At 54.9% G+C, this 57671-nt stretch carries 31 protein-coding genes and 2 pseudogenes (2 of these 33 running past the window's edge); 8 read left to right on the top strand and 25 right to left on the bottom strand.

All coding sequences use genetic code 11. From position 1 onward, the window contains the following. From bstC to ACTNE6_RS08315, 12 genes are all read right to left on the bottom strand, one after another. On the bottom strand, positions 1–390 hold the beginning of the coding sequence (gene bstC / locus ACTNE6_RS08370) for a sterol transporter outer membrane protein BstC (protein WP_442499317.1). 423 nt of this gene lie to the left of the window's left edge; only the first 390 of its 813 coding nucleotides appear in the window; it begins with the start codon at positions 388–390; its stop codon lies beyond the left edge, outside the window. Between the two features lie 4 nt (positions 391–394). Next, positions 395–1231, bottom strand: a complete 837-nt coding sequence (gene bstB / locus ACTNE6_RS08365; protein WP_442499316.1) for a sterol transporter periplasmic substrate-binding protein BstB — start codon at positions 1229–1231, stop codon at positions 395–397. Next, entirely contained in the window at positions 1231–3945 is a 2715-nt protein-coding gene (bstA, locus tag ACTNE6_RS08360; protein WP_442499315.1) for a sterol transporter cytoplasmic membrane protein BstA, read from the bottom strand. Before bstA ends, bstB begins: the two co-directional genes overlap by 1 nt. Positions 3946–3964: 19 nt before the next feature. Further along, the gene (locus tag ACTNE6_RS08355; RefSeq protein WP_442499314.1) at positions 3965–4273 is read right to left on the bottom strand and encodes a hypothetical protein; all 309 of its coding nucleotides are present in this window, start codon (positions 4271–4273) and stop codon (positions 3965–3967) included. 164 nt (positions 4274–4437) lie between these two features. After that, on the bottom strand, positions 4438–5832 hold the full coding sequence (locus tag ACTNE6_RS08350) for an FAD-dependent oxidoreductase (RefSeq protein ID WP_194970439.1): 1395 nt from the start codon (positions 5830–5832) through the stop codon (positions 4438–4440). Between the two features lie 24 nt (positions 5833–5856). Next, on the bottom strand, positions 5857–8118 hold the full coding sequence (locus ACTNE6_RS08345) for a terpene cyclase/mutase family protein (protein WP_442499313.1): 2262 nt from the start codon (positions 8116–8118) through the stop codon (positions 5857–5859). A 34-nt stretch (positions 8119–8152) separates the two neighbouring features. Further along, positions 8153–8755 carry a nuclear transport factor 2 family protein gene (locus tag ACTNE6_RS08340; protein WP_442499312.1) on the bottom strand — a complete coding sequence of 201 codons (603 nt, stop codon included), beginning with the start codon at positions 8753–8755 and terminating at the stop codon, positions 8153–8155. Between the two features lie 20 nt (positions 8756–8775). Continuing rightward, on the bottom strand, positions 8776–10407 hold the full coding sequence (locus ACTNE6_RS08335) for a cytochrome P450 (protein WP_442499311.1): 1632 nt from the start codon (positions 10405–10407) through the stop codon (positions 8776–8778). Between the two features lie 205 nt (positions 10408–10612). Beyond that, entirely contained in the window at positions 10613–12199 is a 1587-nt protein-coding gene (locus ACTNE6_RS08330; RefSeq protein ID WP_442499310.1) for an FAD-binding protein, read from the bottom strand. An 82-nt stretch (positions 12200–12281) separates the two neighbouring features. Beyond that, complete coding sequence (locus ACTNE6_RS08325) at positions 12282–14552, bottom strand: tetratricopeptide repeat protein (protein ID WP_442499309.1); 2271 nt, start codon at positions 14550–14552, stop codon at positions 12282–12284. A 42-nt stretch (positions 14553–14594) separates the two neighbouring features. Further along, positions 14595–14954 carry an STAS/SEC14 domain-containing protein gene (locus ACTNE6_RS08320; RefSeq protein ID WP_442499308.1) on the bottom strand — a complete coding sequence of 120 codons (360 nt, stop codon included), beginning with the start codon at positions 14952–14954 and terminating at the stop codon, positions 14595–14597. 65 nt (positions 14955–15019) lie between these two features. After that, on the bottom strand, positions 15020–17386 hold the full coding sequence (locus ACTNE6_RS08315; protein ID WP_442499307.1) for an arylsulfatase: 2367 nt from the start codon (positions 17384–17386) through the stop codon (positions 15020–15022). 463 nt (positions 17387–17849) lie between these two features. Here ACTNE6_RS08315 and ACTNE6_RS08310 point away from each other — a divergent pair, with 463 nt between their 5' ends. From ACTNE6_RS08310 to ACTNE6_RS08280, 7 genes and pseudogenes are all read left to right on the top strand, one after another. After that, the gene (locus ACTNE6_RS08310) at positions 17850–18656 is read left to right on the top strand and encodes a class I SAM-dependent methyltransferase (RefSeq protein WP_442499306.1); all 807 of its coding nucleotides are present in this window, start codon (positions 17850–17852) and stop codon (positions 18654–18656) included. A gap of 39 nt (positions 18657–18695) precedes the next feature. Continuing rightward, positions 18696–19274 carry a hypothetical protein gene (locus ACTNE6_RS08305; RefSeq protein ID WP_442499305.1) on the top strand — a complete coding sequence of 193 codons (579 nt, stop codon included), beginning with the start codon at positions 18696–18698 and terminating at the stop codon, positions 19272–19274. 549 nt (positions 19275–19823) lie between these two features. Next, a complete protein-coding gene (locus ACTNE6_RS08300) occupies positions 19824–20225 on the top strand; it encodes a hypothetical protein (RefSeq protein WP_442499304.1) in 402 nt (133 codons plus the stop codon). Between the two features lie 105 nt (positions 20226–20330). Further along, a pseudogene (locus ACTNE6_RS08295) lies at positions 20331–22778 on the top strand (arylsulfatase). A gap of 110 nt (positions 22779–22888) precedes the next feature. Beyond that, positions 22889–23161: pseudogene (locus tag ACTNE6_RS08290) on the top strand (SRPBCC domain-containing protein); the annotation flags it as partial. An 83-nt stretch (positions 23162–23244) separates the two neighbouring features. Then, entirely contained in the window at positions 23245–24072 is an 828-nt protein-coding gene (locus tag ACTNE6_RS08285) for an alpha/beta fold hydrolase (RefSeq protein ID WP_442499303.1), read from the top strand. 282 nt (positions 24073–24354) lie between these two features. Next, entirely contained in the window at positions 24355–24840 is a 486-nt protein-coding gene (locus ACTNE6_RS08280; RefSeq protein ID WP_442499302.1) for a GNAT family N-acetyltransferase, read from the top strand. Positions 24841–25295: 455 nt separating this feature from the next. On the opposite strand, the gene ACTNE6_RS08275 is transcribed toward ACTNE6_RS08280, so the two are convergent. Both ACTNE6_RS08275 and ACTNE6_RS08270 read right to left on the bottom strand, forming a co-directional pair. Continuing rightward, positions 25296–26264 (bottom strand): hypothetical protein, encoded by a 969-nt coding sequence (locus tag ACTNE6_RS08275; RefSeq protein WP_442499301.1) that lies wholly within the window; start codon positions 26262–26264, stop codon positions 25296–25298. A gap of 192 nt (positions 26265–26456) precedes the next feature. Next, on the bottom strand, positions 26457–28379 hold the full coding sequence (locus ACTNE6_RS08270) for an alpha/beta hydrolase (RefSeq protein ID WP_442499300.1): 1923 nt from the start codon (positions 28377–28379) through the stop codon (positions 26457–26459). Positions 28380–29206: 827 nt separating this feature from the next. On the opposite strand from ACTNE6_RS08270, the gene ACTNE6_RS08265 reads away from it, so the two are divergent. Further along, on the top strand, positions 29207–29446 hold the full coding sequence (locus ACTNE6_RS08265) for a hypothetical protein (RefSeq protein ID WP_442499299.1): 240 nt from the start codon (positions 29207–29209) through the stop codon (positions 29444–29446). Positions 29447–29579: 133 nt separating this feature from the next. On the opposite strand, the gene ACTNE6_RS08260 is transcribed toward ACTNE6_RS08265, so the two are convergent. The 11 genes from ACTNE6_RS08260 to ACTNE6_RS08210 all read right to left on the bottom strand — a co-directional run. After that, complete coding sequence (locus tag ACTNE6_RS08260) at positions 29580–30506, bottom strand: hypothetical protein (protein WP_442499298.1); 927 nt, start codon at positions 30504–30506, stop codon at positions 29580–29582. 1004 nt (positions 30507–31510) lie between these two features. Beyond that, positions 31511–33934, bottom strand: coding sequence for an alpha/beta hydrolase (locus tag ACTNE6_RS08255; RefSeq protein WP_442499297.1), 2424 nt, complete (start codon positions 33932–33934; stop codon positions 31511–31513). 530 nt (positions 33935–34464) lie between these two features. Next, the gene (locus ACTNE6_RS08250; protein ID WP_442499296.1) at positions 34465–34824 is read right to left on the bottom strand and encodes a hypothetical protein; all 360 of its coding nucleotides are present in this window, start codon (positions 34822–34824) and stop codon (positions 34465–34467) included. A gap of 144 nt (positions 34825–34968) precedes the next feature. Beyond that, positions 34969–36384 (bottom strand): TolC family outer membrane protein, encoded by a 1416-nt coding sequence (locus ACTNE6_RS08245; RefSeq protein WP_442499295.1) that lies wholly within the window; start codon positions 36382–36384, stop codon positions 34969–34971. 178 nt (positions 36385–36562) lie between these two features. After that, positions 36563–37672, bottom strand: coding sequence for an efflux RND transporter periplasmic adaptor subunit (locus ACTNE6_RS08240; RefSeq protein ID WP_194972054.1), 1110 nt, complete (start codon positions 37670–37672; stop codon positions 36563–36565). After that, positions 37665–38891 (bottom strand): ABC transporter permease, encoded by a 1227-nt coding sequence (locus ACTNE6_RS08235; RefSeq protein ID WP_442499294.1) that lies wholly within the window; start codon positions 38889–38891, stop codon positions 37665–37667. Before ACTNE6_RS08235 ends, ACTNE6_RS08240 begins: the two co-directional genes overlap by 8 nt. A gap of 25 nt (positions 38892–38916) precedes the next feature. Continuing rightward, positions 38917–39534 carry an ABC transporter ATP-binding protein gene (locus ACTNE6_RS08230; RefSeq protein WP_442499293.1) on the bottom strand — a complete coding sequence of 206 codons (618 nt, stop codon included), beginning with the start codon at positions 39532–39534 and terminating at the stop codon, positions 38917–38919. A 151-nt stretch (positions 39535–39685) separates the two neighbouring features. Next, positions 39686–41008: a diaminobutyrate--2-oxoglutarate transaminase family protein gene (locus ACTNE6_RS08225; protein WP_194972052.1), complete on the bottom strand. Its 1323-nt coding sequence runs from the start codon at positions 41006–41008 to the stop codon at positions 39686–39688. A gap of 75 nt (positions 41009–41083) precedes the next feature. Then, on the bottom strand, positions 41084–42430 hold the full coding sequence (locus tag ACTNE6_RS08220) for an MFS transporter (RefSeq protein ID WP_442499292.1): 1347 nt from the start codon (positions 42428–42430) through the stop codon (positions 41084–41086). A gap of 158 nt (positions 42431–42588) precedes the next feature. Then, complete coding sequence (locus ACTNE6_RS08215; RefSeq protein WP_442499291.1) at positions 42589–57345, bottom strand: amino acid adenylation domain-containing protein; 14757 nt, start codon at positions 57343–57345, stop codon at positions 42589–42591. After that, positions 57342–57671, bottom strand: the 3' end of a protein-coding gene (locus ACTNE6_RS08210) for an amino acid adenylation domain-containing protein (RefSeq protein WP_442499290.1). Its footprint extends 12633 nt past the window's final position; 330 of the gene's 12963 nt are visible here — the last part of the coding sequence; its start codon lies off the right edge, out of view — the gene reads right to left on this strand; the stop codon is at positions 57342–57344. Before ACTNE6_RS08210 ends, ACTNE6_RS08215 begins: the two co-directional genes overlap by 4 nt.

The following is a 57671-nucleotide window of genomic DNA, read 5'->3' as shown; positions in this document are numbered from 1 at the left end:
AAGGTTGGCCGCCAGGTAATAATGCACCGCCCCGTCGTGGCCGCCCCCTTGCGCCAGGGCGCTTTCGGCAAAGTTCACGCCCTCGGAGGCGAACTTTTCGCGCTTTTCCTGGTTTGTCTCGCGTTCGGCCAGATGCAGACATAGCCGGCTGCCCAGCGCGGTGCGGCGCACTGCCGGATCCTGAGTGCCGCGCAGGACATTCAATGCGCAGAGCAAGGTATGAGTATCACTCAAAGGGCCGAGTTGATCTTGTTCGGCTAACAACGCGGCAGCGTTCTGGCTGGGACAGCCGGAAAGCGGCTCTGTCTGGATATGTTCGCGCTGAAGCCCAGCACAGCCGACCATGAGCAACAGCATCGAAACGATAGGAAGAAGTCGTGTTTTGCGCAAGGCCTTATTTCCCTTCAGTCCAAAGTTTGATCATAGGCTCGAACACGGCCGCGTCCACGTTGACGAAAGACTCCACCCCGAACAGTTCGCATAGTTTTTTACCTTCGGCGTCAGTACACATTCCTTCCAGCGCCTTGCCGAAACGGGCGCGTTCTTCCGCAGTCGTGATGGCGCTGTTGGCCACTACCCCCATCAGCGGGATTTCCCCGGATTCGAAAACAGCTTCAAGCGGTTTCTCCCTATGCAGCGAGCCAAGTGCGCCGAATTGCTGCTCGTTCAAAATGACGGCGTCCAGTTCCCCTTTGTCCAAAGCGCGCAACGCACGGATGGCCTGATTGGACGGTTTCAGGACAAAGAAACTGGCGGGATCGTATTTCCCTGCAAAAACGATTCTGCCGATGAAGGCCGGTTCTTCCAATACCGTGCCGCCCAGGGTCTTGCCTTTCAGCTCATCCAGGCTCTTGTACTTATCCTTCTGGACCATTACCCGATAACGCTCGCTGGTGCGGCCTTTGATCTTGGGCTGGACCACCGGTACCAGGTTGTGCTGGCTTCGCAATTCCAAATAGAGGCCCAAGGACGTGATTGCGAACTTGGGATTTTTTTCGGCCATCTGCTTTCTGCATTCGTCCGGCTTGGTAATGAAGACGCTGTTGAAACTGTTCGCTTGCCACTGGCCCACGCGTTCCACCACACGCAGCATGGAATTCATCGCGCCGTTGGCATCTTTGGCATTGACTGCTCCGCCGGGATAACACACTACGATCATTTCGGGATTGGGTGCAGCGCCCACGGCAATGGGCGCTAACAGGCTGGCGATGATTAGGCAGATTTTTCGCATTATGGTTTTCTCTTGGAATCGATTAATTGTCCGATGGCCGGGGCCACGATAAGGGTTGCGGTCAGGCAGCACAACAGCCCGATGGTGATGCTTTGCCCTAAGGATGACACGCCCCGGTAGCTGGCCAAAGTGATGGCGCCCAGGCCGGCCAATTCGGTGCCGGCGGCCAGTCCGATCACCTTGCCGGCAGCCAGGCTGACTTGCAAAGGCGTGCAGTCCTTCAATTCGGCCCAGCGGTAACTGAACCAGACGCCGTAATCCACCGCCAGCGCAATCACCAGAGGCAAGGCGACGATGTTGGCGTAATTGTAGCGAATGTCGCCCAGGGCCATCAGCCCCAGCATCCAGCCGCCGCCGATCAGCAAAGGCAAGGTCGCCAGCGCGAAGCCCCGCACGCTGCGCGTCGCCGCCATGACCCAGAGCAGGCACAGCGCCAGGGCCAATTGCGTGCCCTGGGTGAAACTTTCCACCACCGATTTGGCAAGCGCCTGATGCGTGGTCGGGAAGCCGGTCGCTGTGGGCGAAACGCTGTAGACGTCTTTGATCAACGCATCGAGATTGTCGGGATCATACACGGTTTTTGCCGGAAAAGCGTAGACTGCGATGCCGCCGTCAGCGCCAAAAAAGCGCTCGCGCAAAGTGGGCGGCAACTGCGCCGGCGTGAGGGGCTTGGCCTGCTGCCAGCCGTCGATAACCTTGAGCCCGAAATTCGCGCCGGACAGCAGAGCGCGCAAAAAGCTCTCGCTGCGCACTCGGCCCTGTTCGCTATCCGCCGCGAGTTTGGCCGAGATGGCCGCAAGCTGCTCGCGCACGTTTTCCAGGCTTTCGACCAGGTTGGCATGTCCGGCGGAAAATGCCTGCTCCTGCGCTTCGTCGATGGTGGCGCTGCTGTTTTCCAGCACCGCCCGCATCAACTCGAATGATGTTGCGGACAAGCCCTCCCGGTCGAGTTCGGCGACTTGCTCGATGGAGTCGTTCCGGGCTAACGATTCCGCGATACTCACGGCCTTGCGGAGGCGCTCATCGGCATCCGCAGGAAACAGGCCGGCCAGCGACTGTACCTGGGCGATCGTCTTGAGTCTGCCCGCTTCGTCGGCGATCCGCCGCGCCTCCGCCATACTTCGGGCGGTGAAAATGATGACTTCGGACTGGTAGTCGCTTTCCGCCACCATGCGGCGCTGGTAATAGGCGGCCTGGGAATCTTTGGGCAGCATGGCCAGCACGTCATAGTCGAACGGAATGGCGAGCCCTTTTACGCCGCCGATGACGGCACAGCCTAAGGCCAGCAAGACGAGAACCACGGCAACGGGTTTAGGGAATGCGCCGCTGCGTTTCGCTTTTTTTGCCGGAACAGGCGGTGTGTCTAACGAAGGGATATCCCTCAGCTTGGGCGGAAACAAGGCGTAAAGCGCGGGCTGGACCATCCAGGTACTGATCAGGATCATCAGCACGCCTTTGGCAGCCACCACGCCCAGTTCGGCAAAACCGGGGAAATCAACCGTGGCCAGAACGCTGAAAATCAGCAGCGAGGCGCCACCCGCCGTCAGTACCGCTATAAAGGATGAACCGATGCCGGCTCCGATGGCTTCGATCAGGGGCTTGCCTGCGCGGCGCTCTTCGGCGATGCGCGAGGAGGTGAAGATGCCGTAGTCCGCCCCCAGGCCAAACAGGATGGCGATAAAGGCGGCGGTAATCATGGTCAGGTGGCCGACCGTAACCAGAGCCAATCCCAAGCTCCACAGCACGCCGAGCCCCATAGGGATGAAAATCAGCACGGCCCAGCGCATGCTTCGGACTACCCACAAAATCAATGCCGCGATCAGGCCGGCGGAGGTGAATATCACTAAAGTGATATCTTTGCGGATGTTGACGTATTCCTCGTACTCAATAGCCGGTAGTCCGGTCAGGCCCACGGTGGGCGGCGTGCGGCCGGCGGCCTTGACTTGCCCGGTCAAGGCCGCCGACACCTGTTTGACCTTGTCGACGAAAGGGCCGAGGTTGTTAAAATCTTCGGAATGGCTTTTCGGATGGACGAATAAAAACAGCATCCGCCCATCGCGCGATGCAAAATAGCCGTCGGCCATGCTCCCTGCCCCGCTTTTGGCCAGCAGCCGGTTCCAGTCCAGACCGGCGGGTACTATCTCCGAGTCCAGCCAGCGCCGCCACTCTTCCAGAAAAAACGTCGTCAGGTTCAGGCTTGCTTCGGCGCTTTGCAGATCGATGTCTGTCCCTGCCAGCGCCGCAGGGTCTTTGCTCCAGCTCAGCGCCTTGCGCAGGTTTTCTTCCATCCCTCCTTTGCCCAAGGCAGGCTGTTTTGCCAGTGCTGCAAGCTTGTCCAGTCCCTCGGTCGGCATCAGCAGGTAAGCGTGGTCCAGAAAAAACTTCATGTCGAGACGGGATGTCGCCTGGTCTATCTCGGGCTCCGCCTGGAGTTTCGCAGACAGATCGTCGGCAAAAGCTTCCAGATCGCTGCGGGGAGCGCCCTCCAGGACAACTATCAGATCCGAGGCGGCGCCGAAATTCTTCAAAAAATCGTTAAAGCGCTTAGCCACGGCCGTATCCTGCGGAAGCAATGCCTGCCGTGAAGTATGGACCGGAAGCTGCGCCGCCGCCCAGCCGGCCAGCATCGATAATACCAAGGCCAATCCCAGGACCCGCTTGGGATTTCGGGCAAAACTCTCCGCGATCTTGGCGGCGCGCTGGTTGATTTTCATAGGCAGATGATTCTGTTAGTCAATTCGCGGAAACAGCAAAGGTGCTTGTAACAAGTGCTATGCCCGTTCTCACCGCCTCAATCCCAGACAACACCGCCCGAGATGAAAGCGAAAGCACGGAATGAATCGCTTGAAGATCAAGACTTACGCAGTTTGCCTGTTCAACCGCCGAAACCAGCGATTTTAAAACCTGTGGGGCGACTTCGCCTAGAGCGCCTACTGTTGGTAGTCGCCCATTCAGAAAATAGGCGACTAAAATCGCCACCACAGACTTGTGTAAGTTCTGAGGATCATAGTCACTGCTTAAAAAGACTGTCAGGTAAAACATAATGCGTTGATTAAATTGGGTTATTCTGTTTCTGGCGATTCGGATTCCCTATCTGAAAGTTCGTTTCCCTATTTCCAATCTTTCACCTGCCAGCAAAAACACTTTTAACTAAAAGCAGTTCATGGCTTTGACAGGACCACTTTATCCGTGAATACTACGGCTGCTTAAAGTCCCTGAATTTTTGTGCCATACCCGAGATAAGCAAGGGGTTTTATTTTTGAGAAAAAGCGATAAAAAAAAGTTACTACCAAAAGCTCGTTTTTTATCAAGGGATTAATGATGATAATCGCATCCGAAAGAAGTTTTATCGCTTTAGGTATATTCGAAATGCCCTGATGCACTAAATTGCCGGCGCCGAACACGGTCAAAAGACAGAATTGTTTTATCAAAGAACAATGGTTCCTGTTCAAGCCGGCCAAAATAGCAATCGATTCCTGCGCATTAGCGCCGCCGCGCTGCAGATATTTGAATACGGCCGTTTTAAGCAGATCATTGGACATCACGGCATATAGCGCGTTGGCAAGAATATTGAGATTGGCATTGGCGCTTTGCCTGTCACGGTAATAGGCTTCGATTTTTTCGTGAATCAAATCGGTATTATTAAAATCGGGCATCGTCAATAAATGGGCGCTCAATATCTGGATATCCGAAAATACCGCTGTCAATCCGCCGCCCGTCAAGGGATGACGCATATTCAGCGCGTCCCCCAGCATTACTGCGCCTTTCCTTGTTATGGGCCTTGCCGCCATGTAATGATTGGGCATGACCTTAAATCCCCCTTCCTGCAAGGCTTGCGCATAGCTGTTAAACATGCATTCGGGAATATAAGGCGTCACGTTGGCCTCCAAATGCTCCTGGAGCAAAAACTTTTTGGGTAGCTGTTCGCCTGGAAAATCGATTAATAGCCTGATTTCATTATTGGAAATCGGATAACAAATAAAAGGCGTCGGCCCCGATAAAAACACATGCCCATGTTTTGGCACAGGCATTTCACAGTCTTTTAAAATCAGGCCGATGAAATAAGACGTTACGGTTTTTTTATTATTGCTGAGGTGTTCTCTGAAATTTGAAAAGAAGCCATCGCAGGTAATGGTCAAAGGTGCATAAATGGACTTTACCTGGGACGTGAGCGATTCCCGGAAACTGACGCCGATAATTTCATGCTTTTCATTTTCCAGGAGCTGCAAGGCCTTGCCATGAATTTGCGTAACCGACTCATTTTGCAATGCGGAAGCTCTGATTTGCTGTAAAAATTTGCCGTTATGCAGACCCATTCCCTTAAATTGTTCCGGATAAGGAATGGTTATTTTTTCATCTCTTTGCAGCAGCGCATAACCGTCAACGGGTTGCGCCTCAAAACCATCCAGTAAACTCCCAAGCCCCATTTGCTCAAGCGACGACACGGCTCCAGGCTGCAACAATTCGCCGACGATGCGCTTTTTCTCCTTGAAGCTATGATCGATCAATGCGATCTTGATGCCTTTGGGGGCAAGATGGGCAGCGATGGTGGCGCCCGCCATGCCTGCGCCGATAATGCAAATGTCGAATTCTGATTTCATATTGGGCCACTCCATGCACATCCTTTAGACCGCGTTGATTCTTTTATCTTTTATATAACGACTACAGTACCGGCTTAACGCCCAGATAGGAAATATATTCCTGTAATTGGCATAAGTAATCATGCAATTGTAATTAAAAACGCCGGAAATATTTTCCTGCGGCCAATCGCCTGTGTCCGTTTGTCTGTTCAACAACACCTTGATGCCTGCTTCCATAATTTTTTTATCGCCAAAATCGGCAGCCATCAGCGTCAGCAAAGCCCAAGCGGTATTAATCACCTGGGACGTGGCCGCCTCGGTATAGACCAGTTTTGAACACGATTCGAAAGTCTCCCCCCAGCCGCCATCCGCTTTTTGATTATCGACTAAAAAAGCGCAGGCTTTGTTGATGCTGGTCATTAAAACCGCATCGTCAAAATAACCTTTGCCCTTGGCCTTGCTGATCGCTTCGACGCCGAACCAGGTGGCGTAGGTAAAACAGACCGCCCAGCCGCCATACCAGGACCCATCCGGCTTTTGCTGTTCAAGGATAAAACTTATTCCCGCACTGATCGCCTTGCGTATTTCGCCGTTTTTATAATCCGGATAACTGTCCTGAATTTCCAGTAATGAAATAACGCAAGCCGCCGTGCATTCCGTCCATGAGTAATCAATCATGATATCGGCGAACACTTCGGATGGATTGAGTTTTTCCAGCCACTTAGATGCGCGAGTCAACTCATAAGTTGCCCAGCCGCCATCGGTATTTTGATAAGAAAGTATGACGTCAACGGCTTGTTTGATGCGTTGCTCATCAATCGCCGGTTCAACCAGACCTGAATGGTGAATGGCCAAAGCGGCGCTTAAGCCTTCCGCTGTGCAATCGGCAACCGGCCAGCCATTTTCAGGGGTTGAAAAAGGCCAGCTGCCAATCATCGGATGACGGAAAAACTCGGCATGCGTCGGGTGTTCGGCCTTGATTTGCGCTAGTTCGATGAACCGATAGCTTTTTGCAATCGTCTCCGGGAATAGTTTGCCCAGGCCGCTTTCCAGCATGGCGCGGGTTGCAAAAGCGGTATCCCAGAGCTGGGAGCCGTTATAGCCATTCATTTTCATGCCATCTTCGGCAACCCATAAATAATCGTACCAACGCGCTACATGCTTTTTAAATTGTGTAGAGTCTTTGCCGTAGGCATGCCAGATGCAAATGGAATTGATGGCTTGATTGACGGGACCGATGTTGATGTAGTTGGTTTGCTCATCCTCGGCATTGAGATATTTTAAAATGTAGTCCGTGGCCTTTTTTCTTAACCAGGCGCATCTGAACTTTTCGTAATTATTGGTGAAAAAATTCATCCACTTCAGTACCGGAGACGGCGTGGTGTAACAATCTTTTTCGCATACCGCATTGCGTTGTTTCGGCCAATCGATGGAGGCGAAATCCTCGCTGTAAATTTCCTCTCGCAGAGACAGGATCAGTTCATTTTCGGGTGCTTTGATTCGTTGCGCATAGCAATAGGCCATCGGCAAATAAACCATGCGGGTGTGGCACCAGTAACGCCAGGGATGAACCGGCAGCCATTTGGGAAACAGCCACATTTCGGGAAACAGACTGTTGAAGCCTTGCCAGTCGTACAAATTCAGTACGGCAAGATAAAATTTTCCCCAGGAAGGGATGCCGGTTGCACCGCCATTCGTTTGGATCCACGTCCTGGCCCTGATCAGTTGCTGCTCATCTTTATCGACTCCCAGAAGGCGCAATGACACGTATTGCATGACGGTGCCGAACATGGTCGACTCGCCTTCGATGTGCATGCCCCAGCCGCCATCTTTATTTTGATGATTGAACAAATAAAGCTTCATCATTTCCCGATGCGCTTTGGGGAAAGACGTATCCGAGATATAAGCGGCGATCAGCAAACCGGGCAGGAGAAACAGCGGGCCGCCGTAATCACCCGGCCAGTGGCCGTCTTCACATTGCAGGCAGGCGTAGTAGTTCATTCCCTTGATGAGCGCGTCGATGACTTTTTGCTCATCGGGATTCTCCGACTGCGGTATTTGACCGGCAAATTGCTGGAATTTCGCTTCAGCGGCTTGATTTCTAAGAACCTTATCGCCGGAATTGGGATTGCCGGATTTATCAAACTGAAAATCTTCGGCAAATTGCGCTATGTCTTCATCTGTAATGCGGTCGGCATTTTGCAAATGCTCATTGATATTATTTGAGCCGGGCTTGAATGCCCAAATCTGCCGTCCTTTTTCAGTGAGTAATTGCCAGTTTTTCCAACCCGGTTTTACATTCAGCATAGATATTTATGAGATTCCTTTTAGCTTGTATTTTTTACTTATTAAACAGGGCAATGCTTACCATTGCCATAAAACCTTTCAGTTTTTTCCATAAACCGGGATCTTTGCGCAAACGCTCATGGCCTGGCAGCAGTTGCCCTTTGGCCAATTTGCCGATTTTTCTTTTCACGGCCGGATCTAATTTGCCGTCGGCCGCCAATTCGAAAAACAAGGCTTTCACATTGCCTAAATCAAAAAAATCCCGCTGCCATTCCCATTGATAATTGCCGCCATAGCGAAACCAGGAACCGCCTATGCCTGCCACTTCATAATGAGTGCCGTCGTCTCTCAGCGCAGGCGACACTTGCCGCCACAGGCCAATCACTTCACCCTGTTTTTCATCGATTAAAATGCGGTGGTACGGGTAGCGCCAGTCTTCAAAACCTTCCATCTGCACGCCTAAAGCCCATTCTTCTATCTCTTTGCGGCTGCGCGCCACGAATTCTTCATTGGGCCCGATATTCCAGCGGTATTCGGCCGTCTCGGTATACATCTCGCCCAGGTATTTGGGCCAGTTACCCTCTTTTTCCGCGTTACGATTTGCCTGCAACCAACGTTCAACCATTTCTTCAAGTTCTTCTCTAGGATATGCGGCCATTCTTTATCTCTTTAGTGCATTCAGTTGAATTCAATTTTAATTGCTTTCGCCGGGCAATATTTTTCCGCCTGCCGGGCTTTTTCCAGCAGATCCGGCGGCGGGTTTTCCTGTAAAACGGTTACATTGCCGGCTTCGTCTACCTGAAAAAGCTCGGGTGCTTCAGTCATGCAGGCTGCATGCCCCTGGCAAAGTTCTCTGTCGATTATTATTCGAAAGTGCGGTCCGTTTTCTACTCTTTCCTGAACGATGTTTTCCGGCGACGCATCAACGGCGCGTTTAATATCCGTGCGCTTTATATAACGAACACGGCAAGGCGATACCGGTTGCACCACCATTTGGGTAAAATCATCCTGATAAGCGTCTTTATCGTCGACCAGTTCAAAAGTATATCGGCGCAGCAGAATGCTGAAAATGGCTTTGAGTTGCAGCATGGCGAACGCGTTGCCGCTGCACTTGTGTTTGCCGCCGCCGAAGGCGATCCAGCTGAAGGGCCTGGCATCTTCCTGGCGTGCTTCCGAATAGCGGTCGGGATCAAACTTTTCCGGATCCGAGAAAACATCAGCGATGCGATGCGATACGCGCGGCGAAGCGCAGACATATTTTCCGGCCTTGATCGTATAATCTTTAAAATGAAAGTCCTGCATCACCTTGCGGATTAAAAATATCAGCGGCGGATGCAGGCGCAAGACTTCTTTAATGACATTTTCCAGTACCGGAATTTCGCGCAACGCTTGAAAAGTCACTTCGCCGTCAACGCCGAAGTGCGTATCCAGCTCTTTCAGGACCCGCTCCAGATATTCAGGCCGGCGCGCCAGTTCCAGCAAGGTCCAGGCGGCCGTTCCTGCTGTGGTGTGATGCCCGGCGAACAGGGTTCCGATCAGCATGCCCGTTATTTCGTGAGCGGATAAACGGCTGTCATCCTCGTAACAGGCATCGATGAGCAACTGAAACGCATCTTCGCTTTTCTCTGATTTCTGCGCTCTTTTGGCAATAATCCCGGTGACCAATTCCTGAAGCCTGGCACGCGCTTTATCACGGCGGCGAAACACGGGTAAAGGCAAATAGGGAAAAACAAAAGCCAGAGGATTCACGCCTTTTTCGAGATCGTGATAAATCTTGGCGAATTCTTCATTCAGTTCGTAACGGAATTCATCGCCAAGCAGACAGTGGCTGGAGGTGTAAATGGTGAGTTCTTTCATGAACTCAAGCAAATCAATTTCACCCGTATCGCCCCAGTTGGCAATCATTTGCTCGACTTCCTGGACGATCACTTGCGCATAGCCGCGCATCGGTTTATCGCGCAAGACTGGCATGAGCATTTTAAGCTGTTGGTCTTTTTTATGCGGCGGCGCATCAAAGACCACGCCCTTGCCAAAAATCGGCGTCATGATTTTATACGCTTGGCTTTGATCGAGTTGAGCGTCGGGCGCGCGAAAAAAAGCTTCATTCGCATCCGGGCCGGTCATCAGCACCATTTCTTGATGAAACATCCGAAATTCACCGATTTCCCCCAGCGTCTTTCTAAGCGACATCATGTAATCAAAGGGATTTTTGCCGAATGCGAGCATATGTCCTAAAAGCGGTAATGCGCCGGGCATTTTGGGCGGGGCTTTGCCGGGCGAAACGGTTTTTTCGGTATTCGTCTTATTCATTACTCAATCTGGACAGTTGCGCCTGAAAACCGGTGATTTTACGCGCGATGCCGGGCTAATGTACAAAACTTTTGCAAAATATCCCCTAAGTGTCAGATCATTAAGGCATTGAACCACATTCAGGCAGTCCCATTTACCACGCCAGGCGCCGCATGAAGGATCTGTTCTGCCAGCGAAAAATTCAAATGGCTGCAAACGGCAATTTTCAATTCGCCTTTTCCAGCTTCCTCATCTCGACCGGCGAAACCCTGCCTTTTGAGGAGACTTTGTCGTACACCTCATCGAAGGCTTGCCGGCAATACGGCAATCGCTCTCGCAGATCGTCATAGCCGGTATGATCGAACATCTTTCTGAAATCCTCCCGGCTCATGAAGGTTCTTGCATACAAGGCCTGGTAACCCCCGTGCTCGATGACGAATTTCTCCAGCAACGGCAGGGCGACGGCATTATCGAAACCCTCCTTTCCCGGCGTACCGTAGGCGCCGATATCCACATACATTTCGTCCACGGCGCCTTCCTTTGTCCTGAAAGGATGAACAAAACCGGGCTGTCCGCCATTATCCTTGATCGCCATCGGCGACAGCCATAAAGGATATAACCGGAAATGCTCGTCGAAATAGACAATGGACTGCTTCAGATACCGGATCGGCACGAGCATGTCCTGAACCACATGAAACTTTTCCCGAAGCCGCCGGGTGGTTTGCGTTTCCGTGTATTTCAATAGTTCGATTCGAGGCGGCAGGGCCCAGCCCAGCAATGTCCTGAAAACAGGATGGTTTCCGAATGGAATGATTTCCTCCATGGCCCAGAAATAACTGCGGGTGTGCCGGTGAAAATAATCCCGCACCGGCAGATATTCGATGCCTTCTTTTCTGCGTTCAAGATAGGTTTGAACATGCTTGTAAAACCAGGGTTTGTACCATTGCCCGACGGTATTCAAAGATCCGTCCGGGCCCACGGCATCGGCGAACCTGCCGACCATGATGACCGCCTGATCGCGCCCATAAACCAGACCTTCCACGAAATCGTTGTTTTCCGTCTCCCGGCTGGCGCGCTCGAAAAAGCTGACCATGTCATCCAGGGTATGAACAGGCTGATAGTGAATCCTGACATATTTTTTGACCGGGATAATCTTCAATTCGGCAGCGACCAAAAAACCCAGCGTGCCGTGGCTCCACGGAATCTGATAAAAGAGTTCTGGATTTTCCGAAGGACTGCATTTAACCAGCATCCCTTCGGCGGTCACAATCTCGAAGGATTCACAAATGTGCTGAAACAGCCCATGTTTATGGCTGCTGGTTTCCACGCCGAAACCCATGATCAGGCCACCCACCGTCAGGCTGTCCAGTTCCGGCACCACGGGCAGCGTCCAGCCTCGCGATACGAGGTTACGGGAGATCTGGCCCATGGTCGCCAGCGGCTCCACCCGCACAATTCTGCGCTGTTCGTCAATTTCCAGCAGGTCGTACATGCCGATATCGATCCTGCGGTGCGTAAGCTTGTATTTAGGCACCAGCTCGCTCATGGTTTTCCAGCCGGACCGGGCGGTGCAAAGTTTTTGCTCCGCGCCTTGATTTTTCCAATCCGCAATTTGCCGAATGACCGCTTCAACCCGGGCATCATGTTTGGCGGGCGCGCTGTTCAAACGGAACGAAATCCAATTGCGGGCGCCGGCATAAGCGCCATAGACTGCTGAAACGGGCAGGAGGAAAAGAGTAGCGAATAGTCCCCGGTAATGGGTCAGCATGTGTTCGAATAATTTTGAGAACGTGTAATTATTGTTATTGCTCATTAATCTTTCCGACCTTAAAAGCGTCAAGTTTACTTTAACTAAGCTAATTCTACGCTCTTTCGTTTCGGAGCAAACGGCGCGCTCATCGCTTGTGTATCTCCGCCGCCAACTGAGACCGCAGGGCGTTCAGCGCCGGGTCACCCGGCGCCCTCTTCAGCGAAGCCTCGACGGTGGCTTTCGCCTCCCGCGTATGCCCCGCGCCATGCAAAGCCACGGCATAAACATAGCTGAAGCGCGCATCATCAGGGGCCAATTCCATCGCCCGCTTCAGCGAAGCCAGGGCCTCAGTCAGATGCTTCTGCCGCACCTGCAATAATCCAAGGCTGTGATGCAAAACGGCCGCTTTCGGCTGGCGCGCCATTCCTTCCCGGAGCAACGCCTCCCCTTCCCGATCGCGGTTCGTCTGGCGGTAGAGATCAGCCAGATTGACGTAGGCCGGCAGCCAGTCCGGGTCGATGGTGAGCGCTTCGCGGTACGATTGTTCAGCTTCCGCGAATTCGCCGCGCGCCACGTGGAAATTGCCCAGATTGACCTGCGCGGCCGGCTCGTCGGCATTGAAGCGCAATGAAGCAAGGTATTCGTCAATGGTGCGCCCGAGGTTGGCCCGTTCTGCCAGCGGTACCTGTTCGGCGGGAGTCCCGGCCAGCGCACTCGCCGCGAGCATGCGCACCGTCCTCACTGGATCGCGCAGCAGCGGGTGGGCGAGTTGCCAAAGCTGATCCGGCGGCAGCGATGCCAAGGCCTCGATTGCGACGGCGCGCACTTGCGGGTCAGTATCGCCTAGCGCCCCGGCCAGCGCCGGAAGCGAATTTTCACTCAGCCAGTGTCCCAGCTCCGCAGCCGCCGAGGCCCTCGCGATAGCCGGCTGATCCTTGTCGCGCAGCAACGCGAGCAGACGCGCTTCGGCGTCCGTAGCCCCGGTCCGCGCCGCGTGCAAGGTTTCGGCATAATTCTGATAGCTCTTGGGATCGTGTCCGTACCATTGCCGCACTTTATCCGCCGCCCAGCGGGCCGGTTTGTTCGCATGGCAGTTCCCGCAGGCATTGGGTGTACCGAGCCGCACAGAAAGATCCGGTCGAGGAACTCTGAAGCTGTGATCGCGGCGCGGGTCGACGACCATATAGGTCCTGGCCGGCATGTGACAATTCACGCATTGAGTGCCGCCAGAGCCGGCGGCGTGAAAATGATGCTTTTCGGTATCGTACTTGTTCTGGCCGTGGCATTGCAGGCAGACCCCATTACCCGGCACGCGCAGCTTCAGGCTGTGAGGTTCATGGCAGTCGCTGCAGGTTACGCCGGCCGCGTACATCCTGCTTTGCAGGAAAGAGCCGTATTCGTAAACCTCGCCTTCGATCTGGCCGTCGTCTTGATACAGCGTTTCCTGCAGCAGCGAAGGCAGATGGGTATCCATCAGCGGGCCATGGCGGTAATCGCCGGCCAGCTGGGCGCGCCGCGCATGACAGCGGGCGCAGACCTGGATTTCCCTCTCGGAACTGCGCGGGATGCTGCGATGGGCGTTGCCCGACGCCGGATCGATCGTCCATTGGATTTTTTGCCGTTCATTCAGCCGGACGGTCAAGCCCCTGGTCCCGACATCGATGCGCTCGAACCCTGGCTTGCGTTCGGCCCAGGCCACATGATCGGAACCGGGCCCATGGCAGGCTTCGCAGGCCACGTCGATCTCCGACGCGGCCGTGCGGTAAGTGCGTCTGGCCGGATCGTAATTTTTCTGCAGATTGGTCGAATGGCACTCGGCACACATGTAGTTCCAGTTTTGCGCGCGCTTCGTCCAGTGCAGCTCGTCTTTATAATCGATTTTCTCGTCCGGATAGAGATGAAACCAGCGCTGGCCGTCCTGTTCCTTTGGCCGGCTGTCCCAGGCGATGGACAGGGCCTGCAGCCGTCCGCCCGGAAGCTCGACCAGATACTGCTGGAGCGGCGTGAAGCCGAAGGTGTACTTGATCTCGAAATCGGCAAGCCCGCCGTCCGGGCCGTCAGTGCGCACCAAATAACGCCCGTCCTGGCGGAAGAACCGGGAAACCACACCGTCCTTCCTGAATTCGGCGCCGAGAAAATCCCCCAGCACCGTCCCCTCGTTCGCCTCCTGCATGGCGAGGTCGTGGTGTGAACCCTGCCAGAGACGAGCCTGTTCGGCATGGCAGCCGGCGCAGGTTTGGCGTCCTACGTAGCTGGCTTCCATTCGACTCGGAGGCTGTCCTGAAACCCGGCGGATGTCAGGCAATTTCCAGCAGGCAAGCCATACCCCGGCAAGCACAGTGATCGCCAGCATGAAAAGAACCGCCAGCCGGTATTTGTTACGTATGACCGATGTCATGTCCCAGGCGTTCGTCATTTACCCGAGAAGTCCAGCCGGACCGGGCGCCTGCCTGTGGGATCACGAGCGTATCCATAGCTCTGCCTCATCCAATGAGGCGTTTGGAAAGAACTCAATTTCCGTGGGGCGAAGCCCTTTTCCGGTAAACATGAAGATTTGCTCCCTCCAGCTTTCATCGCCTACGATCGCCATCTTTACAATGGAATTGCCATAGCCCGTCAGGAAACCGACATCCTCCCATTCTTCGGTCTTTTCCCAGCCCTCGAAATTCTCTGCCATTATCAACAGCCTCGGCTTCAAGCCGCGATCGATCAGATCGCGGGCCATTCCCTGCAGTGCCTTCTGATCGGCCAGCCTCATAACGCCCGAAATGCGGACACGCATGATATCGTTATCGATTTCCAAAATTTCGTAAGCCATTGCACGACCTCTTTTGTCATTATTCCGCAGTGTGACCGGCTTCTCCGGGTAGCGCTCTGCAGGATTCATTTCACCTCGACAGTCACTTTTTCGATCTTGCCGGTGAAGCGCGTTTGTTCGCCCTCGCCGAGGCTGTCAACCACCGGCGTGGCCTCGTCGATGCCCACATCGGCCGTTTCGTCGATCGCGAATATCCTCGGCTGCGTTCGATCGATGCGGCCTTCGGCGACTTTGCTGCCGTTGACGGACAGCGCGCCTGTTCCGCCCTTGCCTACTCCGCCGCCGTCGTAGGCGAAGTCGAACACCAGCGTGGCCTTGCCGGCCGGCAAGGCTTCCGGCGCAGTCACCGTATAGCGGTTCAGACCCAACCAGTTATAAGTGTAGGCAGGCTTGCCGTCCTTCAGGTACAGGCACCAGCCGCCGAACCGTCCGCCCTGGGCGAGAATAACGCCGTTGGCGCCGCTCTCGGGAATTTCCAGCTCGGCGGTGATGGTCTTGGAGCGGTTTTTCACGTCGATAAAGACGTTTTCCATCATGCCCGTCATGCCCTCGCCGAGTGTGAGCCTGGTGCGGCCTCCCATCAAATCCGGCCGCCCCACCTCGGAGGCGGTAAAGCGTTCGAGCAGACGGTCGTCGATCGGCAGTACGTTGTACTTAACCGCCTCACTCATGAACAGCTTCTGCATTTCGGCGAGCTTCTGCGGATTCTCTTTCGCCAGGTTGCGGCTGAGGCTGAAATCCTTGCGTACGTCATAGAGTTCCCAGATGTCTTCGGTCAACGAGCGGCGATTCTCGGTCTCCCAGGGCGCCCGGTGCAACGTGCCGGCAAACCAGCCGTCATGATAGACGGCGCGGTTGCCGAACATCTCGAAATATTGGGTGACATGGCGGTCCTTGGCCTTGGCATCATCAAAGGTGTAAGCCAGACTCACCCCCTCGATGGGTTTCTGCATCGTGCCGTTGACCACTTTGGGTTCAGGGAGATGGACCGCTTCGAGGATCGTAGGCACGATGTCGATCACGTGATGGAACTGGCTGCGGACTTCGTTTCTGGCCTTGAAGCCCTTGGGCCAGTGAATGACCATACCGTTGCGTGTGCCGCCGAAGTCCGAGGCCACCTGTTTGGTCCACGCGAACGGCGCGTCGAACGCTACCGCCCAGCCCGCCGCCATGTGCGGATAGGTTTCGGGCCCGCCCCATTGATCCAGATGCTTGAGCTGGTCTTCCACCGTTTCCTGCACATAATTGAAGTAGGTCATCTCGCTGAACATGCCGTTCATGCCGCCCTCGGCGCTGGCGCCATTGTCGCCTTCTATATAGATGAACAGGGTGTTGTCCAGCTCGCCCAGGTCCTCGAGCGCCTTGACCAGTCGGCCGATCTCGTGGTCCGTGTGTTCGGCGAAACCGGCGTAGACTTCCGCCTGGCGCGTGAACAGTTTCTTCTCGTCCAGCGTGAGCGTGTCCCAGTCCTTTATGGCCTCGGGCTTGACCGTCAGTTGAGTGCCGGCGGGTACAACGCCGAGCTCGATTTGCCGCCTGAGCGTCTCCTCGCGCTGCTTGTCCCAGCCCTGGTCGAACTTGCCTTTATACCTGTCGGCCCACTCCTTCGGCACATGATGCGGCGCGTGGGTGGCGCCGGGCGCATAGTAAACGAAAAACGGCTTGTCCGGCGTCAGCGCCTGCTGATAGCGGACCCAGGCGATGGCCTGCTTGGTCATGTCGGTAGTGAAGTGGTAGTTCGGGTCATGCGGCGGCTGGACCTTGGTCACGCCATCGTAAATCAAAGGAGACCATTCATTGGTCTCACCGCCCAGGAAGCCGTAGAACTTATCGAAGCCCTGCAGGGTCGGCCAGCGGGCAAACGGTCCCGAAACGCTGATTTCCCAAGGCGCCGTTTCATGCCATTTGCCGAAAGCGCCGGTGCTGTAGCCGTTGAGCCGCAGTATCTCGGCCACCGGCGCCACGCTGTTCGGCAGCACGGCGGTATCGCCGGGAAATGCCGTAGCCGTCTCCATGATCGAACCGGTGTTGGCGGTGTGGTGGTTGCGGCCCGTCTTCAGCGCCTGACGGGTCGGCGAACATAGCGCCGTCGTATGGAAGTTGTTGTAGCGCAGTCCTTCCCGCGCGAGCCGGTCCATTGTCGGCATCGCGACCGGGCCGCCGAAGGTATTGGCCGTGCCGAAGCCCATGTCGTCAATCAGCACGATAACTACGTTGGGGGCGCCCTTTGGCGCCTTGACCTCGAAACGCGGCGGAGCCTTGGCCTTGCGGGCATCGAGTTCCTTAATCGGCGGATAATCGGGTTCGATAATGGGCAGGATTGTGCGGTCGAGCTTGGCAGCACCGGGCGTGGCAGCCGCTACCCCGGCCGGCTCAAGGGCGGCGAAAACAGACAGAATGAATAAGGCTACGAACAGATATTGTCTTTTCATTTTTCTTATCCTTTTCCGGAATGCCTGTGCTTCATCGATTGGGATAAAGATCGGTCTGGCCTGGCCGGCTGCCTGTGTTTAAAACAATCTCAGCATGAGCAGCTCTGGATTGGTTGACACTCCAGCTGCCGAGCCAGTTCCCGGAGGATCTGTCCAAGCGTGCGTATGCAGCAAGAAGCCGGGATTAGCCAGACTTCACATTAGTGCGTATTTCTCCGCATTCAGTCGCTTGAACAACTGGTTTCAAGTCAAAGCCCGGTAATTGTCAAGCTAGACCGTAATGGTACGAATAGAAATTCAGCCAAAAACAGGAACAATAGCCGCTGAAGTAACGGAAATGCGGCTTGGCCCAGGATAAACAATTATCACATCCATACGAACTTCTTATTACACAGTGCTTTGCCGGCAACCGTCTATGGGATGTCCCGGCGAGAGACCAATATGCTGACGCAGAGATTCAGCCATGGGCATGACTTGCAGTAAAGACTTCGGGCCCATCCGCGATGATTACCTCTTTTTTGAAGAGCATAGCACGGAAGCCGCCGAAGATTTGCTCGCCTATATGCCTCACGTCCATGTACGTACGGCTGGAAGCGGCCCGATTCATATGCTGGACTTCGGCTGCGGCTCAGGGCGGTTCTCCCGCCAGTTTCTCGCCTTGGCCCGCCTGCCGCCGGAGCGGCTGCGGCTCTCTCTGGTCGAGCCTGAGCCCGGCTATCTCCGACAGGCGCTCAAGCAGCTGCAGCCCTTCTCTGCGCATCCCGCGCAAGCCTGGCCGGCGCTGCCGCCTGGCCTGGAAGTCCGCTTTGATCTGGTCCTGGCCAACCATGTTTTTTACTATGTCCCGCGTCTTGATGAAGTGCTGGCCCGCATTCTTCGCGCTTTAACCCCCACAGGGCTGTTCCTCGCCGCTATCGCCGGGCAGAAAAACAGGCTGATCCAGTTCGCGACCTATTGTTTTACCCTGATCAACATGCCTTATCCTTACCACACAGCAGAAGACTTTGAGGCCAGCCTGGACAGGCAAGGCGAAGTTTATCGCAAACAGGCCATGCATTATGAGCTGGCTTTTCCGGATGCGGAGGAGAATCGGTTGAAAATCATGCGCTTCCTGATGGGGGACTATTTCGATGAAATCCCGCGGCAGCCTATGATGGATCTTTTCTCGCCTTATGCCCGGGCCGGCCGGATTGCGATTAAGACGGGGCATGAGCAGTTTGTCATTCAGCGCCAGGCAATGGGGGCCGCGCAAAAGATTGGGCATACCTGAAAGTCGCTCTCCTTTTAATCAGCTTTCGTGGAGATTCAAATGAAACCATCAATCTCAGCAATATCAGTTATTCGTACCGTAATGATTTTCGGCATCTTCGCATTTTCATCTCCGACGTTTTCCGGTACGGACGAACAGACGCAGCCAAACAACTTCGGCGCACAAATTGCCGGCACATACCTGGCGATGCCTCAATCCGCTGATGAATCGACCAGAATTCTGAACCTTTTCGCGGACGGCAACCTGACGAGCATACAGTCCGTTCAGTTTAAGGGAGAAGTGCCTCCCAATGCTTTCAGTAACCAGCATGGCACCTGGAAAAGCAGTGGAGACAATAAGGCTGAGGCTACCGTTTTGAGTATTGTGTATGATGCGGCAACGAACGCGTTCTTGGGCACCGTAAAATCCCGATTCGATATGCAATTCGACAATACACTGCAGACTGTAACCGTCACTGTAAAAGGACAGGTTTTCGGCCCCGGCATAGACCCACTGAATCCCGGCAGCGTTCAGCCAACCGATGAATTCAGCCATAACTTCCAGGCGAAACGTGTTGCCGTCGGCAGCGCAGGCTCTACTCCTGGCGATACAAACACTGGCACTGACAGCTCAAATTAATTGAACAGGGCTTACGCAGTTTGCCTGTTCAACCGTCGAAATAGGCGGTTTTAAAACCTGTGGGGGCGACTGCCGACAGTAGGCGCTCTAGGCGGGGCAGGCTATGCATTCACACGCCCTGCCCGGCTTATGTTCCGCCTATCCTTACATGCAGAATCAGAGCCATCAGTAATTGGACGGATAGTAATAGTACGGATAGAAAACCGGCTTAAAACATGAACAATGGCCGATAGCCGCTACAGTGGCGGAAATCCAGTTTGGCTCAGCGTCAATAATCAGTCGTTGCATCAACACGGACTGCATTCATGCGTTGCTCTCCGTCGGCCGCAGGCTTGGAAACCGGGACTCTCGCCACCCTGCCCGCGCTTCCTATCGAAAATGCCGACAAGCCGCGATGCCCGTGACAGTCCGGATGGCAAATGCGAAAAGTCGCCCGATAAACTGCCAAGTCTTCTGAGCCATAAGGCTGGCCATTATGCGGCCAGACTGTTGAGTTGCGTCGCTGGAAAGCAAATATCGCTCACAACTGAAGCAGCCAGGAGGAGACTCGTGACCACGATAATCAATTTCATCAGCGGCCTGCTTGTCATCGCCACGCTTCTCCAGACCACTGGATGCCAAACGGTAGACACAAAGCATACGCAGGCTGTCGGCAGTCCCAAGTATCCGCCGTCCGATCCGTCGCAGGTTCAGATTCTGCGCACGGAACCGACGCGTCCGCACGTGCGCCTGGGCGAAGTCAGGGCCGAACCCTCAAGCGAGAGCGTCGATGTCAGCAAAATTGAAGAGGCTTTGCGCCAGGAGGCGGCCAAGCTGGGCGCTGACGCGGCAGTCGTTGTCTATGACCGTACCGAGGTCACCGGCGCCTGGGTCACCGGATCGTGGCGGGACCGGTCCGTTCAGCCGATCGAAAGCCGCGTCGTGATCGCCATAGCCATCAAGTACCAATAACTTGGCCGAATTCGGGTAACAGCGATACTCAAACAACAGCAGTACGTATCACCGCCGGAACAAGCGCAGGGAGACAGCAACTTCAAACAACGATAGGAGATTGCAATGCATACAGCTAGTCTTCAGAAACAGCAGTTGGGCGCATTACTCGGGCCGTTGTTCATAATTTTCATTTTACTGGCGCTTTCGCTCGACATTGCCTGGGCAAAAACTCCGGGCGGCACCGTGCTGCCTCCCCCCGAGCTGCCATTCAAGGGCAAGATCGAGCAGACTTACAAGGATTCAAAACCCGACAAGATTCCGGTCATCAAGGCGCCGGCCGGGGCGCCAAACATCCTAGTCGTTCTGATCGATGATGTCGGCTACGGCGCCTGGGGGACCTTCGGCGGGCAGATTCCCACGCCCAACCTGGACAAATTGGCGCAAGGCGGCCTGCGCTATACGCAATTCCACACGACGGCGCTGTGCTCGCCCACCCGGGCCGCCTTGCTGACCGGGCGCAACCACCATTCGGCCGGCACCGGCACGATCACGGAAACCGGCACCGCCTATCCCGGCTATACCGGCCAAATTCCGAAGAGCACGGCGATGATCTCGGAGATCCTGCGCCAGAACGGCTACAGCACCGCCTTCTTCGGCAAGAACCACAATGTCCCGGACTGGGAGACCAGCGTTTCAGGCCCTTACGATCGCTGGCCCGGCCTGCAAGGTTTCGACCACTTCTACGGCTTTATCGGCGGGGAAGCGAATCAGTGGGCGCCGGCGCTTTATCGCGATCACCAGCCCGTGGAAATGCAGGTCCCGAAAGGCAAGGAAGGCCGCTATACGCTCAACGATTCGCTGGCGGACGAAGCCATCAAATATATTTTCCAGCAGAAATCGGTCACGCCCGACCGGCCGTTCTTCATCTATTATGCGCCCGGCGCCACGCACGCGCCGCATCATGTACCCAAAGATTGGCTGGACAAATTCAAGGGGCAATTTGACCAGGGCTGGGACAAGTACCGCGAAGAAGCTTATCAACGCCAGCTCAAGCTGGGCGTTATCCCGCCTGATACAAAGCTGACGCCCAGGCCCAGGGAAATTCCGGCCTACGACTCGCTGACGCCGGATCAGAAGCGGGTGGCTGCACGTTAAATGGAAGCGTTCGCGGCTTATACCGCCCAGACCGACTACGAAGTGGGGCGCGTTCTGGATGCCGTGGACCAGGTCGGCCAGTTGAATAACACCCTCGTCTTCTGGATCATCGGTGACAACGGAGCTTCCATGGAAGGCCAATTGTATGGTTCTTTCAACGAGATGGCAGCCTTAGGCGGCATACAGGAAGATTCAGCTTTTATCTTGCAACACCTGGACGAAATCGGCGGGCCCAATGCCTACAACCACTACCCGGTGGGCTGGGCCTGGGCCATGAACACGCCGTTTCAATGGGGCAAGCAGATCGCCTCACATCTCGGCGGCGTACGCAATCCCATGGTGATCACTTGGCCGGATCGCATCAAGGACAGAGGCGGCCTTCGCTCCCAATTCCATCATGTGACCGACATCGCGCCTACTATTCTGGAAGCGGCGAAACTCCCGATACCCAGCGAAGTGAACGGCGTCAAGCAGAAGCCCATGGAAGGCGTCAGCATGCTGTACAACTTCGATCAGCCTAGCGCCGAAAGCGCACGGCACGAACAGTACTTCGAGATGTTCGGCAACCGGGCGCTGTACAAGGACGGCTGGATTGCCGCCGCTCGCCATGGCCGGCTGCCGTGGACGACCGGAACCTATGATTTCGACAAGGACAAATGGGAACTTTACGATTTGACGCACGATTTCAGCGAAGCCGACGATCTCGCCGCCAAACATCCCGACAGGCTCAAAAAGCTGCAGGACGAGTTCTGGGTGCAAGCCAAAAAATTTCAGGTTTTACCGCTGGACGACCGCCTGGCCGAACGCATCGATCCTCGCTTGCGCCCAAGCCTGATCGAGGGACGAGCCCGGTTCACCTATTATCCCGGAAGCATCCGAATTCCGGAGAGCTCTGCGCCGCCAACCAAGAACACATCGCATGGCATTACGGCACACATCGAAGTGCCCCAAGGCGGTGCTGACGGCGTTCTGGTTGCAGAAGGCGGCGTAGTCGGCGGCTTTTCCCTTTATATTAAGGACGGACGGCCTGTCTACGAGTATAACTACTTCACTCAGGCCCGCAGCAAAGTGACTGGGTCCGAAGTGCTGTCGCCGGGGCCGGCCGCCATCCGCATGGAGTTTCGCTATGACGGCGGCGGCATCGGCAAAGGCGCTACGACGACACTCTTCGTCAATGACAAGAAGGTGGGCGAAGGCCGCATTGAAGTTACCAACTGGGGGCGTTTCTCGGCTGACGAGACCTTCGACGTCGGCGAAGATACGGGATCGCCCGTGAGTGCAGATTATGCTTCGTCCAATCGATTTACGGGCATCCTCAAGAAAGTGGAAATTGACATCAAACCGGCAAGCGTAAACACAGCCGATCAGGAAAAAATCAGAAGCATGGCAGTAAGATCAAGGCTTGTGGAGGAGTAAGGCTGGAATCGTTTACAGCGATTGCATGCTGGAGAAAGAGCCGCCGTGCCTGTCAGCCGCCGAAAGCGAGCGACGACTAGCACAATCCGAGAAGCGTAAATGACCTTCGGGTTGGAGGAAGGTTTTCGTATAGAATGGAAGCAAAAGACGGCGGCAGGGGGTTTGATTTTGAAGGAACCTATGCAAATGTGGTCCCAAACAGACTGATTGAGTATATCCTGGAAGATGGGCGGACTGTTTCAATCAACTTTGAACCAGTGAATAACAAAATCAAGATTATGGAAACATTTGACGCCGAAGATGCGAATTCGGCTGAATTGCAGAGGCAGGGTTGGCAAAGCATTCTTAACAGGTTTGCCTTATATGTTGAATCGAGAATATAGTGGTCTTGGAAATCAACATTTCTATCCAGCTGGCGACGTTGACAGACTACCGCTGAACCCAACTATCAAACGCCAGGAATATAATGAAACAATCATTGAAATTCAGTCAGTTCGGTGCCGATGACGGACAAGTAGTCATCTATTTTCATGGTGCGCCCGGTGCGCCGGAAGAATGCAAAATTTTCGATCCTGATGGGAAAAACCACGGTTTGACGTTTGTTTGTTTTGATCGGTTTTCTATCGATGCTTCGGTAAATGGGGAAACGTATTACAAGCTTCTGGCTGAGGAAATTTCAAAGAAAGCCGCCGGGAAACAAGTAGATGTCATCGGATTTTCAATCGGCGCTTTTATTGCGCTGCAGACGTGCCGTTACATGACTGACGGGGTCGTCAAAAGTCTGCATTTGGTTTCCGCAGCTGCGCCGCTGGAGGCAGGAGATTACCTTGAAGCCATGGCTGGCAGACAGGTTTTTCAGTTGGCTAAAGCATTTCCTGCCCTGTTCGTTTTATTGTCTTACTGGCAAAAATTGCTCGCCTTGCTTTTCCCCAATGCATTATTTCGCGTTTTATTTGCCAGCGCCGCCGGTGCTGACAAAGCACTGGCAGCCGACCGCGCATTTCAATCCGACATCACCCAAGTATTGAGATTGTGCTTTACTGACCGCGTGCAAGGCTATGCGAGAGATATCGGAGCTTATGTGAGCCCATGGAAAACCACGCTTCCGGAGGTTTCCGCCAAAACATACATCTGGCATGGCGCGGAGGATAACTGGTCGCCGAAGCTTATGGCCAATTACCTGAAATCAGCGATCCCAGGCTGCACCTCGATCAAGATGTTTAACGGCCTGTCACACTACTCGTGCCTATACCGGGCGGTGCCTGAAATATGCAATCTACTGGGTAAGGCGTAACATGACGGCCGCTTACGGACATCGCCATCCGGAGCGCTACCGAATTCGAAGACCAATTTCCGAGCACTAGAATGACGTTCCACATAGTCTTCGAATTTGCCGACATTTGAGCAAATGTCGGCAGATTCGCTGTCGAAGGCAACGAACAGAACTTTGATCGGCTTGCGGAAAAACTGTTGCGGCTGGAGCAACCGTGAAGCCTCATCCTTCAGTCGATCAAAAATCGTACGAAATGATACACTTGGCCCCTTAATTTAAAAGCCAAAACCGGAGAGCCGAACGATGACAATCCTTGTCCCTATGTCCCAGGAAGAGTTTATCGCATTCGCTGCCGAGGCTGTGCCTGCGTATGCGGCCGACAAAGTTGCGGCCGGCCAGTGGCATCAGGCCGAGGCGCTGGACCTTGCACGCAAGTCATTTGAAAAACTTCTGCCCCAGGGCCTGCAGACAGTGAATCACCATCTGTTTACGCTGTATGACCGAACGAATCAAGCCGACGTTGGCGTGCTGTGGATCGAAGTTCAGAAACGGGCGGGGAAACAAGTCGCTTTTGTCAACGACATCTCTATCAAGCCCGAATTTCAGCGCAAAGGTCACGCCAAGCGCGCTTTAACAGCCCTTGAGAGCCTTGCCGGATCTCTCGGATTATCAGGTATTTCCTTGCACGTATTTGGCCACAACAAATCTGCACAAGCTTTATACGATAGCCTTGGTTATCGCCCGACGAACGTCCTGATGTTTAAGCCAATCGAGGATACAAGCGCCTAATCCTCTCGGTCAAGAGAATCCGCCGCAGCCAGAATCTTCTGAAGTTAATAGCATATGTGTCTTTTCAGCTCCGGCTGCCTTGCTTTGCAACCGATCTTTTATCTGCAATGTTAATTCTCCTCTCAATATCTGTATGACCGAGGTGAATCCCGGACTGGACAGAAAAGCATTGTCTAGTTTTACAAGCTTATTCGGCACAATCTGGGTTATCGCTATAAAAAACGCTTGCCGCCGGCCTATTAAGTGGCGGAAGTTCAGGCCATGCTTGCAACACGCGAGGCGGCCCTCAAACACCGGCCGCCTTACCGTCCCGACCTGAATCCGATCGGGTAGATCTTGGCCAGACGGAAGGCGCTCCTGCGCACGGTCGGCCAATTAATGGATCGTTCTCAGGCCGACGAATGCCTGAACTTCTTGATTCAGGCTATGTTTCTGATTAAAAGATTAATGCTCTATTAATCGGCTGCCAAAAATTCTGGAAATCTCTGTTTACTTCCCCGATCAGAAAAATTTTGGAGTATGTATTTTAAAGAAACAAGGTTCAGCGTCATTCTGAATAACACGTCATTGTTGTGCAACAAACCGTAACAATGATAGGTCCTCAGCATGATGTTGGTCTGGTTCAAAGTATTGCTGCCTGATTCCGGGCGTTGATCCACCAGAATATGCAGCTTTTCATTGTTTTTAAGCAAGCTTAAAGCGCGCCGATCCACTGAAATTTCATGAGAGGTATAAACCATAGGATTGCGCTTAAAGTCATGATTTTCTAACTGCGCCTTTTCCAATAAGGCACCGGAGCTCAGGCTGCAAGGAAATATCTCGGGATACTGCGCAGTTTGCGTTAGCTCATCGAAATAATCCGATTGCTCGGCAAAAGACCCGGAGAGAAAGTTTTTAACCGAGCCATTATTCAAATATTTACGCTTAAGAAAATAATCCGTGCCGGGCACCCTAGTGCAATCCGGAACCTCATCGAGATCCGGCAGATTGTCAAGTTTAGTGTCGGCTAAAAACAGTGGCGCTTGCGTTTCTTTTTTAAAGCCCAGCAGCACGGTTTTGTCATCCGATTTCATGGCAATGCGATTGCCGAGCGTCAGGCTGGGGATCATGTTGATCAGGGTTTTTTTAATATCCAGATAGACGGGCATGCGCGGGCGAACGGCGTTGACAAAGGTGATTTGATAGTTGCTGTAGCGCAGATCGTGCTCGGTAATCACTTCGTTTTCATGATGCAATTCCCGATAGAGGCGCATTTGATATTCGATCAGGGTATTGAGTTGAAACCCCAAAACGATAGGGCCTTTGAACGGGTTGTGTGCAATTTGTAGCCACTTATGCTTGTCATGAAACAAATTAAAGTCATCCGAAGCGTTACGCGCTGCTTCGATATGAAGCTGATCGAAAATAAACGGTTGATTATTCATTAGTTCGTCTCCTTGATTCACATCCGGCGAGACATTTCTGTCCCGCCCGTTTTAGTTATTACATTATCGATAAGGATGCAGTGGAGTATAAAGATAACGTTGTTTCAGGCGTTAGAGACGGGGTAAAAGCCCCCGCCTCGCAGAGTATCAACTTCCATTAACACCTTATAAGCCATCTCGAACCAATATAACTCATAGACACGATGCCTTAGTCAGCCAACCGTATAAATCACCCACATCCACTAAAACACGTTCAGGGCCTAAGTAATAAACATGGTTGTCACTGGCTGACACTCCTACATAAGAGTCTGTCTGGCTGTAATGGCGATAAGTATAGGGCGATTGAAATTGTGATTTTGCCCCAGCTGGAGAAAATAAGTTTGAGTAATTACGTTCCGCCCAATCCAGAAGACATTCCGTACGGGACTTGTGTCCAAGGATGCTTTGCATCATCTGCTGCCTCGCATCCACTTTTTCATCTTTAAGCGCAGGTTCAGGGGTAGCCGCTTGTGAAGATATGTCGCCGGAGGATGCCAGTTCGGCCGATGTATAGGCGAAAGGTGCAACATCTTGCTGGCAGCTAGCTCCAGCCCCGGGAATCTTGGAGGTGAGCAGATAGTTAGACACAACCCGGTCCACGCAGGATGAGAGAAACAGTGACGTATGTCCCCAGCCTTCGAGCGTCAGCAGGACCGAATTGGGCAGGAGGCCGTGCGTTTGCACAGCACCTTCATACGGTGTTAAGGGGTCGAAACGGTTGGCAACAAGGAGTATCGGCCTTGAGGACTTGCGGGTAAACGGGCCGAGATAACGGTCTGGATCGTTACCCTGCCAAACGGCACAAGGGCTGGATTGCCAAGCCGTGAGGCGCCCAAATACCCCATCATTGGCCTCGGCGGCTTCTCCCGCCAAGGACCAAGCCGCGTAATTATCGGGATTGATGGAATCGCTGCACATGACCGCGAATTGCTGGGCGGCGAGTGCCTTATCATCGGGACTGGGTATGTCGCCTAGGGCAGCAAATAAAGCAGCAAATGCACGTCCCGCTCTAATAGCCGCGTCTTCAGAGCCGGTGATAATAGTGGCGTGAATTTCATTCAAGACGTTCGCCAGCAGCGGCCATCCAGATGAATGCACCAGCGCGCTGAAAACCGTTTCAAGGAATCGGTCATAGGTCAGGTCGACGGGACCGAAGATCGGATGAATTATCTGGACAGGCCTCGTCCGCAAGTGATCGACCAGGAAATCAAAATTACTGGCCGCGGCATTGCCGAAAGGACACTGAGCGACACCCGCTTGATCGCAAAGACGCAAGAATTCATTCAGCGTCGCCTGCGCCCCTTCATCTCTGGGAAGCCTCGTGGTAACGGGCAGGTTATAGCCTTCGTTGCCATAGCCGGTAGTGTAGGCTATGGGATCAACAACGCCGTCCAGAACCATGGCCCGGATCTTGTTAGGAAACAGGTTCGCATAAGTGATGCCGAGAAAGCTTCCATAGCTGTAGCCCACATAATTGAGTTGGCTATCGCCGACGGCCTGGCGGAGCAGATCCAGATCCCGGGCTACGTTAGCGGTTGACATATGATCAAGCACACTGCCGCCGTTAGCTTTGCAGGCACTGGCCATCGTCCTGTCGAAATCTGCCCACAAGGCTTCTTCGGCAGGATTCTGGGGAAAAAAGAACGGCGGCACAGAAACTGGGCCGTTAAAGCACACCAGAGGACTGCTGCGGCCTATTCCGCGCGGATCGAAGCCGATCACATCGAAGTGTTCGCGGATGTTTGGAGGAAGAAAGGGGCCGGCGCCGAGCACGAAGTCGACTCCCGAATTACCAGGCCCGCCGGGGTTGAAAAAAAGCGATCCAACTTTTCTTCCACGACGTACGGTTGCCGGCAATTTAATCAAGGCCAGAGTGAGTTTTTCTCCTTTAGGTGCATTATAGTCGAGAGGTACATCGACAGACCCGCAGAGAAACGGGAGTCCAGACTCTCGGTAACACGTTTGCCAGTTTATAGTTGGCGGTTTCTTATCTCCGCCTTGATGCGCCGCGGCCATTCCGGGAATAAGTAACAACAGCAATATACTAGGCCACCGATGAAAAAATTTAAGAAACATAGTCACACCCCTTTATATAAGTTTTTAATAGGTTCTGTTGCGTTAATTTTTGATAGGCACAGATGGACTATCGGCTTACAGAATTTAGGTGTTAATCTTGTTTTTATCTTACTGCCCACCCACCACATCATTTCCTGTAATAGCGGCAAGGCGTTTTTCTAACATATGGATTAAGCGGCCAGATAAATAAAGCTAGGCGGCATAGATAGGTCAATGGCTAAAAGCATTAGCGGTTGAAGCTGCGCCTAAAGCCAACAGGATGCCTGCGGTTAAGATATTTCTACTGGATTGGCTCACATCCAAGACTCCATATGAGATAGAAGATCATCAGATAGGCTCTGATGTATTTGGATCAGCTAGAAAAACCGGAATTATATTGGTGATCTTTCTAGCTCAACCTGGACAGTAGTTTCATTCACAATCGCCTAAAATTTCCATAGAACCAATTTCAAAAAATACATAAAATCTAAAGAAACGCTTGAAGCAATTGAGCCTAAAACCAGCAGGATTGATGTATTTGGATCAGCCGGAAAAGTCGTATACTGTTTCGGCGAAGTTACCAGCTCTGCCACGACCTTAGTTTTGAGCAAGCAGACCTTAAATCTCCATAGAACGAATTTCAAAAAATACTTAAATCTGAAGATGTGCTTAAAAAGTAATAGGCATAACGCATGGTTATTTGAAGTAAAAAGGGCAACCGGAAATCTGGCGCAGAAAAATTGAGCAAAATTAACTGGGCTGTATTGACATTTTCTGGCAGTTTCATAGAAATTGCGCCATTTTTAAGCAATGACGACCCGACTGGTGCTCAGCGATGATGAATGGTGATGCATTTTTTCCAATTCTGGCAGACGCATCAGCATGTCCACTCGGATTTGCCTAACGGACAAGTGGAAAATTGGTTGGCGTTAGCGCCTGAATGTGTACAAGGAGGGGCGGCGGATAAAGGCTATGGCAGCGATGCCTTATTGGAACCTTACAGAACCAAGCCCTTGAGGCGGCCATTCCGCCTCGTAGTGGCCAGAGTAGAGCCTGTGATGGGTTTATTGATAAAGGACGTCATTTGATAGAATGCTTTTTCAACAAGATCAAACACTACCGTCGAATTTTTTCCCGATTCCAGAGACCCGCCCGGAATTACCCGGGGTTTCTGCGTTTTGCCCCAGCTTCGATTTGACTGTAGTGAAATGTCAACATAACTTAATAAGGAAGATTTTTGAGTATGTCCTTTAAAGAAACAAGGTTCAGCTTCATTCTGAATAACACGTCATTGTTGTGCAACAAACCGTAACAATGATAGGTCCTCAGCATGATGTTGGTCTGGTTCAAAGTATTGCTGCCTGATTCCGGGCGTTGATCCACCAGAATATGCAGCTTTTCATTGTTTTTAAGCAAGCTTAAAGAGCGCCGATCCACTGAAATTTCATGAGAGGTATAAACCATAGGATTGCGCTTAAAGTCATGATTTTCTAACTGCGCCTTTTCCAATAAGGCACCGGAGCTCAGGCTGCAAGGAAATATCTCGGGATACTGCGCAGTTTGCGTTAGCTCATCGAAATAATCCGATTGCTCGGCGAAAGACCCGGAGAGAAAGTTTTTAACCGAGCCATTATTCAAATATTTACGCTTAAGAAAATAATCCGTGCCGGGCACCCTAGTGCAGTCCGGAACCTCATCGAGATCCGGCAGATTGTCAAGTTTAGTGTCGGCCAAAAACAGTGGTGCTTGCGTTTCTTTTTTAAAGCCCAGCAGCACGGTTTTGTCATCCGATTTCATGGCAATGCGATTGCCGAGCGTCAGGCTGGGGATCGTGTTGATCAGGGTTTTTTTAATATCCAGATAGACGGGCATGCGCGGGCGAACGGCGTTGACAAAGGTGATTTGATAGTTGCTGTAACGCAGATCGTGCTCGGTAATCACTTCGTTTTCATGATGCAATTCCCGATAGAGGCGCATTTGATATTCGATCAGGGTATTGAGTTGAAACCCCAAAACGATAGGGCCTTTGAACGGGTTATGTACAATTTGTAGCCACTTATGCTTGTCATGAAACAAATTGAAGTCATCCGAAGCGTTACGTGCCACTTCGATATGAAGCTGATCGAAAATAAACGGCCGACTATTCATTTTTTTCAGTGTGTAGAGGAGTTAATGATTAATTTATATCAATGTTTAGATTAACTTCAACCTGGAAATCTCTCATTATCAAGCATGATTACAGAAGCATGCCCGAAAGTACCAGAGGCAATCCTAACTTCAAGCCTAAGCCTCAACTTAGTTAAAGAATTGGCTGACTGCATACGCTGTTTCACTATTTGCTCGAGGTACACCAAATTCCCGTAGAAAATCCCCTATAAGGATGCTCTTGCTTAACCCATCCTCACACACCAGTCAGCCTTCATGATTTAAGTTGCTCAGAACGACGATATTTTTACTATTCAGAAAGGCTCTTTTCGTTGCCTTGTCTTTGTTCTGTAAAATGGATAATGTCTTAACAACTTCAATTTTTCTCTCTATGTGTATCCGTGAAATTCAGCATAAAGCGAAGCTTTCAAAAATTTTCTGTAGCGTCAGATATTCTTCGCCACATGCATTTCATTGGGTATTCCGCAGTTTGATATAGTGTTTCTGTACCCTAAATACAGCTACAGTAAATATATTTTAAACTATTATAATCTTGATTTTATTTCTATTCGTATAATTACCTATGATTAACATACAGGTTCTCCCTTCACAGGTTATCTATACCATAAAGCCAAACGATGCCGCCTCTTTGATCCCGCGCCATTACAGCATCGCCAACCTACTGCTGCGGGTGACTCCGCCTATGTGCCCCGCATCAATCTGTACTCTCACGCTGGTGATTTCCGGAGTTTGACTTCGCCTATCCTAACAATGCCACCGCGGCAGCATTTGACTGCCGCGGCTTATGGCGGTTCGCCGTCTTGGCTTTTAACAGCAGTGAATGATTTCTTGGCTTGCTCATGGCTTGAGATCACCATAGAACCGTTTTATCACTTAATCTACTGTCTGGTTTGAGGTCCATTTCTATCTTCGTACTCAACCTTATCATTAACCTGCATCACTGGGACAATCCCTATGCCTGTAGTGGGATCATAAGCAGTGAGCATCTAGGAGACAGGCGGTTTTTCAGTAGAAAGAATACTGAATGTGCCGTCCGGGTTTGACTGTAATTTAACATTTACAAACTCAGTTTTACCGTTAACCAGTACCTCTGGAATAGTTACCGCACCGATAGCGGCATCATAAACGGCACTAGCCGCAACGGGAACCTTAAGATCAGGTGCTTCAGAAGAAAGAACGCTAAGTATTTCTCCTGGATTTAATCCCAATTTGACATTTGCAAACTCAACCTTATCATTAATCTGCACCGCTGGAATAGTTACCGTGCCCGTAGCAGGATCATAAATAGTGTAAGTTTTGGCGACAGAAGGTTTCTCAGTAGAAAGAACACTGAATGTGCCGTCCGGGTTTGACTGTAATTTAACATTTACAAACTCAGTTTTACCGTTAACCAGTACCTCTGGAATAGTTGCCGTACCTGCAGTGAGATCATAGACAGCACTAGCCGCAACGGGCGCATTAGGCACTTCAGAAGAAAGAACACTAAGCTTTCCTTCTGAATTAAATCCCAATTTGACATTGACAAACTCAACCTTGCCGCCAACCTGCACCGCTGGAATAGTTACCGTGCCCGTAACAGGATCATAAGTAACGTAAGTCTTGGAAACAACAGGTGTTCCTGTTCCGTTAGAAGATGTTGTATCAGGCTTTGTTGTATCAGGCTTTGTTGTATCAGGCTTTGTTGTGTCAGGCTTTGTTGTGTCAGGCTTTGTTGTGTCAGGCTTTGTTGTATCAGGTGTTGTTGTGTCAGGTGTTGTTGTGTCAGGCGTTGTTGTGTCAGGTGTTGTTGTATCAGGTGTTGTTGTATCAGGTGTTGTTGTATCAGGTGTTGTTGTATCAGGTGTTGTTGTATCAGGTTTTACTGCACCCGATAATATCAGTTCCGCCAATGTACTTAAATCGAAGGATGCCGGATCGGATGATGCTTCGGCGAAAGGTGCTGCATCTTGCTGGCAGCTAGCTTCAGTGCTGGGAACCTTGGAAGTAAGCAGATAGCTAGACACAGCCTGATCCACGCAGGACGAAAGAGAAAGCGACGTATGTCCCCAGCCTTCAAGCGTCAGCAGGGCCGAATTGGGCAGGAGGCTGTGCGCTTGCAGGGCGCCTTCATACGGCGTTATGGGGTCGAAACGGTTGGCAACGAGGAGTATCGGTTCTGTGGTCGTTTGGGTAAACGGGCCGAGATAGCGATCTGGATCGTTACCCTGCCAAACGGCACAAGGGCTGGATTGCCAGGCCGCGAAGCGCCCAAATATCCCGACATTGGCCTCGGCGGCTTCTCCCGCCGAAGACCAAGCCGCGTGATTATCGGGATTGATGGAATCGCTGCACATGACCGCGAATTGCTGGGCGGCACGCGTCAAATCATCGGGATTGGGTGTGCTGCCCAGGGCAGCAGTTAAAGCAGAAAATGCACTTCCCGCCCTAAAGGCTGTGTATATCGAGCCATTAGTGATAGTGCCGTAAAGTTCATTCAAGGCGCTCGCCAACAGTGACCATTCCGATGAACTCGCCAGCGCACTGATAACCGTTTCAATGAATCGGTCATAGGTAAGGTCAACGGGACCTTTGGTCGGATCGATCATGTGGATAGGAGCCATCCGCAGGTAACCGACCAGGAAATCAAACTTGATGGTCGCCGCATCGCCGAAGGAGCACTGCGCGACACCTGCTTGATCGCAAAGGCGTAAGAATTCATTCAGCGTCGCCTGCGCCCCTTTATCTATACCGAATCTCGTGGTAACGGGCAGGTTATAGCCCTCGTTGCCATTGCCGGTAGTGTAGGCTATGGGATCAACAACGCCGTCCAGAACCATGGCCCGGATCTTGTCAGGGAACAGGTTCGCATAAGTGATGCCGAGAAAGCTCCCATGGCTGTAGCCCACATAATTGAGTTGGCTATCGCCGACGGCCTGGCGGAGCAAATCGAGATCCCGGGCTACGTTAGCGGTTGACATATGATCAAGCACACTGCCGCCGTTAGTTTTGCATGAACTGGCCATCGTCCTGTCGAAATCTGCCCGTAAGGCTTCTTCTTCAGGATTACGGGGAAAAGAGAACGGCAGCGCAGTAACTGGACCGTTAAAGCATACGAGAGGACTGCTTAGGCCTATGCCTCGAGGGTCGAAGCCGATCACGTCGAATTTTTCGCGGATTTCTGGCCGAAGCGATGAACCAATGCCGAGCACGAAGTCGACTCCGGAATTACCAGGCCCGCCGGGGTTGAAAAAAAGCGATCCAATTTTTCCTGTGCTCGCGGTTGCCGACAATTTAATCAAGGATAGGGTAAGTTTTTCCCCTTCAGGCGCATTATGGTCGAGAGGTACACTGACAGACCCGCAAAAATATGGCAGGCCGGATTCTGGATGACACGCTTGCCAGTCAATAGTTGGCGCGCTCTGATTTGCCATAACCATTCCTGGAACTAATAATAGGATACTAGACCGATGAAAGTATTTAAGAAACATAAAAAACACTCCTTTCTTGTAAGTTTGTTTTTTAACAGGTCCCGTTGCGTTAATTTTAATGGGCACAGATGGACTATTGACTGGCAGAATCAGACCGATACCGCATTGGTGAAATCATCAGCTCAATCTCGACTACAGTGTTAACCAAGCCAACCTTAAATTTCCATAAAACCAATCTGAAAAAACACTTAAATCTGAAGAACTCATCAAGAAATAATCAAGCGCTGATATAAGACCCTTGTTATTCCTGATGCCTGACTTGAGATTGCGCCCGTTCAGGGTGTCTTATAAAAAACAATCTGAACCCGAAGTTTTACAGCGCACTTCAGTGAATAACGGGAAAATACTGATGAATCGGCTGGAATCTTATGAAGCGCTATCACAGCGCAGTTGGCGCGTATTCTTCCATGGCCTTGCAGCAGCCAAGAAACTGGCTAAAAGAAAGCTACACCTTGAAGACTTCAGTCAGTACCTTAGCTTGCTTTGTCCGCCAGATCGAGCCGGCAGAAAAGACAGTCCATGCCAGTAAACAGGGCCGCGACGATCCAGCCTACAGCGGCAAACTGGAAACTGGGGCGATGCCATTGCGATGCATCCCGGCTGATGCTTCTGGATGAAACCAGTGCGTCCACTGATATGGCCGTGCTTTGAGTGGTGCACGTTGTAGGGATGCTGCGCCAGCGGGGCATTGGTAAACGATGGCCTTGATTGCCGGTTTGCCTGCCGACCGATTTACGGCCCAGTGGCGCGCGGATCAAGCCGAGCGGAGAGAGTTTTAAAGAATACCTGCGTTGGCAGCTGGGATCGGCCTTAAAGCCCGGCGATAGCGTCATCTGTGACAGCCTGCCGGCGCATCAGGTGGCGGAAGTTCAAGGGTAATGGTAGCGTTTCATGCGTCTCGGAGGCGAATCCAACGGCAGGCGTGCCAGAAAAATCCGAGTCTGCCGTGTAGGGTTTCAGCCGACATCAAGCAAAAATCAAGGCTGAGCTGCCGAGGCAGAGTCAGTAGAGTCAGTCAAGAATGTATTGATCTTTGCCAAATCTCCGTACTCGAGAATACCTGCGGAGCGCTTGAGCCGCAGGGTGTTTAACAAATAGTCATACCTGGCTTTGGCGTAGTCCCGCTGAACCCGGTACCATTCACGCGTCGCCACGACTAGATCAAGCGTAGTGCGGCTACCGACTTGAATACCGGACTCTATCTCTCTCATCGACAATTCTTGCGACTTGAGAGTTTGCCGTAATGCCTGCACACGACTGACACCGGTCACTACGCCATAGAAGGCGTCGCGAGATTGTCTTTCCGCACTGCGCTGCTCTTGCTTCAGGGTAGCCAGGGTTTCGTCATGCCGATGCGCCGCCTCCCGTGATCGCGAGGTCATTTGGCCGCCTTCGTATAGCGACATATTCATCTCCAACCCGAAACTGTTATAAAAAATAGTAGTGTCGCCGAACTGGCCTCCGGTTTGCATCCAGCCATTGCTTGCCTTGAAATCGAGAGTGGGCAGATGCGCCGAGTCAAGCCGGCTAATCTCATCGCGGGCGATATTGGAGGCTAGAGTGGCGGCCACAATGCGTGGGTTCTGCGCCAGCGCCTGATCAGTCCAGTTCTTTTCGTTCAAAGGCTCCGGTTTGACTAACGGAATATCCTCAGCAAGCGCTGAGAGACTGTCATAGTATTCGCCGGTAATTTCCCTTAATGCCGCTCTGGCATCATTGAGCTGTTGTTGGGCTTCGATTTCATCGGCTACTGCACGATCATAACCCGCATTGGATTCTGACACATCGGTGATGGCAATTTCGCCATAGTTGAAGCGCTGCTGAGTCTGTTCGCGCTGCCGGCCTAGCGTGTCCTTCTGAGCTTCGGAATACCGCAGGTTGTCAAACGCGCCCAATAAGCCAAAATAGCGCTCCGCCACTCGCAAAATCAAATCCTGATGGGTCGCATTCAACTCCATTTCGGACTGTTCCACGCGCTGGCCAGCCTGATCCATGGCTATCAGCCTGTCATAGTGAAACACCGGCTGATAAAGCGTGATATCGTAACCATCGCTCATAAACAGATCTTCTCCGCCGACACCGATTGCCTGCGGGTCGTTTAAACGGATATGCTGATGATTGCCGGTGACATTGGCGGAGAGGTTTACTGTCGGCAGCAAGGCCTTGGCCTTGGCCTGATTGCGCTGTTCTTCGCTAACTTGGCGGATTGCCTTTCCCTTCATCAGTTGCGGGTCTTCCTCTATTGCCTTGTTATAGATATCCAGCAGATTACTGGGCGGCAGCTCGGCAGCCAGTATCGGACATGAATTCCATCCCAGCAAAACCAGTAAAACCAAGCCTCCAGAGCGAAAAATGGGCGGCATTAAGCGATAAACTATCTTCTGCGCTATCATAACTTTCCTTTATTATAGTTGTGGGACTTCCTCTGTTGCTTTGTGACAGATATCCAGCTGATGACTGGGCAGCCGACTCAGCAGCCAGTATCGAACATGAATTCCATTCCAGCAATAACTAAGCTCCCAAAGCGAAAAAATGGGCGGCATTAAGCGATAAACTATCTCCTGCGGTATTCTATAATGGCTTCTCTACCGCTTTTGATGACACAACGCTGTCTTGCTCGTCAAGCCCTGAAATCACCTCAATATTAAGCCCGTCGGAGAGACCGGTGACAAGCTTCTTCTCGACGATCTCGCCAGTCGGCAGCTTTACTTTAGCATAGGATTCGTCCCCGCGAAATATCAAACTGCCCTCGGGAATTGTCATGACTTGTTCATGCCGGGAAAATACGATTTTGGCTGTCGCGCTATAGCCAGCCCTGAGAAATACCCCCAACTTGGGCTTGATGGCTGCGCGAATTTCGAATACTTTCCGGCCTTGATCGGTTTTCTTGGCTTCTGCCGCGATAAAATCCAGTGTGGCCTCGAACTGTTCATCCGGAAGAGCGCCGACATTCAGGATAAGGGGCATGCCCTCCTGCAAGCGCCCGGTATCTGCTTCTTCCACTTCGCCTTTGAAAATCAGGCTATGCATGTCGGCAATGGTGAAAACCGTCGTGCCTTCGGAAAGATCATTGGCTTTAATGATGAAATCGCCAATCTCCACAGGCTGGTCCAGCACCATGCCGTCCATGGTGGCGGTAATCAGGGTCGAGGTGGTTTTGAATTGCTGTGAGGCACCTTTGAGGCGCAGTTCCAATTCGCGTTCGGCCTGCTCCAAGGTCGACTTTGAAACATCGTATTTCAGCTTGTCATCCTGATACGCAGCGTCGGAAATCAGATGTTGGTCATGAAGATGACTGCGCCGCTCCAGTTCGGCGGCCGCTCGCTGGTGCTCAAGGCGGGCTTTTCTGATTTGCGCCTGGACGGTATTAACCTCCACCGGATCAGCACGCAGCCGTATGTGGGCCAGCACATCCCCGCGCTTCACCCATTGCCCTTGCTTAACAAGCACTTCTTCGAGCACACCGTTCGCTTGAGATTTGATCTTGACTTTCCGATTGGGAACAATCTGCCCGGTGGCGACGGTATAATGCTCGATGGTCATGCGAGATGGTTTTTCTGTCCGCACGGTGATTTCATTGGCGCCGGCTGAAACAAACAGCCAGAAACCACTGCCAAACACGAAGGCAGAAACCAATAAAAGCCAACTGGTACGGACTACAATTCGACGAAAATTATTCATGTCTGAGTGCCTCAATAGGTGATACGCGCACCGCCTGACGCGCCGGCAGATAGCCTGCGATAAGACCAGCAAGTATCAAAACGCCTAGCGCCGAAATAGCGATAGAAAGATCGACTTGAGGATCACGAAAGTAATCCGATTCGATGCCGGCCTGGCTGATCAATTCGACAAGCCCTACCCCTGCAATCAACCCCACATAGCCTGCGGCTAAAGTGATGACCAGTGTCTCATGCAATACCATGAAAAGTATATCAGCCGAGGAGGCGCCGATGGCTTTGCGAATACCAAATTCACGCGTGCGCTCCTTGACAGTGACCAGCATCGTATTGCTGACCCCGACACAGCCCGCCATCAATGTACCGGTTCCGACAATTATCATGAAGAGCCTGATGCCGCTCATTAAGGACTCCACTTTTTTTACTTCATCACTGATATCGTAGATCTCCAGAGCGGCAGAATCATTCGGGTCAAACCGATGCCGCTGGGATAGCAGCCGAATGGCTTCCGGCTTCAGATCCGGCCAGCTATAGCCCGGCGATACCGTCAAGGCAAGCATATTGACTGTCGGGGCAGGGTCAAACACTTGCCTCAACGTGGCGTATGGAATGTAGACGCGATTGGGTGACTGCTCTCCCAACGCTTTGTTGTATACGCCAATCACAGTAAACGGTGTTTCTCCTACGTAAATCGTTTTTCCTACTGGACTGAGTTGATTTTTCATCAGCACATCGTTAACCCTGGCGCCGATTATGGCGACTTTACGTGATTCGCGCTCATCCAACTGGTTAATCTGGCGTCCGCTCAGCAAGGCCAGTTTTTGAATTTCAGCATTGACGGCGCTAATGCCGTTTATTTGGAATGCGCCGGTATTTTTTCCATATCTCATAACATATCCTTTATCCAATAATTTGGTAGGCCCAACGGCCTCCACCCCTGGCAAGTTTTCAAGCAAGGCGACGTCATCAATTTCCAGGCCTACCGTCCGGCCTGGGGTTAAGCCTTTATAGGATTGAGAGGTTTTGCCACCTCCAATCCAGACACTATTTAGCGCCGTATCCTGGAAAAGCGTCATCGTGCCGCGCTCCAGTCCCTTCCCCATTCCTAACAGTAGAACCAGCATAAAAATGCCCCAGCTGACGCCAAAAGCAGTCAAGCCTGTCCGCAATTTGTGCTTGCTAAGGGATTGACCGAGCTCGGCCCAGCGTTCAAAATCAATCATGAGTTGTATGGTCCATAGTGAGTAGTTAGTGCCTGATTCGCCCGTCTTGCAGATGGATAACGCGACGAGTTCGTTCAGCGACTTCTTCATCATGCGTGATGACGACAAGCGTCTTGCCTTCATGGTTTATTTCGGTAAACAATTCCATCACTTCCTCTGAAGTCTTGGTATCCAGATTGCCGGTCGGTTCGTCGGCTAAGATCAGAGGCGGGTCGGTGACCAATGCGCGCGCAATGGCTACCCGCTGCCGCTGCCCGCCGGACAACTCCGAGGGCAAGTGATCCATCCGGCTGGCCAGCCCCATGCGTTCCAATAGCTTCCGCGCTCTTTCTTCCCGCTGCTTACGAGGAACCTTTTGATAATAAAGCGGCATGGCCACGTTATCGATAGCGCTCTTGAAAGGCAGCAGATTGAATGACTGGAATACGAAGCCAATTAAATGATTGCGGTGTCGCGTGGCCTCCGTTTCGGAAAGCGGCTTTATCAGGGTTCCGTCCAAAACATACTCGCCGTCGTCGTAACGATCCAGAATTCCCAGCACATTGAGCAAAGTCGATTTACCTGACCCTGATGGCCCCATGATAGAGACAAACTCTCCTTCTTTGACGGATAGGTCGATGCCCTTCAATACGGGAACTGTCATTGATCCAATATGATAGGATTTCGTGAGACTCTGGACACTTATTATTGGCTTTTCAAAAGAAACCCCCAGCGCATCGGCAGCAGCCAATTGCCGGTTTTTCAATTGGTCAATTTGCTTCTCCCGGAGAGAGCTCGAATGGTTAGGACGTATATCAAGCATGAACGGCCCCTATCTCTACGGCTTCAACAGCCTGCTCAAAACGATCCAGTATTTCGCCGGCATCGGCTTCCGTCGCTATGAGAGGCGGCAGAAAACGAAGCACGCAGCCATTGCGTCCCCCGGTTTCAATGATCAGCCTGTTTTTAAAACAATTGCGTTTTATGACCTTGGCGAGTTCCCCGTCCGGAGCACCTGGCTGGTCGTCGGCGCCCGGTTTCACAATCTCAACGCCGATCATTAGCCCAAGCCCGCGCACATCACCCAGGACTGGATTGTGTTGCGCAATTTCAATCAGGCCTTTTTTCAGAATATCGCCAATCTTATTGGCATTGTCAACAAGTCCATCTCTATCGATCACCCGCATCGTGGTGCTTCCTGCGACCATCGCCAACTGATTGCCTCTGAACGTGCCCGCGTGCATGCCGGGCGTCCAGACATCGAATCGTTTATCGTATACCACGACTGACAACGGATAACCGCCTCCGATGGCCTTGGACAAAACCAGAATATCCGGCGTTATGCCTGCGCGCTCAATGGCAAATAAGGTGCCTGTCCGTCCAAGTCCTGTCTGAACCTCGTCGATGATCAGCGGCACATCGAATTCAAGCGTCAATTTTCTTAGCTCTTGCAACCAGTAAATGGAAGCCGGAATGGCGCCGCCCTCTCCTTGCACAGCTTCGACGATGATAGCGGCTGGCTTTGACACCCCGCTCTCGGGGTCCGATAAAATCGTGCGGATGTAGTTGATCGACAGCTGGTCGGTTTGAGCGCCATTGGTTCCAAATGGGCACCGGAAACGGTAAGGGAAAGGTGCGAATTGCACACCGGCCGCCGCCAGGCCCACTCCGGTTTTAGGGTGTAAATTACCCATGAGGCCGAGAGCGCCCAAAGTCATGCCATGGTAGCTGCCATGAAACGCCATGATGCCTTGCCGTTTCGTATAAAATTTCGCCAGTTTGAGTGCGGCCTCGACTGCATCAGACCCGGTAGGCCCACAGAACTGTATCCGCCCATCGTCGCGCAATTTCGGCGGCAGCCGCGAGAACAGATCCTTGACAAATTGAATCTTGGCTGGAGTGGAAAAATCAAGCGCCTGTTGAATGCCATCCGATGAAATATACTCGACAACAGCTTGTTTAATTTCAGGATGGTTATGTCCTAGCGGCAAAGCGCCGGCAACAGCCAGACAATCTATGTACTCATTTCCTTGGGAATCCCGGACACGCACCCCATGACCCGTTGAAAACACTTTGTTAAAGAATCTGGCATAAGTTCTTGCGTTTGATTCCAGGAGTTTCAGGTAATCGTATGACATGCTATTTCTCCTTATTTTTTTATTTTTGATTGCATTTTCTGCCGGGAAAACCCGGCTCATTATTTTTTCAAACACTTAGGACTCATTTGAGCCAGGTGCATCCGGCACGATCAGATCCAATCGGCGCAGTCTTGTTAAAAATCCAACCAGTGAAATGAGTACCCCTATAAAGCCGCTGATAACAAACATAAGCCCGATGCCACGCCCTTTTCCTGTTCCAATCCAGGGGCCTAGCGTCTGTTCTAACAGACCACCTTCAGATAGAGCAGGTTCAAAAATCTGATCGGCGGAAAACCCGCCTGCCATGACGACGATGCTTATGGTCAGCAAAGCGGCAACATTAATGATCGAGAAGATTCTGCCTTGAAACTTATTCGGAATTTTTCTCATCCACAGCGAATGATTACAGCCTTGAGCAAAGCCGCCCACCAGTAAGGCGGTAAACACCGACACGCAGTAAAGGTTGAAGGATGTATTGACGCCAACCAGCAATATGCAAAGCGCCAGTATCACATCAGCCGCCAGCGCCCAAAGCATCAAACGCTTAAGCTCTCCCATCACTGTCAACAGGATTGAGCCAATCAACCCTCCCACGCCGCCGACTGTGAGAATGACACCTAAGTCGTTTTCGGAGTAATGGGAAAGCACCAGAGGCATAATCATCGTCGACGCGAGCGTCACAAAACCCTGCTGAAGAACGGTGTATACCAGCAGCCACAGCATCAGCGGCTCCTTCTTGAAAAACACTAGCGCCAAGGCAACGCTGCCGCTTACCGCTTCCGTGTCGTCGGCCCTGATCTTGCCGATATTGCCACTGGCTCTACCGGTGTAAAAAAAAGCGTTCAAAATCAATATGGAGCCCATAGCAAATGCGGTGATGTCGATAAAGACGATGCCCTGCAGCCCTATCACCGCCATCAAGCTGCCCGCGACCAAAGGCGCAAACATGCTTAACACATTGGAACTCACCCCCATCAAGCCGCTGGCCTGCGTATATTTTTCCTTGGGCAGAAGCTTGCTGACAGACGCCGTATAGGCAGGCGTCCTGAAAGCCGCGATCAGCGACATTGCAACATTGAAGACATAAAGATGCTCGATATCAAGGCTGTTATGCCAAAGAAACCAGGCCAGCATCAGCAATAACGCGACAGCCGTCAGATCGGCCGCAACCATCACGTAGCGCCGATCAAAGCGGTCAACGATGCTTCCTGCAATCGGCATAATGAACACTGCCGGTAAAATAGCTGCCACCAGCACGCCGGAAAAATCAAGAGCCGAGCCGGTTTTTTGATAGACCCACACGCCTAATGCGAACTCCATCAGCGAGGCGCCGATTAACGCGACAGTCTCGCCACACCAGAGTAGATAGAATGGCCGCCCCATCATCGTCAAACTTGCACTTTGATAATTCTCTTTTTCCAATTCGTTTGCCGTGTTCATAGGATGATGTCATTTGTTGATTTAAGGTTAAAAAACCGAGATGAATTTATTGTCCGAACCCAACCCGACATAAGCCGCGCTAAGCTCGGGCGCATCGAGCCGGTTCCCTAAAAACGGAAATAGCCGACTCGGCGCCTCAATCACTTATGCCTCCCCAATTCCAGCCAATCCGCTAAAGCGTTGACATAAGGCGCCTTGATAACAGTCATATGATTGCCTTCACTTTGCCAGTGCTTGAGGTCATTAACCCAATATCGCCATTTTGCGACGACGGCTTCGTGGTCAGATTGATCGGTCTGAGCCAACACGAGCCGCAGCGGTCCGGCATAGTGATGTTCCGGGCAGTAGCGGGTTCTTAATGCCGTGCCAAAGGTGCGGAATGTGCCGGCCAGCATTTCGGGCTGAGATTGTTTAGGCATCAGCCCGACGCCTACCAGGCGTTGATGCAGCAGCTTCAACTGTGCATCGCCGTCAAGCCCGTCCAGATCGGCGGCCTGTATTGCCAGAGATGCATCGATGGATTGCTCATAGATCTCGACCAGTTTCATCAACACTTCGGTTTCCGTATATTCTCGCGCGACGCTGTGCGGCTCATGCGGCGCATCGGTATCGATCAAGGTCAGTGACGCTACGCTGCGTCCGCTCTTAGCCAGTTGCAGCGCCATATCGAAAACAACCCATCCGCCAAATGAATGGCCGATCAGATGTAATGGCCCTTCCGGATATACCGACTGGATCGCTCGCAGATAGGCTTTGGCAGCGGCGGGTACGGTCGCATGCGGCACCATTTCGCCGTCCAGTCCCCGCGGCTGTAAGCCATAGACAGGTCTTGAAGATCCCAAAGCTAACGTCAAATCGGTGAACGCGCTCACACTGCCTCCCGCACCCGGTACACAGAATAAAGGCGCCACAGCGAAACTGCCGGAATGAAGCGCCACTAACGGATCGTAGCCGTTGCTATGATCCATCGGCTTTTCGGCACTTGCCTCCCGAATTGAGGCGGAAAGCGCCGCGCCCAGCGAATCGACATGCGGCGATTCCATCATAGTCTGATGCGAACCCGTCACCGGTATCAGCCGTATTTGCTGCTTCGGCAATACCGAGTCCCAATTCCGGAAGGGATTTTCTTCAGCGTGCTCAGTGGTGGCATATAAATGGATTGGGATCGGCAACTTGCGAGCGCAATATTGAGCGTCCGCTATTTTATGGTTGTGCCAGCGATGCAGAAACTTCTGAAATTCGTCGGCAGTCAGATGGTCCGGCAGCAGAGATAAGGCCTGGCATTTGCTCACCAACTCCGCAAAATCCATTGAAGAGGCTGCCGATTTTATTTCATCGGCCATCGCCGAAGGCATATCGTCTGCCAGCACGAAATCCAGCAATAAACCTGTGTCATCGACATCCGCCATGATGCCTTTTGCATCCGCGTAGTTATAGTATGAATCCAGCAACCCTAGAAACTCTACCGTCTCATCTTCTCCAATAAGTAGTGCGGCAATTTCATACGCAATCGTCCCGCCAAGAGACCAGCCGGCGAGGCGGTAAGGCCCATGCGGCTGCACTGCGCGTATCATCCGCACTAATCTGGCGGCCATTGCTTGCATGGTGTGATAAGGCGCTTCGCTTAGCGGTTGTCCGGGCAAGCCGTAGACGGGTATATCGCTATCGATATGTGGCACGAGATTAGGGCCATAGAGCATTTCGCCCGTGACCTCATGAACTAAAAACAGCGGAGCTTGATTACCGGTTTTCCTCAGCGGTATTGCGTTTGCTTCTGTAATCCGGGTGTCTTCACGAATCGCCCAGGCTAACGATTCGATAGTCGGCTTTTCAAACAACATCGCTATGGAGATCTCAATGCCTTCCTGTTTCAACAGACTCAGCAATTGAACCGCCGATAAAGAGTGCCCGCCCATCTCGAAGAAATTAGCCGTCACGCTAATAGACTCAACCTGGAATAATTTGCGCCAAACTGCGGCAATTTTCGCTTCATCGGTAGATCGCGGCGGTACAAAGTCCAAATAGGCATCCGGCGCCGGCAGGGCCTTACGGTCCAGCTTGCCGTTCGGAGTCAACGGCAGCGTGGCCAACTGCACAAAGGCGGCCGGCACCATATACTCGGGCAGCGCCTCGGCCAGAGAAGCCCGCAGGTCATCCACGGCCAGATCGTCAGCGCCGGTGTAGTAGGCCACCAGCTTTTTAATGCCGGGGCCGTCCTCGCGCGCCAACACGGCCGTTTCGCGGACCGCCGGATGGTCGGCCAGCCGGGCCTCGATCTCGCCCAGCTCGATGCGGAAGCCGCGGATTTTGACCTGGAAGTCATTGCGGCCGAGGAATTCGATGCTGCCGTCTTCCCGCCAGCGGCCCAGGTCGCCGGTCTTGTACAGCCGCGCCTGGGGATCGTGGTTGAACGGATTGGCGATGAAGCGCTCGGCGGTCAGTTCGGGTTGATTCAGGTAGCCTTTCGCCAGCCCGGCGCCGCCCACGTACAGCTCGCCCACGGCACCGACCGGAACAGGTGCAAGATGATCGTCCAGCAAGTAAACGCGGGTGTTGGCGATGGGCTTGCCGATCGGCGGCAGCCCCTCGCCTCCCGCCGGCACCGAGCAGGAGGTCGAGACCACGCTGTTCTCGGTCGGGCCATAGTTGTTGACCACTTCGAACGGCAGCCCGGCCGGCGGATAGCCGTGCAGCTGGTCGCCGCCCGTCAGCAGGCAACGCAGGCTCAGATGCTCGGGCCGGGGCGATGCCAGCATCAGTTCGGCCAGCGGCGTCGGCATGAACGCGATAGTGATGCGGTCATCGGCCAGCTGCTGCCACAGCGCCTCCGGCTGGCCCAGCAGTTCGGGCTTCACCAGGTGCAGGCAGGCGCCGGCCGACAGGTACGGCCAGGTTTCCCAGGCGCTGGCGTCGAAAGCCAGGCCCGCCAGCTGCGTAGCCCGGTCAGCGGCGCTGACCTGGAACTGCCGGTTGTGCCAGCTGACCAGGTTCATGACGCCGGCATGCGGCACCATGACGCCCTTGGGCTGGCCAGTGGAGCCGGAGGTGTAGATGACGTAGGCCAGATGCTGGGGCGTCAGGCCGACCACGGCCAGGTCCGGATTATCGGAAGGCTGATGAGCCCACTGCGCCGCATCCGCAGAAAGGTCGATCAGCCTGGCGCCGGCTGACCTATCAGCCAGTCGGGCCTTAAGACCGCTGTCGGTCAATAGCACCAGCGGAGCGCTATCGACCAGCATGTAGGCCAACCGCTCCTCGGGATAGGCCGGGTCCAGCGGCACATAAGCCGCCCCCGCCTTGAGTACGGCGAGTTGGCTGATCACCAACTCGAAGCTGCGCGCCAGGCAGATCGCCACCCGGTCGTCGGGCTTTACGCCCAGACTGCGCAAATGGTGTGCCAAGCGGTTGGCGCGGGCGTTCAGTTCGGCGTAGGTCAGCCGTTCATCGTCCCAAGCCAAGGCTTCGGCATCGGGTGTTTGCAACGCCTGAGCCTCAAACAGTTCATGAAGGCAGCAGTCCCAGGGATAATCGGCCTGGGTGGCGTTCCAATCATACAGCACCTGACGGTGCTCGGCCTCCGGCAGCACGCCGATCTGGCGCATGGCAGTATCCGGCGCCGTCTCCAGGGCTGAGATCAGATTATCCAGCGCCGTGTGCATCAAAGCGCACAGCCGTTCCGGCGCCACCGGCGTCAGGGTTTGCGCCGTCAGCGAGAAGCCTTCGCCCAAATCATCCACGGACAACACGATCGGGTAGTTGCTGCGCTCTTCGCCCGACAGGAGTTCAATGCCCTGCCAGACGGGCGCGCTGTCGACCATTGCCTCAGTCTGGCTATGCCGGTAGTTGAGCAGTGCGCTGAACAGCGGCGCCGGCGCGGGCACGGCGCTGCAGCGTTGCGCCAGCGCCAGCGGCGCATGCTCATGACGTAAGATTTCGGCTAAGAGCGCCTGAGTTTGATGCACGCTGGCCGCCACCCCCTCATCGCCAATCCTGAGCCGCACCGGCAAGGTATTGATGAACATGCCCAATACCCGCTCGGCACCTTCACCGCCCTGCATGCGTCCGAACAGGACCGTGCCGAAGACTACGTCATCGCGCCCGGAGGTCCGCGACACCACCGCAGCCCAAGCCAGATGGAACAGACTGGCCACACTGATGCCCAGCGCTCTTGCCTGTTCCCGCAGGCGTCGGGCAAGATCAAGGTCGAGGTCTTGCTTCGCTTCTTCGATTCCCAAGCCGTCGCCCCGCACGTCAAGTACGCCGAACGGCGCGGTCGGCTCGTCGATATCGCCGAGCATCTCATGGAAAAAGGCTTCGTGCTCTTCCCGGCTGATCCCGAGCCGTGCTTGCGCGACGAAGTTGCGGAACGGCAGCGGCGTGGGCAGTAGGTCTGCCTGGCCCAACTGGTGCATCTGGATCTCTGCAAACAGAATTTCCAGCGCGGTGTGATCAAGCGCCAAATGATGACTCAACAGCAACAGCAGCCAACGCCCTTCCTTTGAGTCATAGGCCGTGAAGCCGCTGACCAACGGCGCGACACGCACATCGATGCGATAATGTCTCGGATCGTAACGCTCCGTCAATTGTTCGGCCGCTTCGCCCGTTTCAGGGTCCAGAACGACCTCTTCAATTGCCAGCTTCGCTTCGCGCCAGACCACTTGGACCGGTTCCGGCAACCCCTCCCAGGCCACGGACGTGCGCAGGATATCGTGCCGTGCTACCGCCGCCTGCAAGGCGGCCAAGAACCCATCAAGACGTTCGCGTGTATCAAACGCCATCAAGGCCGGCAGCAAGTACGCGTCCCCTTCGGACTCCATCAGGTGGTGAAACAGGATGCCTTCCTGCAGCGGCGCCAGCGGATAAATGTCCTGCACGTTGGCCGCCCCGCCCGGCACAGACGCCGTGATGCGGTCGATATCGGCCTGTTCCAGGGCAACCAGCGGCAGCAAATCCGGCGTAATGGCCGTGCAGCCGTCAGGGATGCGGTTGGCCGGGACGGCCAGCGGCTCGGCCTGGCTGCCGTTGTCAGCCAGCGCCGCCAGCCCGGCCAGCGTCGGTGCAGTGAACAAGGTCCTCACATCAATGTTCAAGCCAGCCTGGCGCATGCGTGCGATCAAGGTCACGGCCAGCAGCGAATGCCCGCCTAGCTCGAAGAAATTATCGTGGCGGCCGACCTGCTCGACTTTGAGCAGGTCGGCCCAGATGGCCGCCAGGGTTTGTTCGGTCTGGCCTTGCGGTGCTTCATAGTCGCGCGCAGCGTAGGCATCGCCTTCCGGCGCCGGCAGCGCCTTGCGGTCCAGCTTGCCGTTGGCAGTCAACGGCAGCGCAGCCAGATGCACGAAGGCGACCGGTACCATATACTCGGGCAACGCCTCGGCCAGATAAGCCCGCAGGTCATCCACGGCCAGATCGTCAGCGCCGGTGTAGTAGGCCACCAGCTTTTTAATGCCGGGGCCGTCTTCGCGGGCCAGCACGGCCGTTTCGCGGACCGCCGGGTGGCCGGCCAGCCGGGCCTCGATCTCGCCCAGCTCAATGCGGAAGCCGCGGATCTTGACCTGGAAGTCATTGCGCCCCAAAAATTCGATGCTGCCGTCTTCCCGCCAACGGCCCAGGTCGCCAGTCTTGTACAACCGGGCTTCGGGATCGCTGCTGAACGGATCTTTAATGAAGCGCTCGGCGGTCAATTCGGGCCGGTTCAGATAACCCCGTGCCAGTCCGGCACCGCCCACATACAGTTCGCCCGTAGCGCCGACCGGGACGGGCCCGAGATTGGCGTCCAGCAGATAAACGCGGGTGTTGGCGATGGGCTTGCCGATCGGCGGTAGCCCTTCGCCTCCCGCCGACACCGAACAGGAGGTCGAAACGACGCTGTTCTCAGTTGGGCCGTAGTTGTTGATCAATTCGAACGGCAGCCCGGCCGGCGGATAGCCGTGCAGCTGGTCGCCGCCCGTCAGCAGGCAGCGCAGAGCCAAGTGTTCAGGCGGGGGCGATGCCAGCATCAGTTCGGCCAGCGGCGTCGGCATGAACGCGATCGTGATGCGGTCGTCGGCCAGCTGCTGCCACAGCGCCTCCGGCTGGCCCAGCAGTTCGGGCCGCACCAGATACAGGCAGGCGCCGGCCGACAGGTACGGCCAGGTTTCCCAGGCGCTGGCGTCGAAAGCCAGGCCCGCCAGCTGCGTAGCCCGGTCGGCGGCGCTGACCTGGAACTGCCGGTTGTGCCAGCTGACCAGGTTCATGACGCCGGCATGCGGCACCATGACGCCCTTGGGCTGGCCGGTGGAGCCGGAGGTATAGATGACGTAGGCCAGATGCTGGGGCGTCAGGCCGACCACGGCCAGGTCCGGATTATCGGAGGGCTGGTGAGCCCATTGCGCCGCATCCGCAGAAAGATCGATCAGCCTGTCGCCGGCTGACCTATCAGCCAGTCTAGCCTTGAGGCCCGTGTCGGTCAGCAGCGCCAGCGGGGCGCTGTCGGCCAGCATGTAGGCCAACCGCTCGTCGGGATAGGCCGGGTCCAGCGGCACATAGGCCGCGCCTGACTTGAGCACGGCCAGAAGTCCCACGATCAGTTCCGGTGAGCGTTCCAGACACAATACTACCCGAGCCTCCGGGCCGACTCCCAGACTGAGCAGGTAATGAGCCAGCCGGTTGGCGCGCGTGTTCAGTTCACCGTAAGTTAAAGTCCGACCGTTGTAAACAACCGCCGGCGCATCCGGCTGCGCTGCAACCTGGGCCTCGAACAGTTCATGAAGGCAACGGTCACGAGGGTAATCGGCCTGGGTGGCGTTCCAGTCGACCAGCACCTGGCGGCGCTCGGCCTCCGGCAGCACGCCGATCTGGCGCATGGCCGTGTCCGGCGCCGTCTCCAGGGCCGAGATCAGATTATCCAGCGCCGTGTGCATCAGGGAGCACAGCCGTTCCGGCGCCACCGGCGACAGGGTTTGCGCCGATAGTAAAAATCCTTCGCCCAGATCGTCCACGGACAGCACGATCGGGTAGTTGGTGCGCTCTTCGCCCGACAGGATGTCGATGCCCTGCAGTGCAGGTGCGCTGTCGGCCGAGGCGTCGTCCTGGCTGTACCGGTAGTTGAGCAGCGCGCTGAACAGCGGCGCCGGCGCGGGCACGGCGCTGCAGCGTTGCGCCAGGCTTAGCGGCGCATGTTCATGGCGCAGCAGGCCAGCCAGCCGTGTTTGCACGTCACGGACCTGTTCCAGGACACTGCCCTGGGCCAGCTGCACGCGCAGCGGCAGGGTATTGATGAACAATCCCAAAACCCGCTCGGCGCCTTCGCCGCCCTGCATGCGCCCGAACAAGACCGTGCCGAACACCACGTCATCGCGGCTTGAAGTCTTTGATACCACCGCAGCCCAGGCCAGGTGAAACAGGCTGGCGGCACTGATGCCCAAGGTCCTGGCCTGTTCCCGCACCCGTCTTGCCAGGTCTGTGGCGATTGTCTGGTTGGCTTCCTGAACCCGGCTGCCGTCACTCAATACATCGAGCAGACCGAACGGTGCGGTCGGCTCATCAACACCCGCCAGCATGCCGCGGAAAAAGGCTTCGTGCTCTTCCCGGCTGATCCCGAGGCGCGCCTGCGCGACGAAGTTGCGGAACGGCAGCGGCGCTGGCAATAGATCTGCCTGGCCCAGTTGGTGCATCTGGATCTCTTCGAACAGAATATCCAGCGCGGTGTGATCAAGCGTCAAATGATGGCTCAACAGCAACAGCAGCCAACGCCCTTTTCCTGAATCATAGGCCGTGAAGCCGTTGATCATCGGCGCGACTCGCACATCAAGGCGATAATGCCGCGGATCGTAACGCTCCGCCAATTGTTCGGCCGCTCCGCCCGCTTCAGGGTCAATGACGACATTTTCGACCTTTAACTTCGCTTCGCGCCAGACCACCTGCACCGGTTCAGGCAGGCCTTCCCAGGCCACGGCCGTGCGCAGGATGTCATGACGATCGACCACGGCCTGTAGCGAAATTAAGAAACTATCGAGGCGTTCGCGCGTGTCGAACGCCATCAGCACCGGCTCCAGGTAGGCGTCCCCTTCGGATTCCATCAGATGGTGGAACAGAATGCCTTCCTGCAGCGGCGCCAGCGGATAGATGTCCTGCACGTTGGCCGCCCCGCCTGGTACGGCGGCAATGATGCGGTCGATATCGGCCTGCGCCAGACTGACCAGCGGCAGCAGGTCCGACGTAATGGCCGTGCAGCCGTCAGGGATGCGGTTGGCCGGAATGACCACTTGCTCGGCCTGGCTGCCGTTGTCGGCCAGCGCCGCCAGACCGGCCAGCGTCGGCGCACTGAACAGGGCCCGCACGTCAATGTTCAAGCCGGCCTGGCGCATGCGTGCGATCAAGGTCACGGCCAGCAAGGAATGCCCGCCCAGCTCGAAGAAATTATCGTGGCGGCCGATCTGGTCGATCTTGAGCAGGTCGGCCCAGATCGCCGCCAGGGTTTGTTCGGTCTCGCCTTGCGGCGCTTCATAGCCGCGCGCGGCGTAAGCATCGCCCTCCGGCGCCGGCAGCGCCTTGCGGTCCAGCTTGCCGTTGGCAGTCAAAGGCAGCGCTTCGAGGTAGACGAAGGCGGCCGGCACCATGTACTCGGGCAGCGCCTCGGCCAGATAAGCCCGCAGGTCGTCCACGCTCAGTCCGGCGTCGCCGGTGTAGTAGGCCACCAGCCGTTTGCCGCCGCTCCCGTCTTCGCGGGCCAGCACGGCCGTTTCGCGGACCGCCGGATGGCCGGCCAGCCGGGCCTCGATCTCGCCCAGCTCGATGCGGAAACCCCGGACCTTGACCTGGAAGTCGTTGCGACCCAGGAATTCGATGCTGCCGTCGGCCAGCCAGCGGCCCAGGTCGCCGGTCTTGTACAGCCGCGCGTTGGGATCGTTACTGAACGGATCCTGGATGAAGCGCTCGGCAGTCAGCTCAGGCCGGTTCAGGTAGCCGCGGCCGACGCCGTCGCCGGCCACGAAGAGTTCGCCGGCTACGCCCACCGGCACCGGTTCGCCCTGCGCATCGAGGAAGTAAATGCGGGTATTGGCCATCGGCCGGCCGATGGTGACGCTGGCCATCTCGGGATTATGTTTGACGTAGGCGGCCGTGCAGGAGACGGTGGCTTCGGTCGGGCCGTACGTGTTGACCAGCTTGGTTTGCTTGTCGGGGCAGAGCGCTTCCCAGGCTTGCAGCTTCTGCGGCGACAGCGCGTCGCCGGTTACGTTGAGCAGGCGCACGCCGGCCAGTTGCGCGCGCGCCCGCTCCGGCGAGCGTTCCCATTCGGCCACCAGCGTGTGCCAGTGCGCCGCGGTCAGATGCACGAAGGTCGGGCGCAGTTCGCTGTCCATGCCGAACAGGCGCTCGCTCGGCGCCAGCGTCGCGCCTGACAGCAGCGCCGGGAAGATCTCTTCGACAGAGAGATCGAAGTTGATCGAGTTTTGCTGCAGGACCGTATCGGCACGGGTCAGCTCGAATACTTGTGCCGCGCCCAGTGCATAATTGACCAGCGCCAGGTGTTCGATCATCACGCCTTTGGGCTGGCCGGTGGAGCCGGAGGTGTAGATGACATAAGCCAGATGCTGCGGCGTCAGGCCGAGGCTCTGGCGGTCCAGGTTGGCTTCGGATTGCGTGGCCCAAGGAGCCGGGTCGGCGTCGAGCAGCAGGCGCGGTATAGCCGGCATGCAGTCGGCGAACCGCTCGGCCAAATCGCTTTGTATCAGGAGCACTGCCGGGGTGCTGTCGGCCAGCATGTAGGCCAGCCGGTCGGTCGGATAGGCCGGGTCCAGCGGCACGTAAGCGCCGCCGGCTTTGAGAATGGCCAGCAGGCCGATGATCACGTTCGGCCCGCGGTCGGCGCAGATCGCCACCCGGTCGTCGGGCTTCACGCCCAGACTGTGCAGGTAGTGCGCCAGCTGATTGGTTTTAGCGTTGAGTTCAGCATAGCTCAGCCTTCCGCCGTCCCAAACCAGCGCTTCGGCATCGGGTGTTTGCAACGCCTGGGCTTCGAACAATTCATGGGCGCAACGGTCACGGGGATAGTCGGCCTGGGTAGCGTTCCAGCCGTACAGCACCTGGCGGCGCTCGGCCTCCGGCAGCACGCCGATCTGGCGCATGGCCGTATCCGGCGCATTTTCCAAAGCCGTGATCAGGTTGTCCAGCGCCGTGTGCATCAAGGCGCACAGCTGTTCCGGCGCCACCGGCGACAGGGTTTGCACCGTCAGCGAAAACCCTTCGCCCAGGTCGTCCACATCCAATCCGATGGGATAGTTGGTGCGCTCTTCACCTGATAACAAAACTTCCATGCCCTGCCAGGCGGGTGCGCTGTCGGCCGAGGTGTCGTTTTGGCTGTACCGGTAGTTTATCAATGCGCTGAACAACGGTGCCGGCGCCTGCACGGCGCTGCAGCGTTGCGCCAGGCTCAGCGGCGCATGTTCATGGCGCAGTAGGTCGGCCAGCCGTGTTTGTACGTCACGGACCTGTTCCAGGACGCTGCCCTGGGCCAGCTGCACGCGCAGCGGCAGGGTATTGATGAACATGCCCAGCACCCGCTCGACGCCCTCGCCGCCCTGCATGCGCCCGAACAATACCGTGCCGAACACCACGTCATCGCGGCCTGAAGTCTTTGACAACACGGCGGCCCAGGCCAGATGAAACAGGCTGGCAGCACTGATGCCCAAGGCCCTGGCCTGTTCCCGCACCCGTCTTGCCAGATCCGTGGCGATGGCCTGGCTGGCTTCCTGAATCCGGCTGCCGTCGCCCAGGACGTCGAGCAAGCCGAACGGCGCGGTCGGCTCATCGATATCGCCGAGCATCTCGCGGAAAAAGGCTTCGTGCTCTTCCGGCTTTATCCCCAGCCGCGCCTGCGCGACGAAGTTGCGGAACGGCAGCGGCGCCGGCAATTGGTCTATTTGGCCCAGCTGGTGCATCTGGATCTCCTCCAATAGGATATCCAGCGCAGTATGGTCGAGCGCCAAATGGTGAGTCATCAGCAACAGCAGCCAACGCCCTTCCTTGGCGTCATAGGCCGTAAAGCCGTTGATCAATGGCGCTTGGCGCACGTCAACGCGATAATGCCGCGGATCGTAACGTCCCAGCAGTTGTTCGGCCGCTTCGCCGGCTTCAGCGTCAATAGCGAACTGCTCAACTCTCAACGGAGCCTGGCGCCACACAACCTGCACCGGTTCCGGCAGACCTTCCCAGGCCACGGACGTGCGCAAAATATCGTGGCGGTCGACCACCGCCTGTAGAGAAATCAAGAAACTGTCGAGGCGTTCGCGCGTGTCGAACGCCACCAGGGCCGGCAGCAAGTAGGCATCCCCTTCGGACTCCATCAGATGATGAAACAGAATGCCTTCCTGCAGCGGCGCCAGCGGATAGATATCCTGCACGTTGGCTGCCCCGCCCGGCACAGCAGCCATGATGCGGTCGATATCGGCCTGTGCCAGACTGACCAGCGGCAGCAGGTCCGGCGTAATGGTCGTGCAGCCGTCAGGAATGCGGTTGGCCGGAATGACCAGTTGCTCGGCCTGGATGCCGTTGTCGGCCAGCGCCGCCAACCCGGCCAGCGTCGGTGCACTGAACAAGGCCCGCACATCAATGTTCAGGCCGGCTTGGCGCATGCGCGCGATTAAGGTCACGGCCAGCAGGGAATGCCCGCCCAGCTCGAAGAAATTATCGTGGCGGCCGACCTGCTCGATCTTGAGCAGCTCGGACCAGATGGCCGCCAGGGTTTGTTCGGTCTCGCCTTGCGGAGCCTCATACTCACGCGCACCATAAGCATCGCCCTCCGGCGCTGGCAGGGCCTTGCGGTCCAGCTTGCCGTTGGCAGTCAAAGGCAGCGCGGCCAGATGCACGAAGGCGGCCGGCACCATGTATTCGGGCAGTGTCTCGGCCAGGTGCGCACGCAGGCTGTCCACGGTCGCTTCGGCATCGCCCGTATAGTAGGCCACCAGCCGCTTGCCGCCGGGGCCGTCTTCGCGGGCCAGCACGGCCGCTTCCCGGACCGCCGGATGGCCGGCCAGCCGGGCCTCGATCTCGCCCAGTTCGATGCGGAAGCCGCGGATCTTGACCTGGAAGTCGTTGCGGCCGAGGAATTCGATGCTGCCGTCGGCCAGCCAGCGGCCCAGGTCGCCGGTCTTGTACAGACGGGCTTCGGGATCGTGGCTGAACGGGTCTTTAATGAAGCGCTCGGCGGTCAGCTCGGGCTGGTTCAGATAGCCCTGCGCCACACCCAGCCCGCCGATGTAGATCTCGCCGGCCACGCCGATCGGTACCGGCTCACGCTGCGTATCGAGGAGGTAGATACGGGTGTTGGCTATGGGGCGGCCGATGGGAATACTCCGGGCCCCTTCAGGAACGGCAGTGATTTCGTAAGTGGTTGCGAAAGTCGTCGTTTCGGTCGGACCATAACCATTTAGCAGATGTTGAGGCGGATTCGACCGGATTACACGGGAAATAATGCGTGGATCAAGGCTGTCTCCGCCAACGAGCAAATAGCGCAGCTGTGAAAAAACCGCTGACAGCGTATCGGCGTACTGGTTAAACAGGCCGACGGTCAGCCATAATGCTGTGACACCATGCTGCCTGAGGATTTGCCCAAAATGATCCGGTTCCAGCAAGGCGGTTTGGTCGACCACCACCGTGCAGCCGCCGTTGAGCAACGGCGCCCACACCTCAAAGGTAGTCGCGTCAAAGGCCGGATTGGCGGCGAAAGCCACTCGATCTTCAGGCCCTATTTGCGCATAGCCGTTATTCAAGACCAGCCGTCCGATCGCACGGTGGGGAATCTTCACGCCCTTGGGCTGCCCGGTAGAGCCCGATGTGTACATCACGTAAGCAATCATTTCGCTGTGTAGCGGCAGGCCTGGATTGTCATCCTGCGTTTGATGCGCCAGCGCGGACTCGATCCGCACGCAAACCGCATCGGCCAGTTCAGTGTCCTTGCCCGTCAGAATAATTTTGGCAGCGCAGTCTTTAATCATGAACGCCAGGCGCTCGACTGGAAAATCCGGATCCAGGGGCACATAAGCTGCGCCGCATTTCAAAACGGCCAGCTCCGCCGCTACCAGATCAGCCGAGCGTTCAATCAGCAACGCAACGTAATCGCCGGCGTTGACGCCGAGGCTTATTAGGTAATGCGCCAGACGGTTGGCCCGTGCGTTGAGCTCGGCGTAGCTCAGCCGTCCGCCGTTGCATATCACGGCATCGGCCTCGGGATTCCGGGCAGCCTGCGCCTCGAACAGTTCATGGACGCAACGGTTCCGAGGGTAGTCGGCCTGGGTGGCGTTCCAGTCGTACAGCACCTGGCGGCGCTCGGCCTCCGGCAGCACGCCGATCTGGCGCATGGCAGTGCCCGGCGCCGTCTCCAGGGCCGTGATCAGGTTGTCCAGCGCCGTGTGCATCAGGGCGCATACCCGTTCCGGCGCCACCGGCGGCAGGATTTGCACCGTCAGTTCAAACCCTTTGCCCAGGTCATCCACGGACAGCACGATCGGGTAGTTGGTGCGCTCTTCGCCCGATGACAGGGCTTCGATGCCCTGCCAGGCAGGTGAGCTGTCGGCCGAAGCGTCCGCTTGGCTGTGCCGGTAGTTGAGCAGCGCGCTGAACAGCGGCGCCGGTGCCTGCACGGCGCTGCAGCGTTGCGCCAGGCTCAGCGGCGCATGTTCATGGCGCAGCAGGTCGGCCAGCCGAACCTGCACTTCACGGACCTGTTCCAGAACACTGCCCTGGGCCAGCTGCACACGCAGCGGCAGGGTATTGATGAACATGCCCAGCACCCGGCCGGCGCCCTCGCCGCCCTGCATGCGCCCGAACAATACCGTGCCGAACACCACGTCATCGCGGCCTGAAGTCTTTGACAATACGGCAGCCCAGGCCAGATGAAACAGGCTGGCAGCACTGGTGCCCAGCGTTCTGGCCTGTTCCCGCACCCGTCTTGCCAAATCCGCAGCGACGGCCAGCCTGGCTTCCTGAACCCGGCTGCCGTCGCTCAGGACGTCGAGCAGACCGAACGGCGCCGTCGGCTCATCGACATCCGCCAAGATCTTGCGAAAAAAGGTTTCGTGCTCTTCCGGCTTCATCCCCAGCCGTGCCTGCGCGACGAAGTTGCGGAACGGCAACGGCGCCGGCAGTTGGTTTTCCAGACCCAGCTGGTGCATCAGGATCTCTTCCATCAGGATGTCTATCGTGGTGTGATCGATCGCCAAATGGTGAGTCAACAGCAGCAGCAGCCAGCGCCCTTCCCTAGCGTCATAGGCCGTGAAGCCGCTGATTAGAGGCGCCTGGCGCACGTCGATTCGATAATGGCGCGGGTCGAAGTGCGCCCGCAACTGCGCCGAAGCCTCGCCGGCTTCAGGGTCGATGACGACGTCCTCAATCGCCAGTTTCGCTTCGCGCCAGACCACTTGGACCGGCTCCGGCAGCCCCTCCCAGGCGATGGAAGTGCGCAGGATATCGTGGCGCGCTATCACCGCCTGCAAGGCGGCCAGGAACCCGTCAAGACGTTCGCGCGTATCAAACGCCATCAGGGACGGCAGCAGGTAGGCGTCCCCTTCGGATTCCATCAGGTGGTGAAACAGGATGCCTTCCTGCAGCGGCGCCAGCGGATAGATGTCCTGCACGTTGGCCGCACCGCCCGGCACAGTGGCCGTGATTTGATCAACATACTCAGGCGCCAGATTCAATAATTGAGAACTATCCAGAGAATCAGCAATTGGCTTGTTGGAAACGATGGGGCCATTTGACCTTAGAAATTCAATCAAAGCGGGTTTCGTTTCACGTAACTCGGCAAGTAATGAAGGAGCTAATGCTTGTTTTTTTCCAAGAATGACTAACTCGTCATTTTCGACGGCAAGTGAGATGTCACTCTCGCTGAGTTGCTGTAATAGCGCTTCAATTTTCATATTCTAATCTCCATAATTTGTTCTTCTTCCACTGCTTCGGCCAGCTTGGCCAGAGTTGGGGCGGTAAATACCACTCTCACGTCCGCGACCAATCCCCTCTGCCCCATCTTTTCAATCAGTGATATCGCTAACAAGGAATGTCCGCCCAGTTCGAAGAAATTATCGTGGCGGCCGACCTGCTCGATCTTGAGCAGCTCGGACCAGATATCAGCCAGAGCTTGTTCGGTCTCGCTCTGCGGCGCCTCATACTCACGCGCACCGTAAGCATCGCCCTCCGGCGCCGGCAGGGCTTTGCGGTCCAGCTTGCCATTCGGGCTCAGCGGCAG

It is taken from the genome of Methylobacter sp. sgz302048 (genome assembly GCF_052162025.1).
Lineage (GTDB): Bacteria > Pseudomonadota > Gammaproteobacteria > Methylococcales > Methylomonadaceae > Methylobacter.
The sequence above is the reverse complement of the archived record's forward strand: the minus strand, read 5'-3'. Positions and strand labels throughout refer to the sequence as shown.

Excerpts from the sequence above, each read along its gene's own strand:
- ACTNE6_RS08250 (WP_442499296.1), bottom strand. The coding sequence starts at position 34,824 with ATGACGCTATCGCCGGGCTTTAAGGCCGATCCCAGCTGCCAACGCAGG.
- ACTNE6_RS08340 (WP_442499312.1), bottom strand. The coding sequence starts at position 8,755 with ATGGCCGCATATCCTAGAGAAGAACTTGAAGAAATGGTTGAACGTTGG.
- ACTNE6_RS08260 (WP_442499298.1), bottom strand. The coding sequence starts at position 30,506 with ATGAATAGTCGGCCGTTTATTTTCGATCAGCTTCATATCGAAGTGGCA.
- ACTNE6_RS08345 (WP_442499313.1), bottom strand. The coding sequence starts at position 8,118 with ATGCTGAATGTAAAACCGGGTTGGAAAAACTGGCAATTACTCACTGAA.
- ACTNE6_RS08350 (WP_194970439.1), bottom strand. The coding sequence starts at position 5,832 with ATGAAATCAGAATTCGACATTTGCATTATCGGCGCAGGCATGGCGGGC.
- ACTNE6_RS08325 (WP_442499309.1), bottom strand. The coding sequence starts at position 14,552 with ATGACGAACGCCTGGGACATGACATCGGTCATACGTAACAAATACCGG.
- bstB (WP_442499316.1), bottom strand. The coding sequence starts at position 1,231 with ATGCGAAAAATCTGCCTAATCATCGCCAGCCTGTTAGCGCCCATTGCC.
- ACTNE6_RS08285 (WP_442499303.1), top strand. The coding sequence starts at position 23,245 with ATGAAACAATCATTGAAATTCAGTCAGTTCGGTGCCGATGACGGACAA.
- ACTNE6_RS08240 (WP_194972054.1), bottom strand. The coding sequence starts at position 37,672 with ATGAATAATTTTCGTCGAATTGTAGTCCGTACCAGTTGGCTTTTATTG.
- ACTNE6_RS08305 (WP_442499305.1), top strand. The coding sequence starts at position 18,696 with ATGAAACCATCAATCTCAGCAATATCAGTTATTCGTACCGTAATGATT.
- bstA (WP_442499315.1), bottom strand. The coding sequence starts at position 3,945 with ATGAAAATCAACCAGCGCGCCGCCAAGATCGCGGAGAGTTTTGCCCGA.
- ACTNE6_RS08255 (WP_442499297.1), bottom strand. The coding sequence starts at position 33,934 with ATGGCAAATCAGAGCGCGCCAACTATTGACTGGCAAGCGTGTCATCCA.
- ACTNE6_RS08335 (WP_442499311.1), bottom strand. The coding sequence starts at position 10,407 with ATGAATAAGACGAATACCGAAAAAACCGTTTCGCCCGGCAAAGCCCCG.
- ACTNE6_RS08245 (WP_442499295.1), bottom strand. The coding sequence starts at position 36,384 with ATGATAGCGCAGAAGATAGTTTATCGCTTAATGCCGCCCATTTTTCGC.
- ACTNE6_RS08355 (WP_442499314.1), bottom strand. The coding sequence starts at position 4,273 with ATGTTTTACCTGACAGTCTTTTTAAGCAGTGACTATGATCCTCAGAAC.
- ACTNE6_RS08225 (WP_194972052.1), bottom strand. The coding sequence starts at position 41,008 with ATGTCATACGATTACCTGAAACTCCTGGAATCAAACGCAAGAACTTAT.
- ACTNE6_RS08215 (WP_442499291.1), bottom strand. The coding sequence starts at position 57,345 with ATGAAAATTGAAGCGCTATTACAGCAACTCAGCGAGAGTGACATCTCA.
- ACTNE6_RS08275 (WP_442499301.1), bottom strand. The coding sequence starts at position 26,264 with ATGAATAATCAACCGTTTATTTTCGATCAGCTTCATATCGAAGCAGCG.
- ACTNE6_RS08320 (WP_442499308.1), bottom strand. The coding sequence starts at position 14,954 with ATGGCTTACGAAATTTTGGAAATCGATAACGATATCATGCGTGTCCGC.
- ACTNE6_RS08315 (WP_442499307.1), bottom strand. The coding sequence starts at position 17,386 with ATGAAAAGACAATATCTGTTCGTAGCCTTATTCATTCTGTCTGTTTTC.
- ACTNE6_RS08330 (WP_442499310.1), bottom strand. The coding sequence starts at position 12,199 with ATGAGCAATAACAATAATTACACGTTCTCAAAATTATTCGAACACATG.
- ACTNE6_RS08270 (WP_442499300.1), bottom strand. The coding sequence starts at position 28,379 with ATGTTTCTTAAATTTTTTCATCGGTGGCCTAGTATATTGCTGTTGTTA.
- ACTNE6_RS08265 (WP_442499299.1), top strand. The coding sequence starts at position 29,207 with ATGCATTTTTTCCAATTCTGGCAGACGCATCAGCATGTCCACTCGGAT.
- ACTNE6_RS08310 (WP_442499306.1), top strand. The coding sequence starts at position 17,850 with ATGGGCATGACTTGCAGTAAAGACTTCGGGCCCATCCGCGATGATTAC.
- ACTNE6_RS08235 (WP_442499294.1), bottom strand. The coding sequence starts at position 38,891 with ATGATTGATTTTGAACGCTGGGCCGAGCTCGGTCAATCCCTTAGCAAG.
- ACTNE6_RS08280 (WP_442499302.1), top strand. The coding sequence starts at position 24,355 with ATGACAATCCTTGTCCCTATGTCCCAGGAAGAGTTTATCGCATTCGCT.
- ACTNE6_RS08230 (WP_442499293.1), bottom strand. The coding sequence starts at position 39,534 with ATGACAGTTCCCGTATTGAAGGGCATCGACCTATCCGTCAAAGAAGGA.